Raw genomic sequence first — 57,671 nt, 5'->3', positions numbered from 1 at the left:
GTAGGGATGGCGGTGAGCGGGAACTGCGAGGTCAGGTCCAGCCCGGGGCGGGCGACCTGCAGCAGCTCCAGCAGGCGGTAGGAGCAGTTCTCGTCGAAGAAGAAGTAGTCGAACTGCACCTGCTTGAGTTCCCAGACGTGCTCGACCATGCGCCCGGTCTCTTCAGGCGTCAGGTCCAGCTGGTACTCCCACAGGTCGCGGTTCTCCAGGCTGCGGTATTCGGAGAGTTTCTCCTGGTACGGCATCATCGCGAACAGCCCGGGGTAGCCGCCCATCAGGCCTTTCCAGGCGTAGAGGATGCTGTTGTCGCTGCCTTCGATATAGGCGCCGAAGTTGATCGCGTAGCTGAGCAGCGTGGTGTCGTTGCTGCGGGTGTCGGCCTTGTCGATGCGCAGCAGGGTATGGCCGAACATCGAGGACGGGCTGTTGAGGTAGGCCGCCGGGAAGATCAGCACCGCGCTGTGCGGTGCGACGTCGGCGTACCAGCGGCTGTATTCCTGGCAGTCCGGGGTCGGCAGGTCGCTGAGCTGCAGTTGCTCGCGCAGCCAGCGGGTGCGCGCCGGAAAGACGCATTGGGCGTGTTTGTCGCCCAGGTTGGCCGGGGCATACAGCGCATCGACCGTGGCCCGCAGTTCGCGATCCGGATGATGGGCGCCGTCCTCGGCGAGAAAGAATTTGTCGTCGTCCACATAACTGCGCCAACCGCCCAGCTTGGCGGTTTCGTAGTGACCCAGTGCGATCCAGTAGCGGTCGGCGGCCAACTGCTGCACGCGCGCGTCATCCAATGAAGGTGCCGCGTAGGCAGGGGCGCAGGCGCATAACGTCAGGTAGGCGAAGCGTTTGAGCATATCGGGCAACTACTTCTGAATGATGCCGAAGGGAGGCGGGCGAAACCCGCCCCGCAAGCGGGGCGGGCAGGTCGAACTTACGCTTCGGTAGCGTACTTCGCCAGTTGCGGATCTTTTTTCAGGACCGCGATGGTGTTGTTGTGGACATCTTCGGCAGTGACGTTGGCGCTGCTGAAGATCTGCTGGAAGTGGTCGTGGGTGACCGAGGCGAAGTGCGCGCGGTCTTCGGGTTTGACGCCCAGTACTACGGCGTAGGTGGTCAGGGCTTCGCCCTGGCCCTGAGCCATGTCTTCGGACAGTTCGTTCATGGTGCCATTCATGGCCAGCCACGATTTGCCGCCGTAGGTGAGCGCTGCCTTGGTGGAGCAGCCGTTGGTGCCGGAGGTCATGCCGAAGGTGGCGTTACCGGAGGTGCCGTTGGTGGTGGAGGCCAGGAAGTGCGCCGGAGTGCCGCGCTGGCCTTCGAACAGCAGGTTGCCCCAACCGCAGTTCGGGCCGCCTGGCGCTTCGGCCATGGCATTGATCGAAACCGCGGCGAACAAGGTACCCAGAAGAATCCGTTTCATAGCGTTATTCTCTTTTTCGATACGTATCAATGATCAGGGTTGTCTGGCAGTTCACTGCCAGGACGGGGAAGCATTTTACCCACCCGCGCAGTTTGGAGTTTAGGCACGATCCAATAGTTGCGTAGTTGATTGCGAAAAAATCTTGGACAAACCTTTTTAACGCCTGCGACATAAAGTCCCGCGGAGCCTTGCAAGGCGCGCGCCCCCGGCGCCAGAATGCTGCGTATCCGCCCCGCCGAAGTAAGGAAACCCAATGCCCGATCCTGTTGCTGCGCGCCTGCGTCTCGCGCCTGAAGCCCTGACCCGGCGTTTTTCCCCCGAGCAGTTTGCCTTCACCAACACCGATGATCTGGAGCCGTTTCGCGGAGTACTGGGCCAGGAGCGTGCCGTCGAGGCCCTGCAGTTCGGCGTGGCTATGCCACGCCCTGGCTACAACGTCTATGTGATGGGCGAGCCGGGTACCGGCCGCTTCTCCTTCGTCAAGCGCTACCTCAAGGCCGAGGGCAAGCGCCAGCAGACCCCGGCCGACCGGGTCTACGTCAACAATTTCGAAGACACCCGCGAGCCGCGTGCGCTGGAGTTGCCGGCAGGCACTGCTGGCGAGTTCATCGCCGACATGAACGGTTTGATCGGCAACCTGCTGGCGACCTTCCCGGCGGTGTTCGAGCACCCGTCCTACCAGCAGAAGAAGGGCGCCATCGATCGCGCCTTCAACCAGCGCTACGACCGTGCCCTGGATGTGATAGAACGCGCGTCGCTGGAAAAGGACGTGGCGCTGTACCGCGATGCCAGCAATGTCGCCTTCACCCCCATGGCCGAAGGCAAGGCGCTGGATGAGGCCGAGTTCGCCCAGTTGCCTGAAGAGGTCCGCGAGCAGTTCCACGAAGACATCGCCGAGCTGGAGGAGCGTCTCAACGAGGAACTGTCCAGCCTGCCGCAGTGGAAGCGCGAGTCGAACAACCAGCTGCGCGAACTGAACGAAGAAACCATCACCCTGGCCCTGCAACCGCTACTGGCCCCTCTGTCGGAGAAGTACGCCGAGAACGCTGCGGTGTGCGCTTACCTGCAGTCGGTGCAGTTGAACCTGCTGCGCACCGTGGTCGAGCAACTGGTCGACGATGCCAAGACCGACGCGGTGGCGCGCAAGATGCTCGAGGAGCAGTACGCGCCAAGCCTGGTGGTGGGGCATCCGGTCAATGGCGGCGCGCCTGTGGTGTTCGAGCCGCACCCGACCTACGACAACCTGTTCGGTCGCATCGAGTACAGCACTGACCAGGGCGCGCTTTCCACCTCCTACCGCCAGCTGCGTCCGGGGGCATTGCACCGCGCCAACGGCGGCTTCCTGATCCTGGAAGCGGAGAAGATGCTGGGCGAGCCCTTCGTCTGGGATGCGCTCAAGCGTGCGTTGCAGTCGCGCAAGCTGAAAATGGAGTCTCCCCTGGGCGAGCTGGGGCGCATCGCCACCGTCACCCTGACGCCGCAGATGATCCCGCTCAACGTCAAGCTGGTGATCATCGGCTCGCGTCAGCTCTACTACGCGCTGCAGGATCACGACTCGGACTTCCAGGAGATGTTCCGCGTACTGGTCGACTTCGACGAAGACATGCCGATGGTCGACGAGAACCTCGAGCAGTTCGCCCAACTGCTGCGCACGCGCACCAATGAAGAGGGCATGGCGCCGCTGACCAGCGATGCCGTGGCGCGCCTGGCGACCTTCAGCGCGCGCCTGGCCGAGAACCAGTCGCGCCTGTCGGCGCGTATCGGCGACCTGTTCCAACTGGTCAGCGAGGCGGACTTCATCCGCCAGTTGGCCAACGACGAGATGACCGATGCCGGGCACATCGAGCGCGCGCTCAAGGCCAAGGCGACGCGCACCGGGCGGGTGTCGCAGCGGGTGCTCGATGACATGCTCGCCGGCATCATCCTGATCGACAGCGAGGGGGCGGCCATCGGCAAGTGCAACGGCCTGACGGTGCTGGAAGTCGGCGATTCGGCATTCGGCATGCCTGCGCGGATCTCCGCCACGGTCTACCCGGGCGGCAGCGGCATCGTCGACATCGAGCGTGAGGTCAACCTCGGCCAGCCGATCCACTCCAAAGGCGTGATGATCCTCACCGGTTACCTGGGCAGCCGCTATGCCCAGGAGTTCCCCCTGGCGATCTCGGCGAGCATCGCGCTGGAGCAGTCCTATGGCTACGTGGACGGCGACAGTGCTTCGCTTGGCGAGGCCTGTACGCTGATCTCGGCGTTGTCGCGCACGCCACTCAAGCAGTGCTTCGCCATCACCGGTTCGATCAACCAGTTCGGCGAAGTGCAGGCGGTGGGCGGGGTCAACGAGAAGATCGAAGGCTTCTTCCGCCTGTGCGAAGCGCGTGGCCTGACCGGCGAGCAAGGGGTGATCATCCCGCGCGCCAACGTCGCCACGTTGATGCTCGACGAGCGCGTGCTGCAGGCGGTCGAGGCCGGGCGCTTCCATGTCTATGCGGTGAGCCAGGCCGATGAGGCGCTGAGCCTGCTGGTGGGCGAGGACGCTGGTGCGCCCGACGAGAAGGGCGAGTTCCCCGAAGGCAGCGTCAATGCAAGGGTGGTCGAGCGCCTTCGGGCCATCGCCGAGATGATCAGCGAGGAAGAGATCAAGGACGCCGAAAAGGAACGGCTGGAGGAGATGGTGGCTGAGGCCAAGCCTGCCTGAGTCAATAAACCGGCGCTGGCGGCCAAGTGCTACCGTTCAGCGCCGGTTTTCCAGCAATGCTCACCTGTCATCTATGCTGGAACTTAAGGAGTTGTCAGGGTTCAGGATGGAAACAGCCTGTCGTGCAGGCTGAACAGGGCTTCTCAGAGGGGACGCCGCCATGCGCAACCTCAGCCTCACCCGCCAGTGCCTTGGCCTGGTGACCCGCATCGAGTGCAGCATCCGTCCGCTGGCCGGCGACAACGGCATGTGGACCTTGCTGTTTGCCGCCGGCATGGCCGGTGAGCAGCCTTCTGCGATCAAGGCGCAAGGGCCGTTTCATGGGCCGATGGTGGCCGAATCGGTAATGAACGCCATTGTCGACAGCTTGACCCTGCACGGCTACCAGGTGGCCGAGGATCCGCAAATCTGGTGCCTGCACCTGCAGGCGCAATTGCGGCGGATCAATGGCGAGCGTTGTCGCAACCTTGGGGACTACCAGTTCCGTCCGGACAATTGAAGAGGGCTCTGCGGCAACCCGCCGCAGACTTTTGCTGTCATAGATGGCTGGCTATACTCGCGCACGCTTTTTCAGTCATCTCATGAGCCCCTATCCTCCATGGAACGTATTCTCGAAAACGCGATGTATGCCTCCCGCTGGCTACTCGCTCCGATCTATTTCGGCCTGTCCCTGGGCCTGCTGGCGCTGGCGCTGAAATTCTTTCAGGAAGTGGTCCACGTACTGCCCAACGTCTTTGCGCTGAGCGAGGCGGACCTGATCCTCGTGATCCTTTCGCTGATCGACATGTCGCTGGTCGGCGGCCTGTTGGTGATGGTGATGATCTCCGGCTACGAGAACTTCGTCTCGCAACTGGACATCGACGAGAGCAAGGAGAAGCTCAACTGGCTGGGCAAGATGGATTCTTCTTCGCTGAAGATGAAGGTTGCCGCGTCGATCGTGGCCATTTCCTCGATTCACCTGCTGCGCGTGTTCATGGATGCGCAGAACATCTCCACCGACTACCTGATGTGGTACGTGATCATCCACATGACCTTCGTGGTCTCGGCTTTCTGCATGGGTTATCTGGACAAGCTGACCAAGCATTGAGTCGGTGAAGGCCGTTTCGCGGGTTTACCCGCGAAAGGCACGACGCGGCCCGAACGACGGCCCCTTGCCTAATCCCAGCTTCTGTACAAAAAATGAGCACTCATGCGGGGTTTCCGCAGCGAGGTGCATTCATGAATCTGCATCAGCTCAATTCCGAGGCCAGGGCCGGCCACGTCGATGAACTCAACCTGATCGCCATCGAAGGTGGTGACTACCTGCTCGAGGCCCGGATCAAGGGTCACGCCCATCCTCTCCACGCCCCCCGTGGAGAGCGCTTGAGGGTGCACTCGGTCGAAGATGCACGATTGCTCCTGAAAGCCCTGCCGATGCTGTCGATGAATCTGGTGCACTGGTCGGTGCAGGATGAGATGTGCGGCATGGGTAGCCACCCGGAGGAAGACCTCAAGGTCCCGATTTCCCAGCGTTCGGCCTGGTAGCTGCTTCGCGCAGCCCCAGTGTGCTAGGCTGCTTGCCCTTTTCACCAAGGGCGCGGATGCAGTGCGCCCTTAAGCGGAGCAAGCCAATGTCCGAACTCAACCTGTCCACCGACGAATCCCGCGTCAGCTACGGCATCGGCCGTCAGCTGGGCGGCCAGCTGCGCGACAACCCGCCACCGGGTGTGAGCCTGGAAGCGATCCTGGCCGGCCTGACCGACGCCTTCAACGGTGCCGACAGCCGCGTCAGCGAAGCCGACCTGTCTGCCAGCTTCAAGGTTATCCGCGAAGTGATGCAGGCCGAAGCTGCCGCCAAGGCCGAGGCCGCCGCCGCCGAGGGCAAGGCCTTCCTGGTCGAGAACGCCAAGCGTGATGGCATCACCACCCTGGCCTCGGGCCTGCAGTTCGAAGTGCTGACCGCAGGTAGCGGTGCCAAGCCGAGCCGCGAAGACAACGTGCGTACCCACTACCACGGCACCCTGATCGACGGCACCGTGTTCGACAGCTCCTACGAGCGCGGCCAGCCTGCCGAATTCCCGGTAGGTGGCGTGATCGCTGGCTGGACCGAGGCGCTGCAACTGATGAACGCGGGCAGCAAATGGCGCCTGTACGTGCCGAGCGAGCTGGCCTATGGCGCGCAAGGCGTTGGTAGCATCCCGCCGCACAGCGTGCTGGTGTTCGACGTCGAGCTGCTCGACGTTCTGTAAGACTGCGTCGTCTTCATCGCGGGACCAGCCCGCTCCCACATGTGCCCCGCAGGCTCTAATGCGCAGGTGTACTGGTGGGAGCAACTGTCTTGTTCAAAATCTAAAGACCAGCCCAATCCCTGTGGGAGCGGGCTTGTCCCGCGAAGAGGCCGGTAATGCCGGCCTCAATTCCAATCCGTTCCCCCTGGGCGCAACGCCCGCGCATAACAGAACAGAAACAGATTCCTCACCAGCTCCTTAAGTACCCCAGGCTCGCTCGAGCTCAGGCCGTTGAGGTCCAGGTCGCCCTGGTCACGCAGTTCGTCGAGTGCTTCTTCCTCGAGCACGGCACAGACTTCGCCGGTCTCGCGATGGAGGATGCGCAGGTAGGGATGGGGGCGGTCGAGCCAGGCGTCGATCAGGTAGGTCATGGCTATTCTCCTTGGAAAACTTTCCAATGAGAATAATTCTTATTATCAAAATAGCAAGTGACTATTGGATTAATTCTGCCAAAGGGTGCAGATGATCCTGTTGCAGGATCTGTCAGGGCCACCCGAGGGCGGCCCTGCAAATAGCCTCAGACCTTGCGCACGAACTCGGACTTGAGCTTCATCGCGCCGATGCCGTCGATCTTGCAATCGATGTCGTGATCGCCGTCGCACAGGCGGATGTTCTTGACCTTGGTGCCGACCTTGACCACCAGCGAAGAGCCCTTGACCTTGAGGTCCTTGATCACGGTGACGGTGTCGCCATCCTGCAGGACGTTGCCGACCGAATCCTTTTTCACCACGTCATCGCTGTTCGCCTCGGCGTCGCCGATGGCCGACCATTCGTGGGCGCATTCGGGGCAGATCAGTTGGGTGCCATCCTCGTAGGTGTATTCGGAGTTGCAGGCGGGGCAGGGCGGCAAAGTGCTCACTTCGGTTCCTTGGTGTACAGAGGGTTAAAGGCGCACATTGTATAAGGTTTTGCGGCGAAAATGTTTTTTGTCCGCACAAAAGCATTCGCGGGCAAGCCCGCTCCCACAAAAGGCCTGATGTACTTGGGCCCTGTGGGAGCGGGCTTGCCCGCGAATGAAGACGATGCGATCTATCAGTGCGTACGCGCGACCGCGAACTCGCTCAGCTCGACCAGCGCATCACGATATTCGCTCGCCGGCAGCACTTCCAGGCAGGCGATGGCACGGGCGACGTAGTCGCGGGCCATCTGTGCGGTGTAGTCGAGCGCGCCGGAGGCTTCGACGGCGATGCGGATCTGCTCGAGGTCTTCCAGGCCACCCTTCTGGATGGCCTGGCGCACCAGCGCCGCCTGCTCTGGCGTGCCTTCGCGCATGGTGTAGATCAGCGGCAGGGTAGGCTTGCCTTCGGCCAGGTCGTCGCCGACGTTCTTGCCCAGGGTTTCGGAGTCGCCCTTGTAGTCGAGCAGGTCATCGACCAGCTGGAAGGCCACGCCCAGGTGGTCGCCGAAGGTACGCAGGGCCTCGCGCTGTTCGTCGCTGGCGCCGGCCAGCGCCGCGGCGCTGTGGGTCGAGGCTTCGAAGAGCATGGCGGTCTTGCCGCGGATGACGTCCATGTACACCTCTTCGGTGGTGCTGGCATCGCGCACGCGCGACAGTTGCAGCACTTCACCCTCGGCGATCACCCGGGTGGCCTTGGAGAGGATCTGCATGACCGGCATCGAGCCCAGTTCGACCATCATCTCGAACGAGCGCGAATAGAGGAAGTCGCCGACCAGCACGCTCGGGGCGTTGCCCCACAGGGCGTTGGCGGTGGAGCGGCCGCGGCGCATGCCGGACATGTCGACCACATCGTCGTGCAGCAGGGTGGCGGTGTGCAGGAATTCGATGGTCGCGGCCAGCAGGCGCAGGTCGTCGCCTTCGCGGCCCAGGGCCTTGCCGCACAGCAGCACCAGCAATGGGCGCAGGCGTTTGCCACCAGCGGATGTGATATAGTCGCCGATCTTCGATACCAGCGGCACGCGCGAGGTCAGCTGCTTCTTGATGATCTCGTCGACGGCGCTGAAATCGTCAGCTACCGCGCGGTAGAAGGATTGGGGTTGCATCGGCTGCTCCATTGAGGTTGCGCGGCATGCTAGGTCGCGGGTCCCGGTGTGTCAAGGCGCGCTGCCTGCACCCTCGGGGCGGCACTTGCAAGGCTTTGCCGGGTTGCGTACAATCGCGCACCCTAACTTCCTGGGCAGCACCTGCCTTACGCAATTGCACCGGGCCGTTCCAGCCTTGTGCAGCCATGCCAGCCAATACTCATCATATAAAGCGCTGGGTGAGCAGGATTATCGGAGATTCAAAATGTCCTACGCAGTAATCGTTACCGGCGGCAAGCAGTACAAAGTCGCTGAAGGTGAATTCCTCAAGATCGAGAAACTGGAAGTCGCCACTGGCGAATCCGTGACTTTCGATCGCGTTCTGCTGGTTGCCAACGGTGAAGAAGTCACCATCGGTGCTCCAGTCGTCGCTGGCGCCAAAGTAGTGGCCGAAGTGGTTTCGCAAGGCCGCCACGACAAGGTTCGTATCATCAAGTTCCGTCGTCGTAAGCACCACATGAAGCGCATGGGCCACCGCCAGTGGTTCACCGAGATCAAAATCACCGGTATCCAGGCTTAATCCCCTAGGTCCCCTGAATTTATTTGGAGAATTGAACCATGGCTCACAAGAAGGCTGGTGGTAGTACTCGTAACGGTCGCGACTCAGAATCGAAACGCCTTGGCGTGAAGATGTATGGCGGCCAGGTTATCAAGCCGGGCAACATCATCGTCCGTCAGCGCGGCACCGAATTCCACGCTGGCTACGGCGTTGGCATGGGCAAGGATCACACCCTGTTCGCCAAAATCGATGGCGTGATCAAGTTCGAGAAGAAAGGCGAGTTCAACCGCCGTTACGTGAGCATCGTCGCCGCTTAATCGCGACGTCGCTCCAGAAGCCCCGTCATGCGACGGGGCTTTTTCGTTTGTGGTGAGCCTCTTGCAAAGCTGTTTGTCTGGGCTGCCGGCGTTGGTTTCTGATGGTACGGGGCCGCCGCGCTCATTTTTGCAAGAGCCTCAGGGTTTTCTGGTTTTCAGCTCGTCGTCCGACGAGAGGCGGTTTTGAATGAAGTTTGTTGACGAAGTATCGATCCGGGTAAAAGCCGGTGACGGCGGTAACGGTTGCATGAGCTTCCGCCGCGAAAAATTCATCGAGAACGGTGGTCCCAACGGCGGTGACGGTGGCGACGGCGGCTCGGTGTACATGGTGGCCGACGAGAACCTCAACACCCTGGTCGACTACCGCTACACCCGCCACCACGAGGCCCAGCGTGGCCAGAATGGCGGCAGCACCGACTGCACCGGCAAGAAGGGCGAGGACCTGTTCCTGCGCGTGCCGGTCGGCACCACGGTGATCGATGCCTCCACCCAGGAAGTCATCGGCGACCTGATCACCCCCGGTCAGAAACTGATGGTCGCCCAGGGCGGCTGGCACGGCCTGGGCAACACCCGCTTCAAGTCGAGCACCAACCGTGCGCCGCGCCAGACCACGCCAGGCAAGCCGGGCGAACAGCGCGACCTGAAGATGGAAATGAAAGTGCTGGCCGATGTCGGCCTGCTGGGCCTGCCGAACGCTGGCAAGAGCACTTTCATTCGCGCCGTCTCGGCCGCCAAGCCGAAGGTTGCCGACTACCCGTTCACCACCCTGGTGCCGAACCTGGGCGTGGTCAGCGTCGACCGCTGGAAGAGCTTCGTCATTGCCGACATTCCCGGCCTGATCGAGGGCGCCTCCGAAGGTGCCGGCCTGGGTATCCGCTTCCTCAAGCACCTGGCCCGTACCCGTGTGCTGTTGCACCTGGTCGACCTGGCGCCGCTGGACGAGAGCAGCCCGGCCGATGCCGCCGAAGTGATCATCAACGAGCTGGCGCAGTTCAGCCCGGCACTGGTCGATCGTGAGCGCTGGCTGGTGCTGAACAAGGCCGACATGGTGATGGAAGACGAGCGCGACGAGCGTGTGAAGGAAGTCGTCGATCGCCTGAACTGGGATGGCCCGGTCTACGTGATCTCGGCCATCTCCAAGCAGGGCACCGAGAAGCTCAGCCACGACCTGATGCGCTTCCTCGAAGACCGCGCCGACCGCCTGGCCAACGACCCGGCCTACGCCGCCGAGCTCAAGGACCTCGACCAGCGTATCGAAGACGAGGCCCGCGCCCAGCTGCAGGCCCTGGACGACGCCCGTACCCTGCGTCGTACCGGCGTCAAGAGCGTCCACGACATCGGCGACGATGACGACTGGGATGACTTTGAAGACGACGAGGACGGTCCGGAAATCATTTACGTGCGCGACTGACCGGTTGCAGTACACTGGACGCCGCTCTTCGAGCAGTGTGCCGTGATCAGGCTTGGGCGTTGAGCCCATCGCGGGACGAGCCCGCTCCCACAGGTCCGCTGCGATCCTTGTGGGAGCGGGCTTGTCCCGCGATGGCCTCAACCCCCTCTCACGGTACGCCGCTCAAATGAGCGGCGTTTTGGTATCTACAGATTCGACATAGGTTGGAAGAGAAGATGCGAAGCAAGGTGACGGGCGCCAAGCGCTGGGTCGTGAAGATCGGCAGTGCGCTGCTGACCGCCGATGGCAAGGGCCTCGACCGTGGTGCGATGGCAGTCTGGGTCGAGCAGATGGTCGCACTGCGTGAAGCGGGCGTTGAACTGGTACTGGTCTCCTCAGGGGCCGTGGCCGCAGGCATGAGCCAGCTGGGCTGGACCACGCGACCGAGTGCGATGAACGAGCTGCAGGCGGCCGCCTCGCTCGGCCAGATGCGCTTGGTGCAGGCCTGGGAGTCGAGCTTCGGCGAGCACGGCAAGCACACCGCGCAGATCCTCCTGACCCACGACGACCTTTCCGACCGCAAGCGTTACCTCAATGCCCGCAGCACCCTGCGTACCCTGGTCGACCTGGGCGTGGTGCCGGTGATCAACGAGAACGACACCGTGGTCACCGACGAGATCCGCTTCGGCGACAACGACACCCTCGCCGCGCTGGTGGCCAACCTGGTCGAGGCCGACCTGCTGGTGATCCTTACCGACCGCGACGGCATGTTCGACGCCGACCCGCGCAACAACCCCGAAGCCCAACTGATCTACGAAGCCCGCGCCGACGATCCGTCGCTCGACGCCGTGGCGGGCGGCACCGGTGGCGCCCTGGGGCGCGGTGGCATGCAGACCAAGCTGCGTGCTGCGCGCCTGGCCGCGCGCTCCGGTGCCCACACCATCATCATCGGTGGCCGTATCGAGCGCGTGCTGGACCGCCTGAGGGCTGGCGAACGCCTGGGCACCTTGCTGTCGCCTGAGCGCGGCATGCTCGCCGCGCGCAAGCAGTGGCTGGCTGGCCACCTGCAGACCCGCGGCACCCTGGTGCTCGATGCCGGCGCTGTGAAGGCCCTGCGCGAATCGAACAAGAGCCTGTTGCCGGTCGGTGTGAAGACTGTGCAGGGCAGCTTCCGCCGTGGCGAGATGGTGGTCTGCGTCGGCCCCGATGGCCTGGAAGTGGCCCGTGGCCTGGCCAACTACAGCGCCCTGGAGGCGCAGAAGATCATCGGCCAGCCGTCGGACGCCATCGAAAGCCTGCTGGGCTACAGCGCCGAGCCTGAGCTGGTGCACCGTGACAACCTGGTTCTGGTCTGAAGGAGACGCCCGTGCTGAAAAGGATGTTTGCCGTGGCAGCGTTGATGCTGCCGATGCTGGCCGGTGCCGAGGAAATCGGCCAGGTGTCCACCGTGTTCAAGTTCCTTGGGCCCAACGATCGTATCGTGGTCGAAGCGTTCGACGACCCCAAGGTCGAGGGCGTGACCTGCTACCTGTCGCGGGCCAAGACCGGCGGCGTTAAGGGTGGGCTGGGGTTGGCGGAAGACCGCGCGGAGGCATCGATCGCCTGCCGTCAGGTCGGGCCGATCAACTTCAAGGGTGAGCTCAAGGATGGCGAGGAGGTGTTCAAGGAACGCACCTCGCTGGTGTTCAAGACCATGCAGGTGGTGCGTTTTCTCGACAAGAAGCGCAACACGCTGGTGTACCTGGTGTACAGCGACCGGATAGTCGAAGGTAGCCCGCAGAATGCGGTGACGGCGATTCCGATTCTGCCTTGGGCGCATGCCCAATAAACGACGCAGCTCCTCCCCCTGTGGGAGCGGGCTTGCCCCGCGATAGGGCCCGACCTGGCGGCGAGGTTGCCAAGTCGGGCCCTATCGCGGGGTAAGCCCGCTCCTACAGGAATGGGCCGCGGTTGCCTCAGGCCAGCTCTTCGGCCTGATCCTCACGCACGATTGCCTTCACTTCATCCCGCCGACTGATGTACTTCCAGTCCGCCTCGTCGATGTAGATCCCGTTCGGCCCACTGCCGCCTTCCAGATCGATCGCCACGCGCGCCGACACCTGCGGCTTCACGCTCGCCAGGATAGGTACGAAGCCCAGTTGCTGGCTGGTCTCCAGCAATGCCGCCTGGTTGCGTTCGTCGATGTCCGCCGCTTCGTCGAGGTAGTAGGGCAGGCGAATGCGCCCGGCCAGGTCGCGGTCCATCAGGTGCAGCAACAGGTACATGTTGGTCAGCGCCTTGATGGTCATGGTGGTGCCGTTGGAAGCGGCGCCGTCGATGTCGGCGTGGATCACCGGCTGGCTGTTGATCTTGGTGATCTCGAAGGCCAGCTCGAACAGGTCTTTCAGGCCCAGCTGGTTGTGGTTGGCCGCTACCAGCCGCGCCAGGTACTCCTTGGCCTCTTCGTTCTTGTGATCCTGCTCGGCGCTCTGCGTGAGATCGAACACCGACAGCGTTTCGCCTTCCTCGTACTGGCCGGCACTGTGGATGATCTGGTCGATGTGCTTGAGCGCTTCCTTGTTCGGCGCCAGCACCACGCGGAAGCTCTCCAGGTTGGACACCTGGCGCTTGTTGATCTCGCGGTTGAACAGCGCCAGCTGGTGCTCGAGGCTGTCGTAGTCGCTGCGGATGTTACGCAGGGTCCGGGCGATGTCGGTGACCGCCGCGCGGCGCGCCTTGGCCAGGGTGAGGGCTTCCTCGGTGCGGTGCGAGTAGGCGTTGATCAGCAGCATCAGGCGACGTTCCATGTCGTCTTCGCTGTCGAACTTGGCCACGCCTTTCAGGCGCACCTGGGCGTACAGCGCCTCGATCTGGTTATCGACGCGCTGCAGCGCCTGCCAGCTGTCCTGGTAGTCGTTGAGCAGCGGCAGCAGGTTGTCCATCGAGTCATCGACCGGCTCCATGAACGGCGTGCCGAACGGCAGGTCGGCCGGCAGCAGCTGACGGCGGCGCAGGGCGTCGTCCAGGGTGCGCTGCTTGGCTTCCATGTCGGCGATCTGGCGGCCAACCAGTTGCAGCTTGGCCGACAATTGCTGGACGCGCTCGGTGAAGGCGTCACTGGAGCGCTTGAGCTCGTCCTGGGCGGCTTCGAACTGCGCCAGTTGCTCCATTTTCTCGGGCTCTTCGGCGCTCAGGGTCTCGGTGCGGCGGAAGTCTTCCAGGGCCTTCTGCGCATCCAGCACCTGCTGGTACAGCGCCTCGGTCTGGGCTTTGCTCGCGGCGCGGTCCAGGGCTACGGCCTGCTGGGTCTTGAGCTGCTTGAGCTCCTTTTCCAGGCGCTCTTTCTGGTCGCGTAGGGCGGCTCGGTCGGCCAGGGCCTGCAGTGCGGGCGGCTCGATGTGCGACAGGTCGATGGACAGGCCCGGCACTTCGAAGCGCTCGCCCTTGAAGCTGTCGAGCACGCCTTCAAGCGTCTTGACCCACAGGTCGCTGTCGTCCAGCTCGATGCCCCGATCGCCCAGCGGCAGGCTGAACAGCGCGCCATTGAACAGGCGCATCAGGCGATCGACATCCTGCTGCGAGAACTCCTCACGCAGGCGTGCGTAGCTGTTGTTGTCGGCGTGTTCGAGCTGTTGCTTGACCGCCTTGACGCGTTTTTCCAGGTCGCGCACGCGCTCGTCGAGGTCTTCGGCGGAGAATTGGCGCGACTGCGCCAGGGCGCCGGCCAGTTCGTCGTGGGCGTCCTTGGCGGCGAGCAGTTGCTGCTCCAGTACCTTGACGTCATCGACCAGGGCGAAGCGGTGCTTGAGCACCGACAGCTCGCCGAGCCAGCGCTGGATGCCGGTGATTTCGCGCTCCAGGCGCATCAGCTCCTGGGTGCCGCCACGCTGGTCGTTCTGCAGGCCATCCTGCTCGGCGCGATAGTGCTCGGCCTGGATCACCAGCTCTTCCTTGCGCGCTACGGCGTAGTCCTGCCAGGTGCCGAGCAGGCTGTCGAGCAGGGGGGAGAGACGGTGCAGCTTGCCGCGCAGGATGTCGCGCTGGGCCACGCCGCCGGCAAGTGCCTCGACCAGCGGGCCGGCAGCGACCAGGGCGTTGTAGTCCTGCTCCATGCGGCGCACGTCGCGGAAGGCTTCTTCACAAGCCGCAATGTAGTCGACGCTGCCCGAGCGCAGGCTGTGCTCGAAGGCATCCAGGAACAGCTGCTTGAGCTTGGCGGCAGTGATCTCGCGCATGTGCAGCAGGTTGATGAACAACGCGCGGAAGGTCTTCAGGCTCTGCTCGCTGGTCGAGCGCAGCGGGATCAGGGTCAGGTCCAGCGGCACCGAGGTGTGGCCGCCGACCAGCAGCCGGCGCAGTTCGTCCGGCTTGAGTTCGTAGGCCTTGAGGCCGTTGCGCTCGAGGTTGGTGAACAGCTCCTTCTGGCGCAGGCAGGTGTCGTCTTTCTGGTAGTGGGCCAGGTCCAGCTCGCCCTGATAGGCGAAGAACTGGTGGCCGAAGCCGCCGCCGGGGCCGCGACCGACCACGCCGATCACGTGCGGGCCGTGGGGCAGGTTCAGTTCGCAGAGGATGTAGCTGGTGTCGCTGGCGAAGTAGAAGCGCCGCGACTGCTCCAGGCTGTACTTGCCGAAGCTCATGTCCGACATGCGTGCCAGGATCGGGAACTGCAGGGCGTTGATCGACGCCGATTTACCCAGGTTGTTCGCGCCATAGACCGACAGCGGGTGTTCCAGCGGGAACAGGCCGAGGCTGTAGCCGGCGGTGTTGAGCAGTGCGAAGCGGCGAATGCCGTAGCGTTCCTGGCTCATGCGTCAATCTCCTGTTGCTCTTCGCGGATGGCCCGGGCCAGGGCGTCTTCTTCGCTCTCGTCGCCCTCGAAGGGGGTGAGGTCGAGCGGATCGTCGGTGCGGTTGAGTTGTTCCGGGGTTTCTTCCTCGACCAGCACCGGGATCGGCAGCGGCAGGTCGCTGTGCAGGGTGGCGGCCAGGTCGCGGTCCTGCTGGACCGACAGGCACACATCGAGGAAGCGGTGCATCGGCGGCAGGAAGCGGTAGATGCCGCCTTCTTCATGGGCGAAGCCCAGCTGGGTCATGCGGCGCAGGATTTTCTCTTCGAGCTCCTCGACCGTCTGCACTTCGGCTTGCAGGAACAGGTCGCGGTATTTTTCCAGCAGCGAGGGCAACTCGTCGCGGCCGATGCTGCCGCCGTCGAGCACGGCCATCGGGTCGCGGCCCTGGTCGGCCAGGTGCTCAACCAGGATGAAGGTGAACAGCGACAGGCGCTGGGCGGTCTTGTTGACCTGCGCGGCGGCCTGTTCGGGGACGAAGTAGTAGAAGCCGCGGGTGTCGCAGACCAGCTCGAAACCGAGCGCCTTGAACAGGGTGCGGTACTGGTCCTGGAAGTTCGACAGTTGCGCGTACAGTTCCGGGTCGCGGCGGCTGACGTGGAAACCCTTGAACAGCTCGCGGAAGATCGGCGCGAGCTGGGACAGTTCGGAAAGATCAAGATGCATTGGCTGGGCTCGCGGTGGATTCGGTGGCTGCCGGTTGTTGTTCGCGGCTGGATGTCAGGGCGAAGGAACGCAGGCTGACCAGGTGTTCGCGGGTGGTGTAGTCCTGGCGCTGCAGGCGCTCGCGGCTGAAGCGCTTTTCGCGAGAAAGGCGCGAGAACCAGTACAGCAACTCGTCGGTGGCACCTTCGGGTTCCTGCTCCAGCAGCCAGACCATCAGGTCGGGCAGTGGCAGGGCGTCCTCGCAGCGTTCGAGCATTTCCTTGACCGTACGCGGCGCGCGCGGCAGCGGGCCCTTGTGGGTCTTGTGCGCCTTGGGGAAGCGCGCAGGTTTGGGCTCGAAGCGGGCCAGGGCGTAGACATAGGCCTCGACCTGGCTGGCGCTGCCCAGGAAGGTGCTCTGCGGCCGGGTGAACATCGGCATGGCCGCTTGCGGCACGGCGTCGATGCCCTTCTTGCGGATCACCGACAGGGCCAGTGCCGCGCCGCGGGTGACGGCGTTGTGTCGGCGTGCTTCCTCACGCAGCGGCAGCAGCAGCTCGCGGGCGTGGCGCAGGGTGAGCTGGGCGCTGGTCTGCATCTCGAGGATACGCGCGTGGGTGCGCAGCAGCATGTCGTCGTCGACCAGGTGGCCCAGGCGCGCCTGCTCGCCCAACAGGCGCAGCAGCACGGTCTCGACCTTGCGTACGCCCTGTTCGAAGGCACCGTCGGCGTTGACCAGCTGGATCATCGGTTCGACGTATTCGTCCCAGGTCGCCAGGACCTCGGCGTAGCGCTGGCGCAGGGGGATCTGGCGGTTGCTGGTCTTGGCCCGTTCGGCCACGGCGACCAGCGCCTGTTCGTCGTTGTCGAGCTTCTTCAGGACATCGCGCACGCGCATGTCGAGCAGGCGCAACTGGCGGGCCAGGTCGTCGCTGTCGCGGTTGTCGAAGGCGTCCTGGATGTGCCCGGCCAGGCGCTCGAGGTGGCGCAGGTAGGCTTCGATCTCCAGGCACAGGCCAAGGCGGTGCTCGCGGCGCAGGTAGGCGAGGAAGTCGTGGATCTGCGCGTTGAGCTCGAAGCGGTTCGGGCTCTTGGCCACCGGGACCAGGATATCCAGGCGAATCCACACGTCGAGCAGCTGGGTGATGTCCTGCGGCGTGCTCTCCACCTGCTGGCGGGCCAGTTGCTGACGCAGCTCGACCAGGCTCAGGGTGCCCTGGTCGAAGCGCTCGCACAGCGGCTCGATCAGGGCCCAGTGTTCGGCTAGGGCGCGCAGGACGCGCTTGGGTTCGATCATTGGCGGGTCGACTCTTTGCCAAATAAAAGGGGCGATTGTACTGCATACGGGGGGGAGGATTTCACCCCTTGGTCCGGGATTTGCGTTGATCTGTGCCAGCCTCTTCGCGGGCAAGCCCGCTCCCACAGATACAGCGCCTGGCCCCGTGGGAGCGGGCTTGCCCGCGAAGAGGCCGACACAAGCAATAAATTTTTCCGCCAGCCTGTTGCGGCACGCCGCCGCCAACAGCGTTAGAATGCCCGACTGAACCAAACCCCCCGGATACCCGAGCCTTGCTGACCGAACCCCGCCGCCGCGCCTACCTTTCCGCCATGCAAGTGGTGCACTGGCTGCCGCGTGCCGAACTGCCGTTCGCCGCGCCTTCGCGCCCCGAGCTGCTGTTGCCGGTGGCGCCGGTCGAGGAGCTGGATGTCGAGGTGCAGCCGGTGCGCCAGGCGCCTGCGCAGGGCGAAGCCGCGTCGGTCCATGCCCGCTCCGGCGAGCGACCGAAAATCGAGATCCCGCGCCCCGGCAGCACGCCCAAGCCTGCTGCCAAGCCGGTCGAGCGCGAAGAGGAGGCGCCTAAGGCTGCCCGTCCGTCCCCGGTGCCGCCGCCGCGTTTCGCCCTGCAACTGCTGCGCGCCGGCACGTGCCTGTTGCTGGTGGAGCTTGCCACCGGTCAGCCGTTCCAGAGCCGCGACCCTTCTTACCTGTTGCTCAAGGACATGCTGCGCGCTGCGGGCCTGCCGGACGCGCCGCAGATCATCGGCGAGCCGGTGCGCTGGCCGCTGTTCGTGCGCGGCAACATGGAGCAGGGGCCGGAGGCTGCGCGTGATTTCGTCCAGGGCTTCATCCAGGCCCGCCTCGAAGAGGCCCCCTGCACCTGCCTTTGGCTGATCGGCCTGCCAGCGGTGCGTTTTGCCGGCGACGCCGATGCCCAGGCCTACTACCAATCACTGAAGATCGACGGCCTGGGCGATGTCTGGGCATTGCCGGGTCTTGAACTGTTGATGGACGAACCGCAACGCAAGGCGGACGTCTGGAAAGCGATGCGCCAGCTGATGGCGCGCTGGAAGAGCGTTGAATGAGTGACTCGATCAGTTTCCGCCCGATGACCGAGGCGGATCTGGATAACGTGCTGAAGATCGAATATGCCGCCTTCAGCCACCCCTGGACCCGCGGGATCTTCCAGGATGCGCTCAAGTCCTACGAAGTGTGGCTGATGTTCGACGGCCAGCAGCAGGTAGGGCATGGCGTGATCAACGTGATCATCGACGAAGCGCACCTGCTCAATATCACGGTCAAGCCGGAGAACCAGGGGCGCGGCCTGGGCTTGCGGCTGCTCGAACACCTGATGGCGCGTGCCTACCAGCTCAATGGGCGCGAGTGTTTCCTGGAGGTGCGTGCCAGCAACCAGTCGGCCTATCGTTTGTACGAGCGCTACGGATTCAACGAGATCGGTCGGCGTCGCGATTACTACCCGGTCGCTGGCGGGCGTGAAGACGCCCTGGTGATGGCCTGCACCCTGTTCGAAGAGTAACCGCCTGCGCGGCTACCAGCCGAACAGCTCACAGGCGTTGCGCGTACTGGCCTCGGCCAGCGCCACGCACTCCACCCCCATGATCTCGGCCAGCGCTCGGGCGATATCGGGCAGATGCTCGGGGCTGTTGCGCGCGCCGGGGTGCATCACCGGCGGCATGTCTGGCGCGTCGGTCTCCAGTACCACGCTCTCCAGCGGCAAGCGCGGCAAGGTCTTGCGCAGGCGCAAGGCCTGCGGCCAGGTGGCGGCGCCACCCAGGCCCAGCTTGAAGCCGAGCTTGATGTATTCGCGTGCTTCTTCGTAGCTGCCGGCGAAGGCGTGGATGATGCCGGCGCGTACGGGCTTGTAGCGCTTGAGCGTGGCGATCACCTGGGCGTGGCTGCGGCGTACGTGCAGCAGCGCAGGCAATTCGAAGTCGCAGGCCATCTGCAATTGCGCTTCGAACAAGGCCTGCTGGCGGTCCTTGTCGAGCTCGGGCAGGTAATAGTCCAGGCCGAACTCGCCGACCGCACACAGGCGTGGATCGCCGCGCAGGCGTTCTAGCCACGCGCGCAGTTGCGCCAGGTGTTCGGGCCGGTGCTGCTCGAGGTACACCGGGTGCAGGCCGAGGGCGGCTGGCAGGCGTGCATCGCTGCAAGCCAGGTCCCAGACCCGCTGCCAGTTGCCCTGATCCACCCCCAGTACCACCATGCGCTCGACCCCCAGCGCCGCTGCGTTGGCCAGCAGGCGCTCGCGGTCGGCGTCGAAGTCGGGGAAGTCCAGGTGGGTATGGGTGTCGATCAGGCGCATGTTCAGGCCGAAATGCGCTGCTTGAAGGTTCGCGCCACGGCATGTACGCCTGGGGCGTAGGTCTTCTGCTCGATGGCGGCCAGGGCCAGCTCCAGTGCGGTGGCGGCGATCTGACCGTGCTGCTGGGCCATGGCGTTGACCGGCAGCGGCAGGAAGTCGAGCAACTGGTTGTCGCCGAAGGTGCCCAGTTGCAGCCCACGTGGCCCGCTGGCACGGGCTTGCAGGGCGTCGAACACGCCTTGCAGCAATACGTAGGAGGTCGTCACCAGGGCATCGGGCAGGTCGCCGAGCTCGTCGATCAGCGTTTCCATCAGGCGCTGGCCACAGGCGCGGCTGAAGGCGTCGCCTTCGTAGCGGCGAACTTCGCCATCAAAACCTTGCAGGGCCTCGTCGAACCCCCCGGCGCGGGCCTGGCTGACCGACAGCTCCGGACGCGCACCGATCAAGGCGATGCTGCGAGGCTTGCTGCCCAGCAGGCTTTCGGTGAGTTGGCGGCTGGCATCGCGGTCGTCACTGATCACCGAGCAGAAGTGCGCGGGGTCGAGGCGGCGGTCGATGGCAATCACTGGCAGGCCCTTGTTCTGCATTTCGCGATAACTGTCATCTTCCGGCGGCAGGCAACTGGCGACGAACAACGCATCGCAGCGGCGAGCGCGGAACAACTGCTGCAGTTGGCGTTCGCTCTCGGGTTGGTCATCACTGCTGGCGATCAGCAACTGGTAGCCACGGGCTCGCGCGCCCTGTTCGAGCTGCTTGGCGATGCGTGCGTAGCTGGGGTTTTCCAGGTCCGGGAGGATGAAGCCGAGGGTGCGTGTGTGCCGACTGCGCAGGCCGGCAGCCTGGGGGTTGGGCGTGAAGTCGTGGGCATCGACCACGGCGCGCACCCGCTCGACGGTGGCGCTGCTGATGCGCTGCTGTTCGGCCTTGCCGTTGATGACGTAGCTGGCAGTGGTCACGGAAACACCGGCCAGACGTGCGATATCGCTGAGTTTCACCGCATTTTCCTTGTTATTACCGGGGCAGCCTGGGGCGCCTGATCGGTTAGTCTTACTCAGAATTGTGTCCAAGTGCAGGCGACCATTGTCGCAATTGTTCCGACAAACTGGGGCTTTTTCCTACGCAGATTATCGAGTAACGTGGCCGCCTGGTCAGATTAAACGTTTCAGCATCCGATTGAACGGGAACTGCCCCTGAGCCCGCGGGTGAAAAAACGCGTTGAATCCCACAACAATAACCTCAGTCCCGAGCGACGGGTACTGCAAAAGGAGAAGGTCATGCTCGAGCTCGCGAGAGAGCAGATAGCCATGGGCCAGGTTGCCAGCGATAAAGCAGCGGCACTGCGCCTGCTGGCCGATCGGCTGGTCAGCGATGGCCTGGTCGCCGAGGGTTACCTCCAGGGCCTTGAGGCTCGCGAGGCGCAGGGCTCCACGTTCCTTGGCCAAGGCATCGCCATTCCCCACGGTACCCCGCAGACCCGCGACCTGGTGTACGCCACCGGTGTTCGCCTGTTGCAGTTTCCCGAGGGGGTGGACTGGGGCGATGGGCAAATCGTCTACCTGGCGATCGGCATCGCCGCGCGCTCTGACGAACACCTGCGCCTGCTGCAACTGCTGACGCGTGCCCTCGGTGAAACCGACCTGGCCGAGGCGCTGCGCCGCGCCAGCTCTGCCGACGCACTGCTCAAGCTGTTGCAGGGGGCGCCGCGTGAACTGGCGCTGGATGCACAGCTGATCGGTCTGAACCTGCCCGCCGAAGACTTCGCTGAACTGGCCTGGCGCGGTGCGCGCCTGCTGCAGCGTGGCGGCTGTGTAGACAGCGGTTTCGCAGCGCTGTTGCAGCAGGCCGAGCCACTGCCGTTGGGAGAGGGGTTGTGGTGGTTGCACAGCGAGCGCGATGTGCTGCAGCCTGGCCTGGCGTTCGTGACGCCGCAGCAGCCCCTGCGTCATCGTGACCAGCCGTTGAACGGCCTGTTCTGCCTGGCCAGCCTTGGCGCTGCGCACCAGGCCTTGCTCGAGCGCCTGTGTCAGGTGCTGATCGAAGGGCGCGGGCAGACCCTCTACCAGGCCACCAGCAGCCGCGATGTGCTGCAGGTGCTGGGCGGCGAGGCGCCGCCAGATTGGCCCAGCGTGCGCGTGATACTGGCCAACCCCCATGGCCTGCATGCCCGCCCGGCGAAGGTGCTGGCGCAACTGGCCAAGGGCTTCGAGGGTGAGATCCGCATCCGCCTGACCGACAGCGGCCATCCCGGCGTATCGGTGAAAAGCCTGAGCCGCCTGCTGTCACTAGGGGCTCGGCGTGGGCAGGAACTGGAGCTGATCGCCGAGCCGGCCATCGCCAGTGATGCCCTGCCGGTGTTGCTGGAAGCCATCGAACAGGGCCTGGGCGAGGACGTCGAACCGTTGCCGGCGCATGCCCTGCCGGTCGCCGAGGTGGTGGGCGAAACCTTGCAAGCGCCGCTGCCCGGTAGCCAGGTCCAGGGCGTCGGTGCAGCGCCAGGCATCGCCAGCGGGCCGGCCCATGTACGGATTGAGCGCCAGATCGATTATCCGCTGCGCGGCGAATCCTGCGCCCAGGAACGTGCCAGGCTGCGTGCTGCCCTGGCAGCGGTCAACGCCGAGCTGCAGACACTGGTGCAACGCAGCGACAAGGCCATCGGTGAGATCTTCATCACACACCAGGAGATGCTCGCCGACCCGGCACTGGGCGATGAGGTGGACCTGCGCCTGGCCCAGGGCGAAAGTGCCGCAGCGGCGTGGATGGCGGTGATCGAGGCGGCCGCAAGCCAACAGGAGGCGCTGCGCGATGCGTTGCTCGCCGAACGTGCCGCCGACCTGCGCGACATTGGCCGAAGGGTGCTGGCGCAGCTGTGTGGCGTCGCCGAGCAGGCCGAGCCGCAACAGCCTTATGTGCTGGTGATGGCTGAAGTCGGGCCGTCCGATGTGGCGCGTCTCGACCCGGCGCGGGTTGCTGGCATCGTGACCGCGCAAGGCGGGGCCACCGCGCACAGCGCCATCGTTGCCCGCGCTTTGGGCATTCCGGCGGTGGTCGGTGCCGGGGCGGCGATCCTGCTGGTGGAGGCGGGTACGCCGCTGTTGCTCGACGGGCAACGGGGCAAGGTCAGCGTTGCGCCGCCTGCCGATGAGCTGCAGCGTGCGTTGGCCGAACGCGATCAGCGTGAGCAGCGTCTGCAGGCCGCCTGGGTCAAACGCCATGAGCCGGCCGTGACCCGCGATGGCCATGCCGTCGAAGTCTTCGCCAACATCGGTGACAGCAGTGGCATCGACAAGGTGGTGGAGCTTGGCGCCGAAGGCGTCGGCCTGTTACGCACCGAACTGATCTTCATGGCTCATCCGCAACTGCCGGATGTGGCCACCCAGGAAGCCGAGTATCGCCGCGTGCTCGATGGCCTGCAGGGGCGCCCGTTGGTGGTGCGCACCCTCGATGTGGGCGGTGACAAGCCCTTGCCCTACTGGCCGATCGCCGATGAAGACAACCCCTTCCTCGGCGTGCGTGGCGTGCGCCTGACCCTGCAGCGTCCGCAGGTCATGGAGGAGCAGTTGCGCGCCTTGCTGCGCGCGGCCGACGACCGGCCACTGCGGATCATGTTCCCGATGGTCGGCCAGATGCATGAGTGGCGCGCGGCCAAAGCCATGGTCGAGCGGCTGCGTGAGGAGATCCCGGTCAATGACCTGCAGGTGGGGATCATGGTCGAGGTGCCGTCGGCTGCGCTGCTGGCCCCGCAACTGGCCCGGGAGGTGGACTTCTTCAGCATCGGCACCAACGACCTGACCCAGTACGCCCTGGCCATCGACCGCGGCCATCCGAGCCTGTCGGCCCAGGCCGATGGTCTGCACCCGGCGGTGCTGCAACTGATCGACATGACCGTGCGCGCCGCCCATGCCGAAGGCAAGTGGGTGGGCGTGTGCGGTGAACTGGCGGCCGACCCGCAGGCAGTGCCGGTGCTGCTGGGGCTGGCGGTGGACGAACTGAGCGTCGCGGCGCGCAGCGTCGCCGAAGTCAAGGCCCTGGTGCGCCAGGCCGATTACCCGACGGCCCGTGCCCTGGCGCGCGAGGCCCTGCAACAGGACAGCGCCGAGGCGGTACGGGCGCTGGTGGAGCGTTATTGAAATGGCCAAGATTCTTACCCTGACCCTCAACCCTGCGATCGACCTCACGGTAACCCTCGAGCGCCTGCACGCCGGTGAGGTCAATCGCACCCATGACCAGCGCAGCCACGCCGCCGGCAAGGGCCTGAACGTTGCCCAGGTGCTGGCTGACCTTGGGCATCAGGTGACGGTCAGCGGCTTTCTGGGGCGCGACAACCTGCAGCCTTTCGAAGCGCTGATTGCCCGCCGCGGCTTCGACGACGGTTTCGTTCGCGTGTCGGGCGAAACCCGCACCAACATCAAGCTGGTCGAGGCCGATGGCCGGGTCACCGATGTCAATGGCCAGGGCCCGCAGGTCGACGACGCGGCCCAGGCCGAGCTGCTCGAGTACCTGGCACAGCGGGCAGCCGGGCATGACGTGGTGGTGGTGGCAGGCAGCTTGCCTCGTGGCGTCAGCACGCAGTGGTTCTGCCAGTTGCTGGGACAGTTGGCCGCGCAGGGCCTGAAGGTGGCGTTGGACACCAGCGGCGAAGCCTTGCGCGCCGGTCTGCAAAGCACACCCTGGTTGGTCAAGCCCAATACCGATGAGCTGGGCGAGCTTTTCGGCATCACCGTGCAGGCTTTTTCCGAGCAGCGCGATGCCGCCCGGCGTCTGCTCGACAGCGGCGTCACTCACGTGGTGGTGTCCCAGGGCGAGCACGGGGTGAACTGGTTCGCCGCTGACCTGGCCCTGCATGCCCAGCCGCCCAAGGTGCGCATCGCCAGTACCGTGGGCGCGGGCGACTCGCTGGTGGCGGGCATGGTTCATGGCCTGCTGCAGGCCGAGAGCGCCGGGCAGACCTTGCGCCGCGCCACGGCCATCGCTGCCCAGGCGGTGACCCAGGTGGGCTTCGGCATCGACGACCGCGAACAGCTGTCGCGCCTGGAGGCTGCCGTGCAACTGACAGAACAACAACAAGAGGCTCGCCGATGAACATTGCGATCGTCACCGCCTGCCCGAATGGCCAGGTGTCGAGTGTATTGAGTGCACGCTTGCTGGCCGCCGCGGCCCAACGCCGGGGCTGGAGTACCAGTGTCGAGGTGTGGGATGCCGAGCACCCCGAGCGGCGCCTGAGCTCTGCGCAGATCGCCGAGGCCGACTGGGTGCTGGTGGTCAGCACGGGTTCGGTGGACCTGAGTCGCTTCGTCGGCAAGCCGGTGTACCAGAGCACCCCGGCCCAGGCGCTGGCCGATCGCGAAGGTTTCCTCGATGAAGCGGCGGCCAACGCCAAGGTGCTCGAAGCGAGCGGCGCCGAGGTGCCAAGCTGCAGCGCTGCACCCCGTATCGTGGCGGTCACCGCCTGCCCGACCGGTGTGGCCCATACCTTCATGGCGGCCGAAGCCTTGCAGCAGGCTGCCCGGGAGCTGGGCTACGGTTTCAGTGTCGAGACCCAGGGCTCGGTGGGCGCACGCAACCCGCTGACGGCCGACGCCATTGCCGAGGCGGACGTGGTGCTGCTGGCAGCCGACATCGAGGTGCCGGCTGCACGCTTCGCGGGCAAGCGCATCTACCGATGCGGCACCGGCATCGCCCTCAAGCAGGCGCGGGCGACCCTCGACAAGGCGCTGGCCGACGCCAAGCTGGAAAGCGCCGAGGGCGCAGCCGAGACGCCCGCGAAAAGTGAAAAGGCCGGTGTCTACAAACACCTGTTGACCGGCGTGTCGTTCATGCTGCCGATGGTGGTGGCAGGTGGGCTGCTGATCGCCCTGTCGTTCGTCTTCGGCATCGAGGCGTTCAAGGAGCCGGGCACCTTGCCTGCGGCCTTGATGCAGATCGGTGGAGAGGCGGCGTTCAAGCTGATGGTGCCGATGCTGGCGGGGTATATCGCCTGGTCCATCGCCGACCGCCCGGGCCTGGCCCCAGGGATGATCGGTGGCCTGCTGGCCAGCACCCTGGGGGCGGGTTTCATTGGCGGTATCGTCGCGGGCTTTCTTGCTGGCTACAGCGCCAAGGCCATCAGCCGCTGGGCGCGTCTGCCCACCAGCCTCGAAGCGCTCAAGCCGATCCTGATCATCCCGCTGTTGGCCAGCCTGTTCACCGGGTTGGTGATGATCTACGTGGTCGGTCATCCGGTGGCGGCGATGCTCGAGGGACTGACGCGTTTTCTCGACAGCATGGGAACCACCAATGCGATCCTGCTCGGATTGCTGCTGGGTGGGATGATGTGCGTCGACCTCGGCGGGCCGATCAACAAGGCGGCTTATGCGTTCTCGGTAGGCTTGCTGGCCTCGTCGAGCTACGCGCCGATGGCGGCGACCATGGCCGCTGGAATGGTGCCGCCGATCGGCCTGGGAATCGCTACCTTTTTGGCCCGGCGCAAGTTTGCCCAGAGTGAGCGCGAGGCGGGCAAGGCGGCATTGGTGCTGGGGCTTTGCTTCATCTCCGAGGGCGCGATTCCCTTCGCGGCGAAGGACCCATTGCGGGTGATTCCGGCGAGCATCGCCGGCGGTGCGCTGACGGGGGCGCTGTCGATGTACTTTGGCTGCAAGCTGATGGCGCCGCACGGTGGACTGTTCGTGTTGCTGATCCCCAACGCGATCAATCATGCGCTGCTGTACCTGCTGGCGATCCTGGCCGGGAGCCTGGTGACGGCGGTGGTGTACGCGCTGATCAAGAAGGGGGAGCGGGTGGAGATGGTGGTGGCGCCGGCCAAGTGATCGGCTGGAGGCGCTGGAGGATGCTTCGCAGGCTTGCCCGCGAAGCATCCAGCACTGATCTCAACGCTTGTGCCGCAATGGCACCAGCAACTCGCCCAGGCCGTTGTGATCGATCTCATGCATCAACGCCAGCAACCCGCCCAGCTCGCCGGGCGGAAAGCCCTTGCGCGCGAACCATGCCAGGTAGTCGCCCGGCAGGTCGGCGATGATCCGGCCCTGGTATTTGCCGAAGGGCATGGTCCGTGTGACCAGCAGTTGCAAGGATTCGGGTTTCATTCGGTGAACCTGGTGCGCTGAAAGCGCCGACCATACAGCAATCGCTGTGCGTATCCACCCTGCAATCTGCACGAGCACGCAAGCGGCGATCATGCAGAACACCGTTTCACTGTCGTCGCGGCTATTAAATAAGTAACTGATTTGTAAGCTTTTTATTTTATGTTCAGGCTTGGCATGAAGACTGCTCCAGTCATAGGGACTATCACCTGCCAAGGAGTTACGCCATGAGCAACCCCAACAAAGATGTGATCGACGTGCTCAACGACCTGATCGAGTACAGCAAGGACGGCGAAAAGGGTTTCAAGGAGTCGGCCGATGACGTCAAGAATCCTGAGCTGAAGACCTTCTTCGTCCAGCGAGCGACGGCGTGTAACCAGGCCGCTGCTGAACTTCAGGCTGAAGTACGTCATCTTGGTGGCGATCCCGAGACCTCGACCAGCTTGAGCGGTGATATTCACCGTGGCTGGGTCAACCTCAAGTCGATGGTGACCGGCAAGGATGAAGAAGCGGTGCTCAACGAAGTGGAGCGGGGCGAAGACCATGCCCTGAAGGCCTACAAGGAAGCCCGAGAAAAGCTCGTTAAGCTCAATAACCCCAGCGCGCAGAATGCGCTGACCTTGGTCGATCGCCAGCTGCAAGGCGTACAGCGCAATCACGACCAGGTGAAAGCACTGCGTGACGCTGCTCGCGCCCGCTCCTAAGCAACAGGCGTGACAGGCCCTTCTACCCGGTTACGGCCCCCCGCCTTGGCCCGGTAAAGGGCTTCATCCGCGGCACCCAGCACTTCTGTAAGGTCGTGTTGGGTGCCGGGTTCGTAAAGGCCGATGCCAATGCTGACCGTGATTGGCTGCTCATCGGCACCGAATCGCGGCATCGCTTCGACACTCAGGCGAATGCGCTCGGCCAGCAGCAACGCACCGGCCAGTTCGGTTTCCGGCAGCACCACCTGAAATTCTTCGCCACCGTAGCGCGCTGCCAGATCGGCCGGCCTGCGGATGCAGCGATTGATGGTGCGCGCCACCTCACGCAGGGCATGGTCGCCGCCAGCGTGGCCGTGACGCTGGTTGAACGCCTTGAAGTGATCCACATCCACCATCAGTACCGCCAGCGCCGTGCGGTTGCGTTGCGCGCGCGCCCATTCCTGACGCAGGACCTGATCGAGGCGACGTCGGTTTGCCAGCCCCGTGAGGCTGTCGGTGGCTGCCAGCGTGGCCAGGCCCTGCTCGGCATCGTGGCGCCGACGCAGTTCGCGCCCCAGCAGCACGGTCAGCCAGAGTATGCCCAGGCACAGCACCCCCGTGGCCAGGCCGACGATCAGCGCCGTGCGCCGCCAGGCCTGGAAGACTTCGGAAGACGAGTGCGCCACCAGCACGATCAGCGGCAGTTCGCCCACGCGCGCGAACGTGTACATGCGCCGCTCGTCGAACAGGTTCGAGTGTGCGCTGAAACTGCCGCTGCGCGCCTTGAGAATGCGCTGGAAAATAGGGTACTGGCTGAAGTCGCTGCCGATCGGTAGGTCTTGTGGCCGGCTCGGTTGTCGAGCGAGTAACTGGCCGCTGGTGTTGAGCAGGTTGATGCTGCTGTGCTCGCCGATATCCAGGCGCTGGAACAGTTCGCTGAAATAGGACAGGCGCAGGGCGCCGGTCGCCAGGCCTGCGAACTCACCACCGGGGCCGGGAATGCGCCGGCTGAAACTGATGCACCAATCGAGATCGCCCAGCTGTGCCTTGAACGGTGGACCGACCAGCAGACCGAGGTTGGCATTGGCCTGGTGGGCCTTGAACACCCTCGTGCTGGCGAAGTTGGCCTGGCGTGGAATGATGCTGGTGGAGTCGCCCACCACGTCGCCCTGGGCGTCGAGCCACAGCACATCGCCGCGGCTGCGGTCGACGAAGGCCTGGTTGAACAGCAGGCGTTGGCGCAGCGGGCCGGGGACTTCCGGCAGCTCGCGGCGCCCGACTGCCCAGATCAGGCCCTTGAGCGACTGGTCGTAGAGTTCGGCGTTGCGCAGGATGTCACTTTCGATGAGCTGGACGATGTTGTTCGAGGCGCGGATGGAGGACTGTTCGACACTGTCCCGTTCGCGGCCGAGCAGATAGCTGACGATACCTAAAATCGCGAGCACGGCGAGGCAACTGCCCAGGTTGAGGATCAGCTCGGGGTGAGGCCTGGGGAGGATGGGGCGCGGGGATCGAGTGTGCAACATCAGGCTCGCTACTGCATAGGCCCCTCTTTCCGTGAGGGTAGGGCTATAAAGCGGCGGCAATATTCTAGGGAAGTGGCAATTGTCGGACAAGATTAGTCCGTCGGAAATGCATCAGGGGCTTCGCGGGACAAGCCCGCCCCTACAGGGCTGTAGGAGCGGGCTCGTCCCGCGATCACCGGCAACGCCGGTGCCATCCGCTGAGAGAGGGCCGATCAGAACACGTTCAGCGGATAGTCGACGATCACACGCAGCTCGTCGTTATCGTTATCCACGGCCGAGTACCCCTGGCTGCCACGGTGGCTGGCATAGCGCAGCAGCACCGACAGGTCCTTGAACTGGCCTTCCTGGAACACGTACTTCACGTCCAGGTCGCGTTCCCAGTGGCGCGCATCCTTGCCGTCCTCGCTGTACCAGTGGCCATAGCCAACGCTGTTCGGATCAGCCTTGGTGAGGTCCAGCTTGCCGCGCGAATACGACAGCGACGAGGTCAGCCCCGGGATGCCGAGCCCTGCGAAGTCATAGTCGTATTGCAGCTTCCACGAGCGCTCGTTGGGGCCGTTGAAGTCCGAGTACATGCGCGAGTTGTCGAGGTAGATGCTGTCGCCCAGGTTGATGTAGTCGAACGGCGTATTGCCGTTGACCCGCTGGTAGGCGGCAGTGATGCTGTGATGACCGGCCGCCACGGTGAAGTGCAGGCTGTAGGTGTTGTTGTCGATCTTGCCCAGTTTCGACTGGCCAGTGTCCTGAGTGTGGTAGAAGTGCACGCCCGGGTTGAGGCTGACCAGGTCATTGACCACATAGGTGTAGTCGAAGTCGGCGTAGTACTGGTTCCAGATGTCTTTCAGTTCGGCGGCGTAGAGGTTGGCGGTGATGTTCTCGGTGCCGTTCCACGCGGCGCCAGCCCACGACAGGTGCTTGCTGCGCTGGTCGTCGGTCTGCTGGCTATAGTAGGTGTCGATGCGGCGGTGGCCGCTCTGGTTGTAAGGCTTGGTGAAGCTCACCTGGCCGCCTTCGAGCAGCAACCCGTCGACGCTGGTGTTGGTCAGCGCCACGCCACGGAAGGTCTGCGGCAGCATGCGCGTCTCGCCACCGGCGATCACTGGGTTGGTGAGGAACAGGTCACCGGCCTTCAGTTCTGTGTCGAAGCCCTTGAGCTTGATCGCGGCGCCCGCGGTGGAGAATGAATGCGGCGCGGCGCCCAGTTCGTCTTCGTTCTTCTGGTGGGTCGGCAGGATGCTGGTGCCAGCGTGGCCGCCACCGCCATCGAGCTTCAGGCCCAGCATGGCGTGGGCATCGACACCGAAACCGATCACACCGGGCGTGTAGCCCGACTCGAAGCGGGCGACGGCGCCCTGGCCCCACTCGCGATTGTCGCGCACACCCTGGTTGAGTTGGTTGCGGTTGAAGTAGGCGTTGCGAAAGTGCAGGTTCAGCGATGAACCCTCGATGAAGCCATCAGCCTTGTCGTCGTCCGCCTGGGCGGCGTGGGGAATCGTTGCGGCCAATGCAACGAACAGTGGCGTGAAACGGAAAGCGAAGGACACGAGTAAATGCTCCTTTGGTCTAGCGGTGGGGCAGTTTCTAATTGTCGGAATTGCAGTTTCTTGTGAGGGACGTTACAAACCGGCTGATAAATAAAGCGCATAAAAAAAGCCGCTGATGCGCAGCGGCTTTAAAAGGCTAACATATCGACACAGGCACTGCCCATGGCGTAGCCGGGGGAAAACAGGACGTGTTCCGGCTGCCGATCAGCTGTCGGCATTGACATCGTTCGAGACTTTGGAAGCTGTCTGTTGCGCGTCTTTCGTCGCGCCTTGGTGCTGCGCGGCATAGGCATCCTGCGACTGTTGCAGGGTGGCGGCAATCTCTGCGTTACGGGCGACGAAGGCCGGCGATTCCTCAGCCATGGCCAGGGGCGACAACAACAGGGACGACAGGACGAAGACGCTGGCAATACCCATACTGTTGGACATTTGAAACAACCTTCTTGCGTGGCAAGTGTGAGTGAAGACAGGGCTAAGTTAGTCCTGAACAGGCACTTGAAACAGTACCGCAGAGGATAATCACTCTTGCGCAAAAAGTAAGAATTGCTGCGTGGGTCTTCAGACTTTTACCCTAAACCCGCGTAGTTGAGCGCTCGGCAGGTTGATGCCGAAAGTATTGGCGCCCTCTTCGCTGCGTACAAAGACGCTGCCGCCATGCATCAGCGCAATGGCCTTGACGATCGCCAAGCCCAACCCATGGTTACCACCGCCGCTGTTGCTGCGCGCGGCATCGACCCGATAGAAACGCTCGAACAGCAACGGCAGGTGGGCCTCGTCGATAGCCGGCCCGGGGTTGCTCACGGCGATGCTGACCCGCTCCTTATCGACATCGATCCGTACCTGGATCACTTGCCCGGGCGCAGTGTGCTGTACCGCGTTGTTCAGCAGGTTGATGAGCGCGCGGCGCAGTTGTGCCTTTTCGATTGGGGCCTGGGCATCGCCGCTGACCTCGACGCTGACGCGCGCGTCTTCGAGGATGTAGTCGAGGTAGTCCAGAGTGGTCGCCACTTCCTCGGCCAGTGACGCCTGGGTCAGCGCGGTGGCCTTGCTGCCCTGGTCGGCGCTGGCCAGGAACAGCATGTCGTTGATGATGCTGCGCAACCGCTCGAGCTCCTCCAGATTCGATTGCAGCACTTCGAAGTAGTGCTCGGCGCTGCGCCCGCGGGTCAAGGCCACTTGGGTCTGGCCGATCAGGTTGGTCAGCGGCGAGCGCAGTTCGTGGGCAACGTCGGCGTTGAAGGCTTCGAGCCGCGAATAGGCCTGGCTGACCCGGTCGAGCGCGGCGTTGAAGGCCTTGGCAAACTGCGCCAGCTCCGGCGGCAGGTCCTGGGTGCGCAGGCGGCCGTCCAGGCGTGGCGGGGCCAGCGCCTGGGCTTCTGCCGACAGCGCCAGTAGCGGGCGCAGGCCGATGCGTGCGACCCAGTAGGCGAGCAGCGAGGCCAGCAACACACCGAGCACGGCCAGGCCGACAATGGCCACCAGCAGGCTGTGCTGGGCCTGCCAGAAGGTTTGTGTGTCGATACCGATCATGAAGCGTACCGCCGGCCGTTCACCCAGGGCCGGCAGTTGGCTGACCAGGATCTTGAACGGATAGGGGTTGTCGGCCAGGCGCAGGTCGCGCATGCCTTCCGGCCCCTGGGCGAAGCGGCGCAACTGCTCGTTGGGGTGGCCGTACTCGAAGCGCGGATCATCGCTGACCACCCAGAAGCGGATGCGCCGGTCTTCTTCGGCCAGCAGGTTGAGTTTGTTGTGGATCTTCGCCCAGTGTTCCAGGGTGCCGAAGCGGTTGAGGGTGGACTCCAGCACGCTGAAGCGCGCATCCAGCTCGGCCGCCGGCAGCAGGTCGAGGCTGCGGTCGACCTGGCGGTACAACGCGCTGCCGATCAGCACGAACACCGCCAGCGCCACTAGCGTAAACAGCAGCGACAGGCGCAGGGCCAGGGAGTTAGCCCGCACGATTTTCCAGGACATAGCCCATGCCTCGGATGGTGTGCAGCAGCTTGTTTTCGAACGGCCCGTCGAGCTTGGCGCGTAAGCGCTTGATTGCGACCTCGACAACGTTGGCGTCGCTGTCGAAATTGATGTCCCAGACCAGCTCGGCGATGGCGGTCTTGGACAGGATCTCGCCCTGGCGCCGGGCCAGCACGCTGAGCAGCGAGAACTCCTTGGCGGTCAGCTCCAGACGCTGGCCCGCGCGGCTGGCCTTGCGTGCCATCAGGTCGATCCACAGGTCGGCGACTTGGATCTGCAGCGGCTCATGGCTGGTGCTGCGGCGGGTCAGAGCCTGCAGGCGGGCGACCAGTTCGAGGAAGGAGAACGGCTTGCCCAGGTAGTCGTCGGCACCTTCGCGCAAGCCATGAATGCGGTCCTCGACGCGCTCGCGGGCGGTGAGCATGATCACCGGGGTCTGCTTGCGTGCACGCAGGGCGCGCAGCACGCCGTAGCCATCCAGGCCCGGGAGCATGACGTCGAGCACGATCACCGCATAGTCGCCCTCGAGCGCCAGGTGCAGGCCATCGATGCCATCACGGGCCAGATCGACAGTGAAGCCCTGCTCGGTCAGGCCGCGATGCAGGTAGTCGGCGGTTTTTTCTTCGTCTTCGACGATCAGCACACGCATGAGTTTGTCTCAACTGGCGGTCGCGGCCGCGTTGGCGACCTTGCGGCGGTGGAACAGGCGCTCCAGGGCCAAGTATATGACGGGGGTGGTGAACAGCGTCAGCGCCTGGCTGACCAGCAGGCCACCGACCACCGCGATGCCCAGCGGCTGGCGCAGCTCGGCACCGGCTCCGAAGCCGAACATCAAAGGCACCGCGCCGAGCAGGGCGGCGAGGGTGGTCATGATGATCGGCCGGAAGCGTGTCAGGCAGGCCTGGTGGATTGCCTGCTCGGGCGTCATGCCCTGGTTGCGTTGGGCGTCGAGGGCAAAGTCGATGAGCAGGATGCCGTTCTTCTTGACGATGCCGATCAGCAGCACGATGCCGATCAGCCCCATGATGGTGAAGTCCTGGCCCATGGCCCAGAGCAGGATCAGCGCACCGAGGCCCGCCGAGGGCAGGGTGGAGATGATCGTCAGCGGGTGTACGAAGCTCTCGTAGAGCACGCCAAGGATGATGTACACCGCCACCAGTGCTGCGAGGATCAGCCAAGGCTGGCTCGACAATGAACTCTGGAACGCTTGTGCCGCGCCCTGGAAACTGCCGACGATGGCATCGGGCATGCCCAGCTCGCGCTGGGTCTGTTCGAGGATGCGCACCGCATCACCCAGGGCCACGCCGGGGGCTAGGTTGAACGACAGGTTGGCGGCCGGGAACAGGCCGTCGTGGGCGATCGACAGCGGGCCGGTGCTGGGCGGTGCGACATGGGCCAGGGCCGACAGCGGCACCATCTCGCCCGACAACGGTGAGCGCAGGTAGAAATAGTTCAGGCTCTCGGCCTTGCCGCGCTGGCGGGCGTCGAGTTCGAGGATCACCTTGTACTGGTTGGTCTCGGTCTGGAACTCGCTGATCTGGCGCTGGCCGAAGGCGTCGTACAGCGCCTGGTCGACGTCGGTGGTGGTCAGGCCGAAGCGCGCGGCGGCCTGGCGGTCGATGTCGATGCGGGTGACGCTGGCGCCCAGCTGCAGGTCGTTGGACAGGTCACGGAACGCCGGGTTTTCCCGCAGGCGGTCGGTCAGGCGCTGGGTCCACAGGTTCAGGGCCACGCCATCGTTGCTCTTGAGCACGTACTGGTACTGGGTGCGCGACGGGCCGGAGCTGAGGTTGATGTCCTGGCCGGCGCGCAGGTACAGGACGATGCCGGGCACCTGGGCGAGTTTCGGGCGCAGGCGGTCGATCAGTTCGCTGGCTGATACATCGCGCTCGCCGCGGGGCTTGAGGGTGATCCAGAAGCGGCCGTTGGCGATGGTCTGGTTGCTGCCGGTGACGCCGACCGAGTGGGAGAAGGCGCGTACCGCAGGGTCGGCCTCAATGATCTTCGCCAGGGCCTTGTGCTTCTCGATCATCGCCGGGTACGACACGTTGGCGGCTGCCTCGCTGGTGCCGAGGATGAAGCCGGTGTCCTGCAGCGGGAAGAAGCCCTTGGGGATGGCGATATAGCCGACCACTGCCAGCGCCAGGGTCAGGCCGAACACACCCAGCGTCAGGCGCTGGTGGGCGAGGGCGCGGTCCAGGCCCTTTTCGTACCAGCGCACCAGGCGCTGGCCGAAGCCGTCGTGGTGTTCCTGCGGCGGTTTGCGCATGAACAACGCGCAGAGGGTCGGCGCCAGGGTCAGCGACACCACCACCGAAATCAAGATGGTCGAGGTGGCGGTCAGGGCGAACTCCTTGAACAGCCGCCCGACCACGCCGCCCATGAACAGCAGCGGAATGAACGCGGCGATCAGCGAGAAGCTGATCGAGATCACCGTGAAGCCGATCTCGCCGGCGCCCTTGATTGCCGCCGTGCGGCTGTCGTCTCCGGCTTCCAGGTGACGGTGGATGTTCTCCACCACCACGATGGCGTCATCGACCACGAAGCCCACGGCGATGACGATGGCCACCAGGGTGAGGTTGTTGAGGCTGAAGCCTGCCACGTACATCAGCGCGCAACTGGCGATCAGCGACACCCCCAGCACGCTGGAGACGACCAGGGTTGCCGACCACTGGCGCAGGAACAGCGCCATCACCCCGATCACCAGTATCACCGCGATCATCAGAGTGAGTTCCACTTCATGCAGCGAGGCGCGGATGGTTTGGGTGCGGTCGTTGAGCACCGACACCTCGACCGAGGCTGGAAGCATTTCCTGCAAGCGCGGCAGGGCGTCGAGCACGCGATCCACGGTGTCGACGATATTGGCGCCAGGCTGGCGGAAGATCACCAGGTTCAGCCCGGGTTTGTCGCCGGACCAGGATTTGACATAGGCGTTCTCGGCGCCTTCGATCACCTTGGCCACGTCCTGCAGGCGAACCGGGGCGCCGTTGCGGTAGCTGACGATCAGTTGGGCGTAGTCTTCGGGGTGGAACAACTGGTCGTTGGCGGCGATGGTCGAGACACTGTGTTCGCCGTACAGCGCGCCCTTGGCCAGGTTCAGGCTGGTCTGCTGGATGGCCTGGCGGATATCGGCCAAGGTCAGGCCGATGGCCGCGAGCTTCTCGGGCTGGGCTTGTACGCGGATCGCGGGGCGCAGTTGGCCGGTGATGTTGATCAGGCCGACCCCGTCGATCTGGCTGAGCTGGCGCGCCAACAGGGTTTCGGTGTAGTCGCTGAGCTCGTTGCCGGGCATTTGCTCGGAGCTGACGGTCAGCACCAGCACGGGGCTGTCGGCCGGGTTGACCTTGCGCCAGGTCGGTGGGCTGGGTAGGTCCTGCGGCAGGCGCGCAGTGGCGGTGTTGATCGCGGCCTGGACTTCCTGGGCGGCGGTGTCGATGTTCTTGTCGAGGGTGAACTGCAGGATCAGCGTGGTCGAGCCCAGGGCACTGCTGCTGGTCATCTGGGTCATGCCGGGGATGGCGCTGAACTGTACCTCCAGCGGCGTCGCCACCGAGGATGCCATGGTTTCCGGGCTGGCGCCGGGAAGCTGCGCGGTCACCTGGATGGTCGGGAAGTCGGCTTCCGGCAAGGGGGCCACCGGCAGGCGCGGGAAAGCGATGGCCCCCAGCAGCACCAGGGCGAAGGTCAGTAGCAGGGTGGCGATGGGGTGGTCGATGCACCAGGCCGAAACCCCTTTGCGGGTGATCATGGCTGGCTCCGGCGGTCGGCCACTTCGGGGCTGGCGGGCAGGTCGGGGGCGACCTCGACCCGTGCCCCGGGCTTGAGGCGCGACTGGCCGTCGAGCACCAGGCGATCACCGGCCTTGACCCCGGCGATGACGTTCAGCGCGCTGTCCTGGTAGAGCACCTTCACCGGCACGCTGGCAACCTTGTCGCCATCGAGGCGGTAGACGTAATGGCCATCGATGCCTCGCTGCACCACGGGTGGTGGCACCACCAGGGCGTTCTCGTCGATGGCGGTGCGCAGGCGAATGGTCACCAGTTGGCCCGGCCACAAGCGGCCATCCTTGTTGTCGAACTCGGCCTTGATACGCACGGTGCCGGTGTTGGCCGAGACCTGGTTATCGATCAGCGCCAGGTGGCCCTGGCCCAGCAGGCTGCGTTCGCCGTCGGCGTCCATGTAGGCCTCGACCAGCGCTGGTGACGGGGCTTTGAGCAGGTTCTGCAGGCTGGGCAGCATCTGTTGCGGCAGGGCGAACTCGACGGCGATCGGGTTGATCTGGGTGACGCTGAACAGACCCCGGGTGTCGCTGCTGCGCACCAGGTTGCCGGGGTCGACGTTGCGAATGCCGACGCGACCGGTCACCGGTGAGCGGATCTGCGTGTACGACAGCTGCACTTCGGCATTGGCGATGGCTGCCTGGTTACCTTTGACCGTGGCCTGCAGTTGATTCACCAGCGCCTGTTGCTGGTCGAGGGTCTGTTTCGAGACGCCGTCGTCGCTGCTCAGCAGGCGGTAGCGCTTGAGGTCGACACCGGCCACCTGCAACTGTGCCTGGCTCTGGCCGAGTTGGGCGCGAGCCTGCTCGAGACTGGCGCGGATCGCGCGGTCGTCGAGGGTGGCGAGCAGGTCGCCTGCCTTGACCCATTGGCCCTCCTTGACCTGCACCTGGGTCAGGATGCCCTCGACCTGCGGGCGTACATCGACGCTGTGCAACGACAGTACCGAGCCGATGGCGCTGGCAAAGCGCGGCACGTCCTGCTGGGTGACGCTGACCACCCTGACCGGCACGGCATTTTGCGCGCGTGGGGCAGGCGTGTCCTGGCGCAGGCGCAACCAACCGGCCACGGCGATCAGCAGGAGGATGGCCAGGGTGGCGAGAACGAAGGAGCGGGAGGGACGTCGCATCGGTGCTGGTACCGGTCAGTTGGCAGGGTTGGTTACGTGTCGTGTTCTGCGCGGGCAAGCCCGCTCGCACACCATCTGTTACGGAAGTACCTGTGGGAGGGGGCTTGCCCGCGAACAGAACACCTAGATAACCGGCTTTATGTCCTGTCCTTTTTCTGCTTATAGCCCCTCAATCGGGTCGGCAACGTGACGCCTGGCTGACAGCGCTGACAGTTTCCAATCATTGATGGCCAATTGCCAAGGCATTGCGCTGGATCAATGCCCGTCCGGGGTTTGCCCCTAGAGTCGAACGCCCTCCCGATTGTCCCGACAACAATGAGAGCCTCCGATGAAGTGCAATATGCCTGTTACCGGTCGCCAAGTGGATTATCCCGGTGATGCCAACATCCTTTCCACCACCGACCTCGATAGCCGCATCACCTACGCCAACGATGATTTCGTGCGTATCAGCGGGTTTGCCCGCGAGCAGTTGCTCGGCCAGCCGCATCATGTGGTCCGCCATCCTGACATGCCTGCCCAGGCCTTCGAGCAGATGTGGCAGACGCTCAAGGCCGGTCGTTCGTGGATGGGGCTGGTGAAGAACCGCTGCAGCAACGGTGATCACTACTGGGTCAGCGCCTTCGTCTCGCCCATCGGCAGTGCGGGGCAGACGGTCGAGTACCAGTCGGTGCGCACCCGTCCACTCGACGAGCAGGTCGCGGCGGCCGAGCGCTGCTATGCACGTTTGCGCGAAGGGCGGTGGCGCTGGCGCGAGCGTCTGCCGGTGCCGGGCCTGCGGGCGCGGCTGTCGCTGGGCATTGGCGCTGTGCTGGCGCTGGTGATCGGCGTCGGGCAGGGCTGGTCGGCCGGCGCCTGGCAGGTGTCTTTGATCGAGTGGCTGGCGGCAGCGGGCCTGAGCAGCTTGGCCGTGTGGGGGCTGTTGCGCCCGTTCGAGCGTCTGCGTGCCCAGGCCCTGGCGGTGGCCGACAATCCACTGAGCCAGCAGTTGTACACGGGGCGGCGCGATGACATTGGCCAGATCGACTTCGCCATGCGCATGCTCAAGGCGCAGTTGGGGGCGGTGGTCGGGCGCATAGGCGATACCTCGACACGCCTGGCCGGGCATTCCGGATCGCTGGCCGAAGCCCTGCAGACCAGCCATGCCAACAGCCTCGAGCAGCAGAGCGAGGCGGACCAGGTCGCCACGGCGATCCACCAGATGAGCGCCAGCGTCGCCCAGGTCGCCAGTAGCGCGCAGTTGGCGGCGATGGCTGCCGACCAGGCCGAAGACGAAACCCAGTCGGGTCATCAAGTGGTCGACCGCAACCGCTGCGCGATCCAGGACCTGGCCGGTTCGCTGGTGGAGGCGAGCGAGGTGATCCAGCAACTGGAAAACCACAGCGGCGAGATTTCCGGGGTCATCGATGTGATCCGTGGCATTGCCGAGCAGACCAACCTGCTGGCACTCAATGCCGCCATCGAGGCGGCGCGTGCCGGCGACCAGGGGCGTGGTTTTGCCGTGGTCGCCGACGAGGTGCGTGGCCTGGCCCAGCGTACCGCGCAGTCGACCCACGAGATCCAGCGCATGATCGCTGCCTTGCAGGAGGGTACCCGTGCGGCGGTACAGGTGATGCGTCAGAGCAGCACCCACGCCGGGCATAGCGTCGAGCAGGCGCGCCTGGCCAGCGATGCGCTCGACAGCATCAGCGTGCGGGTCAACCAGATCAACGAGATGAGTTTGCAGATCGCGGCAGCGGTGGAGCAGCAGAGCCAGGTCAGCGAGAGCATCAACCGCAATATCGTCAGTATTCGCCAGGCCAGCGAGGCGACGGTGGATGTGGGGCAGCGCAGTCACAGCAGTGCCAGTGATGTGGCGGGGTTGGCGCAGGATCTGCGGCGGTTGGCGGATGAGTTCTGGCGGCGCTGTCAGTGAGGCTGGCGGTGCCCTTTTCGCGGGCAAGCCCCTCCCACAGGGGCTAGGACTGCTTTTTTTTGTGGGAGCGGGCTTGCCCGCGAAAAGGGCACCGCAGATTCCAGCTCAGAACCCGATAAAGGCGTAGTACACCGGCGCTTCGCCGGTCGTCAGCAGCCCATGCCCCTGCAGCCCGTCTGCCAGTTCGACATCTTGCACATGCACTGTCCATGGCACGAGCGCTTGATCGCTCGTCTGATCCAGCGCCGCGAGAAACGCCTGCATGTCTGGCAGCCAGGCGGTGAAACCGTTGCCCTTGAGCGCGCTGGTGGTCATGCCCAACGCCTGGCAGACCGCAACCTTGGCGGCGATGTCGTCGCGGTCGGCCTGGCGCGAGGCTTCGATCAGTGCGGCCAGTTGCGGATCGACGGCCCTGTTGCCGACGATCAGTTGCGGGCCTTGTTGCCAGGCTTCGGGTGGGCAATCCTTGGCTTCGACGCGCAGAGGCAGGTGCGGGTTGACCTCGGCCGGATAGATACGACAGACCAGCGGGCGTGTTTCATAGATGCCGCACAGGTTGTTGGCATCCAGGTTGCGACAGCGCCCTGGATTGAAGGCCGCGAAGGTCACCGAGACCCGCACCTCTGCACTCCCGCAAGGCACGGCGAGCGAACGGCGCAGCACATGATCGCGTTGCTCGACCGGCATGCCCGGGCCATCGGTGATGAAGCCTTCGATCAGCACCACGACCTGGCCGCCACTGGCAGCCCACTGGCGGGACTCGGCGAGCGTGAGCGGTACATGGTGGCCGGTGCAGCACTTGCCGCAGCCGGTGCAGGCGAAACGAATGCCGTCGCTCACTTGGCGCCTGGCTTCCATTCGGTGACGTAGGCTTGCTGCTGGGCGCGGTCGTACAGGCACAGTTCGGTGCCTGTCTGGTTCTTCATGTATTTTGGCTTGTACACGCCTTCGATCAGCAGGGCGCTATAGGCGGTGCGGTCGTCGAATTCTGCGGGCTTGCCCAGGGCGTGGGCGTCCTTGAACTGGCTGGCGGCCAGGCAGCGCTTGACCATCTGCTGGCGGTACTCGTTCCAGGCGTCGGGGCTGGAGGCCTGGGCAAGACCGCTGGTCATGGCGAGGGCAATCAGGGCAATGCGAAGAAGGGTCATAAGCGATACCGGCAAGAAAACCTCGGAAGGGGAGTGATTATGCCCGAGTCCTCCTCACCATCAAGTGAAGGCATTGTGTCGCCAGATGTATCAGCGCTCGGCGAAGCCGACCGCTCGCGCCGCGACGACGAGGCAGTCGGTCAGCTCGGGCGAGGAAAACTTGGTGAGAATCGCGTTGGCGCCTGCGACCTTGGCTTTTTCGGCGCTCATGGCGCTGTCCAGCGAGGTGTGCAGCAGCACGTAGAGGTGCTTGAAGTCCGGGGTCTCGCGCACGGTGCGGGTGAAGGCGTAGCCGTCCATCTCGGACATTTCGATGTCCGACACCACGATGTTGATTTCCTGGGCGGTGCCCTGCAGCTCCAGCAGGACATTGATCGCATCCTTGGCGCTGCGCGCGGTATGGCATTCGACACCGAGGTGGCGAAGGGTGTGCACCGATTGCTGCAGCGCCACCTGGCTGTCGTCCACCACCAGGATGTTGGCGGCGGCCAGCAGGCTGGCGTCTTCTGCGCTGAGCTCGCCGGGATGCGTTTCAGGTTCCGGCGGGGCGATGCCGTGGATGACCTTCTCGATGTCCAGCACCTGCACCAGCGTGTTGTCGACCCGGGTCACGCCGGTGATGAAGGAGCGGTTGCCCGAACCGTACGGCGGCGGCTTGATGTCGGTGCTCAGGCAATGGACGATGCGGCTGACCGCCTGCACGTGCAGGCCTTGGCGGGTGCGGCTGATGTCGGTGACGATCAGGCAGCCGCCATCGGGGTCGGCCAGTGGCATTTCGCCGATCGCCCGCGACAGGTCGATCACCGACAGCGAGTTGCCGCGCAAGGTCGCTACGCCTTTGACGTGGGGATGCGACTCGGGAAGCTTGGTCAGGGGCGGGCAGGGGATGATCTCGCTGACCTTGAGCAGGTTGATAGCCATCAGCTTGCCGCTGCGCAGGGTGAACAGCAGCAGGGACAGCGAGTCCGCGCGGGCATTTTGCGTGGCCATGGATAACCTTCGGGCATGTCGGAAAAGGGAGTGGATGCCGGGTTATCGGCCTTGGCCGTTCAGGCTTTAGGCAAAAAAGAGGGCCTTGCGGCCCCTGAAGGATTACCAGCTGTAACGCGCACCCAGGTTGACTCCCCAAGGCTGTTCGATGTTGTTGCCTTTCATGTAGTCGAATCCTGCATTCACCTGCACCGTGTCGGTGACTTGCGCGGCCACACCTGCACCGAGCTCGATGCGGCTGCCCGACAGGTCGTTGTCGAACTTGTTGTCGTTGACCTTGACCTGATTGTTGCGAGCGAACTCGTGGGCTGCTGCGACCTTTACGTAGGGCTGCACGAAACCGCCTTTATCCAGTGGGAAGGTACGGCCGACATGGCTACCGACCTTGCCCAGCAAGGAGTCGGCATTGGCAGCGCTGGCGCGCATGCCGTTGTCCAGGTTGTAGCTGGCACCGTCGACCCACAGCGTGGACAGCTGGGTATAGGGTTCGACGAACCAGCCGTCGTCCAGCTTGATGTGCTTGCCGACTTCGATCGAGGCGCCGATACCGTTGTTGCTGTATTTGCCCTTGGCCTTGCGGCCATCGCTCATGCGCACGTCCGAGGTGTTCTGGAAGCGGTTTGCCTTGAGCAGTGCATCGATGTAAAGGCCATCGTCCGCCAGCCAGGTGCTGTACATGCCCAGATGGAAGCTGTCGACCTTGCCGGTGGTGCCGGCGGACAGATCGAGGTCCGAACGGCTGTAGCCGCCCGTCACGCCCAGCAGCCACTGGCTGCCGTTCGACGGCAGTGGCGCGTCGGCACCGAAGGAAATGCCCTGTTGTACCTGGTTGTAGTCGGCACCGGCGCCTGCAGATACCTTGTGCTTGTTGCCGTAGGTGCGCAGCCAGCCACCACCTTGGGTGTTGCCGTTGCGCAGCTCGCCCATGCGCGAGCGCAGGGTGGTCACCTCGCCGTACCACACGGTAGGCGCGGCGCTGAACAGACCGGTGACCGTGCGTGTGCCCGGGGTGGTGGTGTTGCCCTTGCGTACCAGGAACCAGTCGTCGCCGCGCTGTTCCAGTTCGTAGGCGAAGGTGCCGAAGTCCACCTGGCCGCCGATCAAGTCGAATTGCGAGGTGCTGCCCTCGCCGGTGTGCACGACCTGATGGTCGATCACTGCGGCGTTCGGGTCGGTGCCGGTGCTTTCCACCAGCAGGCGATGTTCGCCGCTGGCCTTGCCGCTGACGTCGATGAAGTCGCCTTGGCCGGTGGCCAGGTCGGCGCCAAGCACGAAGGTGCCCGAGCCAGACAGCTCGCCCAGTTGCAGGCGATTGAAGCCAGTGCTGCCTCCAGGGCCGCGCAGGTTCACGGTGCCGTCCGAGAGGTTCAGCTTGTCGACGCTGGAGTCGCCGGTCAGGGACCAGCTGGAGCTGGCATCGATCTTCAGCGAGGCGGCATTCTCGATGGAACCCGTCAAGCTGGCATGATCAGCCAAGCTTATATTCAAGGTGGAGTTCTTGTCGGCCACGATGTTGCCGGTCAGATGGCTGTTGTTGATCGCCGCATTGGCGCGAGCGCCTTCGCTAACCTCGAGAATCATGCCGTTACCGCCCGAAAGGGTGGAGCCGTTGTTGATTTCGATGTTCACGTCTTCATCGTCGATATGTCGGAGCACCTTGATAGCACTGCCCTCACGACCGATCACACTTGACTGGTCCAGTACCAGATTGGCCTTGGTTGCAGAACCATCTGTGACATCGGGCAGCATGACGATGCCATTGTTGTCGCCAGTGATGACGCTGCCCGCGCGAACAGATGCAGTGGCGCCGGCAATCACCAGACCGACTCCGCCGGCAATGGGGCCCTCTTCGTCAGCGCCTGCCAAGCCTTCGACGTAGGTATTGGCAAGGTCAAGAGTGGCGTTTTGGCTTATGTTGATACCGCGACCAGTGGCCTGGACTTTACTATTGGTGATGCGTGCGCTGGAGGCCTGTTGGTCGCCGGAGAGCGCAATTCCGATCAGCGAACGCCCTGGCCGAGATGGGTCGATGAAGGCTGTAATGGTGCTGGCATCTATCTCTGCATGGCTGTTGTACAGGCTGAGCGCGTTTTCGCCCACGCTGTGCACGCGGCCATCGTTGATGTTTACACGTGAATTGTCTGTAGCAAGGATTCTTCCCGTTTGAGCGCCGCTACTTACATTTAGGGTGTTCTGGCCGACTAGGTAGTAGCGATGCATCGGTGTGTCCCTGTTTACCTCACGGCTTTCGCCGGGACGCAGAATGACATCAGCCGCCATCGCTGTACTCGCGTATGCGCCAGCGCTCAATATTGCCAGCGTGGTCTTGAAAAACATGGAGATCTCCGGTCAAAAAAGATCTGAATTTGATCGGAGGTCTCGGAAGTTGTATGTAGGAATAGTCTGGGGTTTGGGTCGCGGCCGAGTGCACAAGCAGGCTGCTATTGGCCCTTACCAGGCTAGGTTGAATCCGATATTCATACCCCACGGTTGCTCGATATTCTTGCCGTTGCTGTAATCAAGGTCGACATGCAACTGCAGCGCATTTGCCAGCTGGATGGCTACGCCTGCGCCGAGCTCGCCTCGCCCGCCAGACAGATCATCATGAAAAGTGGTGCTGTTGACGCGAATATCATTGTTGCGGGCGAATTCGCGAGCGGCTGCCAGTTTTACGTAAGGCTGTACGTAACCACCCGATTGCAGGGCGATGGTTTTGCCTACATGGGCCCCGGCCTTGCCCAGCAATGAGTTGGCCTTGTTGCTCTTGAGCTCCATGCCATTGTCCATGCTGTAGTTTTCGCCGTTGACCCAAAGCGCGGACGCCTGGAGGTAAGGCTCGATGAACCAGTTGTCATCGAGCTTGAAATGCCGTCCGGCTTCGACGGATCCCCCGAAGCCATAATTGTTGTATTCACCTTTGGCCTTGTGCCCGTCACTCATGCGCGCGTTAGCCTTGTTCTCGAAGCGGTTTGCCTTGATCACCGCATCAATGTAATAGCCGCTGTCGGCCAACCAGGTGCCGTACACTCCCAGGTAATAGCTGTCCACTCGACCGTCACTGCCCAGGCGCATATTGAGCCGGGAGTCGCTGTACCCTCCCATGATACCGAGCAACCAGCGTCCGCTCTCGGTTGGCAGTGCCCTGTCGACACCTATGGAGACGCCTTGCTGCACTTGCTGGTAATGCACCTGGTCTGCCGCCGAGACACGATACTTGTTGCCATAGGTGCGCCCCCAGAAGCCACCTTGGTCGTAACCACCACGCACTTCGCCCATGCGACTGCGCAAGGTGCTGAGTTCCCCATACCATACAGTCGGGGCGGCGCTGAATACTGCAACGGCCATCTGCGTGCTAGGTGAGATGATCGGATCGTCCTGGCGTTGGGTCAGGTACCAGTCATTGCCCTGGCGCTCCAGTGAGTAGGAGAACGCACCGAGATCGACCAGGCCGTTATCGCTGAGGACCTTGAAGTTGGCATCGCCACCCTGGGTATGCACCACGCGTTGAGCGGTGCCTCCTGCTGTGGGATCTGCTCCGCTGTTCTGGATAGTCATGCCGTAGCTGCCACGCGCGAGGCCTTCGATGTTGACCAGGTCACTGCGACCAGCGGCTAGGTCGGTACCCAGAGCAAATGTCCCGGTGCCGTCGAGGCTGCTTGCCGTGAGCACCCGAAACTCGTCATTGCCACCTCGTAGATTCACCACACCACCTTGCAGGTTCAATGCTCCGACATTCGAGCTATTGACCATGTCGAAGCGGGAGCGATCACCTATCTCGGTGGCTTTTGCATTGGTCACGGTACCCATCAGGCTTGAACCGTTGGCCAGGCTCAACGTGCCTGTGGCAGGTGAATCGTGAAGGATATTGCCGGTCATCCGGCTGTTGTCCAGCGCAATGCCGAGAACGTTGCTGACAGTCCCGGTCAGCGTTGCTCCATTGGCGAGGGTCAGCTCGCTGGCACTGCCAGGGCTTGTGCTGACACTGCCGGTCAGGTTGCTCGCATCCAGCGTCAATGCGGCGACGTTGGTGACATCACCCACGATGCTCGATTGTGCTGTCATGCTCACCGTTGCGCTGGAGCCGACCGGCTGGTTGATCGTGCCGTTCAGTGTGCTGGCAGCCATGGACAGGCTGCGGATGTTGTTCACATTGCCGGTCAGACTGGCGCCATTGGCCATGACTACATCCGCTGACGCATGAGCGGCCACCTGAATATCTCCGGCAAGGGTGCTGGAGTCGATAAGCAGATGCGCCTGAGTGACGGCTGCGGGCGCTTCATCGGGGAGACCGACCTGCAGCAGGATGCCGTTGGCGGCAGTTACGCTCGAGTTGTTGCGAATCTCGATCTGTCCCAGCATCGGATCGATACCAAGGTTGCTGACTACGATGGCGCTACCGCTCTGGGATATAAGGTTGGAGTGATCCACCACCAGTCGCGAATTCGCATGGCCATCATCCACTGCAAGCAACGCCGCAGCGATGTTGCTACCGGTTGCCGTGCTGTTTCTCAGAATCGCCTCTCCGCCGACCAGCGACATGCCAAGACCGCTGTAGACGATGAAGTCTGTCGGGTTGCCGGTACCGGTCAAGGTGGAGTCGATCAACGTTGCACTGCTGCTTCCCGAGACATTCAACCCACGACCGAAGCCGCTGATCTCGCTACCTTCCACCAAGGCGGTCGAAGTTCGGCCGTTGAAGACTAAACCGGTGGAAACCGAAAGCCCCATATTACCGGTGGAGGTCAGCGATGAGTTGCGGATAGTGCTTTGGCTCTCAATGAGATCAAGCGCCGCTCGACTGCCGCCTCGTACTGTGGCGCCGTCCAGCGTGACTGTGGAATCTGGGTCAGCATAAATGTCCAGCGCCTGCCCTCCGGGCTCGATGAGCAGTGTGGCGGCAGTCAGTGTCCAGCGTTCGCTCACGTCGCCGGCTCTTACGGTCGCCGAACCTCCCGCTGGAAGTGTGGCGGCATCAAGGGGGGCTGCGAGAAGGGCAAACAAGCACAGCACGCTTTGGATAGGCGGATTCTTGACTGAAATGCTTCCTTGCATTGGCTCATGCTCCAAACGGATAGGTTTCAACATCGCCCGGTGCCCGGTACACGTATTCCGAGCAGCGCATGCACTTGATATGAGAGCGAGTATAGAAGTCTGTTTCGAGATCGCACACCTGTTAAAAATGCTAGGTTACGGCATTGAATATTCATGCTTGTATGTTTTTGCTGGTAGACAACGAATGGTGATGTGGCTGGGTCGTTCTGAGTCACGGGCGATATGTGTTGTCTCGTGGGTGAGAGCATGTTTGTTGTTTAAACGCTGCGCACTTGATATCAGGTAAATCAGATTGGGTGAGGGCATGAACATGAACACAAGGATGAATATCAAGAGCCGCCGGCAGGGAAGTGTTGCACCGGCTGCGGAGATATTGCTCGAAGAAATGACTATTCCTAACCGTGACCCTGTCGGGGGACGTATACACAAAGATTTTCTGTCGGACGACGTGGAAGTTATTATTCCGCGGGCGCAAGACATGCGTCGTCAAGACAGTCTTGAACTGTATCGAAATGGTGAACCTTTCGGTGCCAAATACAGGTTGGCAGACCTGGGCTTTGATGATAATACGGTCACGGCTTTTTCTATTCCCTTTAAAATGGCAGACTTTCCACCACTGGGTGCCGACGTCACGTACACGATGGATTACCGAGTTTTTGACCCTATTTCAAATAGAGGTAATTTGTCTCTGCGCCCTATTTCGTTGCGTTTCGACCGGTTGGCGCCGGGTGGCGATAATCTCCCGGGTATCTTCTTTACCGGTGAACAGCTCAGGGGGATTACGGAAGCCGATATGGAGGGTGATCTATTAAAGGTCAAGATTGACCCTTATCACGATGGTGAGGCTGAGGACAAAGTCGAGTTATGGGTTTCCAACGTTGATGCCGAGGACGAGCGGTTCTACCTGACCCCGGCATTTGACGTTGCTGACCCGGTTAATATCCTGGATGTTCACTTCACCCGGGAACAGCTCACCGCCTTCGGTGGAAGCGGCAAACTCTATTTCGGTTACCGGGTAACGGATTGGTCAGGTAATGTCAGCAGTCTTTCAAGCACTACGGAGATCCCGGTCTATCTGGATCAACCGGGGCTGGCCGCGGCTGTAGTGCCGGCGGCTGCAAAGGGGCTGATTACCTATAATGATGCCACGCCCTTTATCGAGGTAGAAATACCCACTTACACAGTCGGTACGCCTGCCGCGGGGGATCTCATCACCCTGACCTGGGAGGGCGATACATTCCCTTATATCCTGCAGTCGGCCGACCTGGACAAAGACCCACTCACGATCATCCGGGTTCCCTACGCTACCGTCGCAAAGCGGCCTCTCGGGCAGACCACGATCAACTATTCTTTGAGGCGTGGTTCTGAGCCGGTTGTGCCTTCTCCCGATACCATTGTAAATATCAATCTTGAGTCACCCGGTGGGCCGGATCCGGATCCGGATCCGGAAACACCGGTTCATGAGTTAATCAGGCCTGCAGTACTTACCTGTGGTTCCAGTCCACCCAACACCATCCTGCCTGAAGATTTTGGCAAAGCCGCCAGTGTAAAGATTTCCCGTGCCAGGGTTGGAGATAATCAGCCGATCTGGAAGATCGGCGACAGCATTCAACTGACCTATGACACGATCTCCGCGCCTATCGTGCCGACCGTGATCACTACGGCAAATGAAGGCAGCGATATCAGCATTGAGGTTCCGTTCGCCGATGTGATCGAAGCGGTCGGAACAGGCACACCGAAAATCTTCTTTGTCATTACCCGTGAGTTGGATTTGCCTGGTGGCGGTACTACCCCTGTAACGGCCAGATCTCCCGATCAGGAAGTCGTTGTCTCCGCCGGCTCGGAGCTGCCGGGCGGGACTACGCCGCTTCAGTTGGGGAGCTTCCCGGAAGCGGTCGATTACGAAGACGAACACACAGGCGGGGTCTACCGAGTCATCCAATTCGACGTTGGTAGGAGGGATACGATGTTCCGAATTCCTCTGGCGGGTGTCGCCAACATAGAAATAGGACGCAACCCCAGACTGAGTTACTTCTTCGAAGGTTTTAACACGGGCAACGATGTCAAACCTCCGGAAAAACCATGGACCCCGCTTCCCGGTACTCGCCTCGAGGCATCCAACGTGCCACTGACCCAAGCTGATCTTGACCAGGGATACTATGAGGTGCCCCTGCTGTACCGCACCCTGTTGCAGCGCATCTGCCGCAATGGTGCGGAATTGAACTACTCATTGATCAATGATCTGGAAATTCCGGTGCGGGCGCCTGTAGCCTATGTGTATATCGCATTAAATGACGGAGGGGGGCAGTGTCTGCTAAGCTTTGCTCTTGATACGCAGATGACATCCTCCAGCTTTGGCGCAGGCGTACAAACGGCACTGCGCGAAGTGAGTAAAACCTCACGGATGAACGGTCCTCTGCAACCGCTCTCGATTCCTGGCCGCGATGCCGACACCGGTATCGTGCCTGTCGAATACCTGAAGAACGACTTGGTCGTTCAGATTACCAAGGCAGATGTCATGACCCCTGCGCATGAGCTCCGTCTGCTGCGTGACTTCGAGGGCTATGGCAGGCCTTACCGATTGACGACAGAAGAGTTGAACGATCCCGAAGTGGTTCAATTCGAACTGAATATCGAGCAGAAGGACTTTCCACGGGAGGGCGCCGATGAGACGTTCACGTTGGATTACGAGCTGTTTGATACCGTCACCCAAACGGGGGTGGTCGCCAACTTGCCGGTCAGCGTGCGTCTGGACCGCCGAGCGCCAGGTGGAAATGCCCTTTCCGCGTTGGGCTTTACCCCTGAACAAGTGAGGAACGGTATCAGGGATACCGATCTGGTCAATGACCGACTGGCCGTTAATGTTCACGCTTACTTGTATGGTGAACAGGGCGATAAAATCGAGTTGTGGCTGGGCTCGTCTGCGGACGAGGGGTTGGGCGAATATCTGGGCGTCAGCAGGGTGGTCGACGATCCCAGGGCGACTCAAGTGGTGTATTTCACACGCGCGCAGCTCTCGAATGGTTTGCGCTACTTTGGTTACCGGGTGCAAGACCAAGCGGGTAACTACAGCGTGCTGTCTCGCCTCATGGATATCGAAGTAGATATCACGCCAGCCCGTTAGTTGACGTTGTCCTTGCGCCTCTTTGCGGATACCGATATCGGAAGAGGCGCATTATTTTACCCGCCCTTGCCGGGCCGCATCGATGCACCGCGTGGCTCAGCGTAACTCGAGTCGACGAGCCAGGCGGCCGAGATTGGCCCGATCCAGGCCAAGTTCCCGTGCCGCTGCGGCCCAGTTGTATTGATGCCGTTGCAGGCAGTTATCGATCACTTGGCGCTGGTAAGCGTCGACGGCTTCGCGCAGACCACCCTCGGGCAACGGCAGGGCAGGCTCGATGGGGGCCAATGAAGCCGCCTTTGTCGGCAGCGTAGTGCGAAGGTCGAGGTCTGCTGCTTGCAGGGTGAGGATGCGCGGGCGTTCGGGGTGCTGACCGAGGGCCTTGAGCGCCGAGCGTCCGATCAGGTGTTCCAGTTCACGCACGTTGCCTGGCCAGTCGTAAGCCACTAGTGACGTCTGGGCTTCGCTGCTCAGGCGCAGGCTGTCCAGCCCCAGTCTCGAACGGTTTTGCTCGAGAAAGAAACCTGCCAGCAGCAATATGTCCCGTCCTCGCTCGCGCAGCGGTGGAACCTGCAGTGGGTATACGCTGAGGCGGTGGTAAAGATCGGCGCGAAAGTTCCCGTTGCGCACTTCGCTGGCCAGGTCTCTGTTGGTGGCGGCGATCAGGCGCACATCTACCTTGTGTTCGTGGTCCGAGCCCAGGCGCTGCAGTTGGCCGCTCTGCAATACCCGTAGCAGTTTGGCTTGTACCGACAGAGGCAGCTCGCCGACTTCGTCGAGAAACAATGTTGCGCCGTGGGCGAGTTCGAACTTGCCGCGCCGCTCGCCATGAGCGCCGGTAAAGGCGCCCCTGACATGACCGAACAGTTCGCTTTCGACCAGGGTATCGGGCAAGGCGGCGCAGTTGAGGCTGACCATTGGTTTGTCCGCACGCTTGCTGACCTGGTGCAGTGCCAGCGCGACCAACTCCTTGCCGACACCGGTCTCTCCGGTGATCAATACGGTCAGATCGCTGCCTGCCACCAGGCGGATTTCTTCCAGCAAGTGCTTGTGCGCCGGGCTCTGGCCGATCAGTTCCTTGCGCTGGTCGTTGGCTTGTCGGTAGACCTCCGCGCGTTGCTGCTCGTCTTCCACGCGCAGGGCCAGCTTCTCGATGCGCTCGGCGACGGTGACGGTTGCCGCAGCGAGGCTTGCGAATGCCTGGAGGGCGCCGAGTTCAAGGCTCTGGAACCGGCCCGGGGTGAGGGCGTCAAGGGTCAGCAAGCCCCAGGGGCGTTCGTCGACCATCAGCGGGCAGCCCATGCAGTCGTGCACGTGCAGGTCTGCATCAATTGCAGCGACCAGGCCATCGTAGGGGTCAGGCAGTTCGGAGTCACTGGCAAAGCGCGTCGGCTCAGGCCGACTGAGCAGTATCTCGAAACGTGGATGCTCGCTGACCTTGAAACGCCGCCCCAGGGTGTCTGTCGACAAGCCGTCGACCGCAAGCGGCACCAGCCACTCTCCATCCAGGCGCAGCAGTGCTGCAGCATCGCACGGTAGCAGGCTGCGCATGGATTGCAGTAGGCGGCGATAGCGTTCCTGGTCCGGCAGGTCGCGAGACAGATCGCTGACCAGAGGCAGGAGGGCGGTGAGGAGGGGTTTTGCGAACATGCGGGTTTTCCGGAACGGCGTGTTGACCATACGGTCGGCGAGTTGTCGGGCTGGCGTCAAGGTCCGCTTGCAGCGATGCAGCAGGCTGAACGGCAATCGGACCTGGTAAAACTGTCAGGTTACGGCTTCGCGTGCGAAGGGTAGAGTCGAGCGACAACTGCGGCCAAGGCGCTTTGTGCGTGTGCGGGACTGGTCGAACATCCTTTTCAACAGGCGAGGGTAATCTGCAATGACCAAACGAGAGATGTTCCTTGGTCGGCTGCCGGTGTCGGCTCTGGCAGGTGAGCTGAATCCACTGGTCATCACTGACATGGATTCCGGAGGACCGCAACGCGATGGCCTGGGTTGGAATGAGTTGTCTGATCCAGAGCGTGTCGTGCCGATGTTGGCGAAGTTGCCCGAGGCGTATCGCCAGGGTGATGAGATCAGTCTTTTCTGGACGGCTACCAAGCCAGTTACGCAACCGCCGCAAGCCGATCCGTCTGAGGCTGCAGTGCAGTTTTACCTGTTGGATGCCGAAATGCAGGCGCGAGGCTGGTTGAGCTTCGGTGTGGTCAAGGGTGACCTGAAACTGCCAGCGGACGAGCAGATTCCCTATCCTTATTTCGGTTATTTCTATTACTCGCTGTATGACCCGATCTCAACATCCAGGCGCTACTCGCAGTACAGAGAGGTCTTGATCGACCTGCGTGTGCCCGGGGGGCTTGATCCCGATCCGGAAACGCCGGTCAACGAATTTCTTGTCGCGCCTTTAGTAACGCCCTCCACGATCGAATCCCCAACCACTCCGGTACGCGTTTCGATCGTGCCTTGGCGTTTCATGCAGCCGGATGACCAGGTCACCTTGATCTGGAGCGGTGTTCGTCATGTGGGGGCACGCCTGGGCGCAGGCGACGTAGGCAAGAGTTGGGTGATTGATGTTCCGGCGGATGTGATAGAGAAGGGCGGAAGCGGCGAAGACCTGCGGGTCTACTACGAGATCCGTGACCGGGTGCAGAACTACTCGCGGCCGTCTCCATCGGCCTATGTAAAGGTCGAAGATCCCGATGCGCTCGCGGCACCTGAAGTCGAAAGTGCGGAGAGTCCACCCTACCAGCTGGATCTGGTGCCGTTGGCGGGGCAGGATGTGACCATCTACTTGCCGGACTATGTCGGTTATACGCCCGGCGATAGAGTCACGATGCATTGGGTCGGGCTCAGTGCCGGAACCGATGCAAGAGAAGTGCGTTATGACTGGCCCATCAGAACGATCACCGGCACACGCGACAAGATCTTCAGCCTGCCCTATCTCTTTGCGGTGCTGGTGGTGAATGGCCTGGCCACTGTCTTTTATGAGTCGATACCTGCCGCTGGTGGTGCAGCCAGACCTTCTCGCCGGCGCTCGCTCACCATTGTCGGGGAGGGCATTGTGTTGCAACGCCCGGACCTGGTCGAGGCAACAGGCGATGTCATCGATCTTGCCGACCTGACCACAGACAAGGTTCACGTGCGCATCCCTCTATATCCTGGGCAAAGCGCAGGGGATGTCGTCACCTTGGCCTGGACGGCCAGGAGCGGTGGCAGCGGCGGCGCGACCTGGCGAACAGACCTGACCGTTCCTGTGGGGGGAGAAAAAAACGAACTCGTGTTCGAGGTCGATTTACCGCTACTGATCCCGGCGGTGGATGGCACCCTGACCTTGAGCTATTCGGTGCTTACCCCGGAATTCGGTATCACGCGATCCTCGCCCGAGCACGTCTACAGCGTTCTGGACAGTGCGGCAGTCGATTTTCCTGCACCGACCTGCGCCCAGGTGGAGGGCAGTGGTGCGGGCGCGTCGCTGCCATCGGATACCATCAACGCGATCATCGAGGTGCCGGCAAATGCTCCTCTGCGTGTGAACGACAGGGTCACGCTGCGTTGGGAGGCGGCTGTCGGCAATACCCCGCCTGCCTACACCGAGACCAAGACGTTCACCGGGTTCCCGTTCAGCTTCACTGTGGGTAACGCGGATATTCTGCCCTTCGAGGAAGTTGATGTATCGGTGACCTATTCGGTCGAGCGCAACGCTGCGTAATAGCGTTGGTTTTGTGAGCAACGGCCTGAGTCGGCGCATGTCTGCTGACTCAGGCCGTTGTCATTTAGACTCTATGTTGTCGATATGACCATGCTCGCGCATTGGTCATATTGACAATTTCATTTATAACTCATTGATTTATAATGTTTTATTTTTTGGCATCGTAATTGCGATGGTCTGGGTAACCATTCGAAGCCCAAGGCTCAGGAGTCACTGCAATGCTCAATGCCGACCAACGTGCAATCATCAAGGCCACTGTCCCGCTGCTCGAAAGCGGTGGCGAGGCGCTGACTACCCACTTCTACAAGATGATGCTCAGCGAGTACCCCGAGGTCCGTCCTCTGTTCAACCAGGCGCACCAGGCCAGTGGTGACCAGCCGCGTGCGCTGGCCAACGGTGTGCTCATGTATGCCCGCCATATCGACCAACTGGAGCAACTGGGTGGCCTGGTTGGTCAGATCATCAACAAGCATGTGGCCTTGCAGATCCTGCCCGAACACTACCCCATCGTTGGCAGTTGCCTGCTGCGCGCCATTGAGGAAGTGCTGGGCAAGGACATCGCCACCCCGGAGGTGATCGCTGCCTGGGGCGCAGCCTATGGCCAGCTGGCTGATATCCTCATCGGCGCCGAAGAGGGCCTGTACAAGGCCAAGGAGGAGGCCGACGGTGGCTGGCGCGGTGCTCGCGATTTTCGTGTGGTGCGCCGTGAGCAGGAAAGCAGCGAGATCGTCTCGTTCTACTTCGCTCCGGTCGATGGCAAGCCGGTACTCAAGGCCGAGCCGGGTCAGTACATCGGCTTGCAGCTGTTCATCGACGGTGCCGAGCAACGCCGCAACTATTCGCTCTCGGCATTGTGCGATGGTCAGCAGTACCGCATCAGCGTCAAGCGCGAGGCCGGGGGCAAGGTGTCGAACCATCTGCATGATCAACTGCAGGTCGGCGACACCCTAAAGCTGTTCCCGCCGTCGGGCGACTTCACTCTGGCGGCTGGCGACAAGCCGCTGGTACTGATCAGTGGTGGTGTCGGCATCACCCCGACCCTGGCGATGCTCGAGGCGGCGCTGCAGACCGAGCGTCGGGTGCACTTCATCCACTGTGCGCGCAACGGTTCGGTACACGCCTTCCGTGACTGGGTCGACGGTCTGGCTGCGCAACATCCGCAACTGCAGCGTTTTTATTGCTACGCCGAGGACGACGGCAGCCGGGATGCGAATGCAGTCGGCCTGCTGAGCCAGGATCTGCTGGCCGAGTGGCTGCCGCGTGAGCGTGACGTGGATGCCTACTTCCTTGGGCCGAAGGGCTTCATGGCGGCGATCCGTCGTCACTTGAAGGGGCTGGGGGTTCCGGATGCGCAGAGCCGCTACGAATTCTTCGGGCCGGCGGCTGCTCTGGAATGATCTACTGACCAGGCTGGCGTCTTCGCGGGCAAGTCGGAGGGGTTGGCCTGTGCATATATAAAGAAGGATGAACAGCGTCCCGCAGCTTTCATCTTTAATCCTGCTTTAATCACTGTATCCTTCACTCCCGGGTGTCGAGGGGCTGGTCCCTGCGCGACGCCCGGGCAGCCGTTTTTTTTTACCGGCCAAGGTTGAACCGATGTCGCCAACACCGGTCACAGCATCTCCGGATAGCCCTGCGCAGCGCTGTCTCGCCGCTTCCTCGACACGCTAAGAGACCATCCCTGCGTGTAGACTTGCGCCAGGCAGGCGGAACACGCTGCCACCTATCCATCCAAGGAATCGGCAATGAACGAACAAACCCTGCGCCTGAATCGGGAACGGCGCTTCCTCGTGCTGTTGGGGGTAATCTGCCTCTCGCTGATCGGCGGCGCGCTGTACATGCAGGTCGTGCTAGGCGAGGCACCTTGCCCGCTGTGTATCCTGCAGCGCTATGCCTTGCTGCTGATCGCGCTGTTCGCGTTCATTGCCGCGGCCATGCCCGGACGACGGAGCCTGACCTTCTTCGAGGCGTTGGTCGTGCTCAGCGCAATTGGCGGAATCGTTGCGGCCGGCAATCATGTGTATATACTCGCCAACCCGTACGCCAGTTGCGGCGTCGATGTCCTGCAACCAATCGTCGACGACCTGCCCCTGGCGCGGCTCTGGCCCCTGGCATTCCAGGTCGACGGTTTCTGCACCACACCGTACCCGCCCATCCTGGGTCTGTCGCTGGCGCAATGGGCGCTGGTGGCCTTCGTCCTCACTGCCATCCTGGTGCCGCTGGGCATCTATCGGAATCGGCGCCGGGCTTAGACAAAAGTCCCGATTTGATGCAGGTCTATTGCACGGTGAGATAACCGGCAAAATTTCCCCAGAGACTGATCCTGATCAACGTTGAGCCCTTGTAATACAAGGGTTTCAGGGCTATCAAGCCGGGTGCGACAAACTGTCGCGAAGTTGATTTTTCAGGCAGGATTATTACAAATTCTGTAAAAGACTGTTGCTCAATAAGTCATAGTCAAGGGGGGGCGACCTATCTACAATCGCCCCCAATTTCCGTTCGGCACTGCTTGCGAGTCGCAGGATTGAAGGAAGCCCCAGCGCTCCTTTTGCTGACTTCGACAAGTTTCGCCCAACGGCGATCCGGGCGGACACCCCTCCGCGTTTTCCCGCACCAAATGGAATTGGTCTGAAGTACAGGCCTTTAGCCTAAGAAAACCCCAAGCTCGTCCATGCGCTCAACGCCCAGATCCAGCAGTCGGATCCCAGGCAGGCGCGGGTTCGAGCTCGAAATGCTAACGCTTGGCAGGACGAAGTGTTGGCGAACAAAACACATTGCATTGAAGCAAGCTGATCTAGAGGTCGTGAGATGAGTAAAAAGCGTTACCCCAGACTGTTTGGCATATTGCCCTTTTTAGGCATGCTTTTACTCAGTGGGTGCAACTGGACCCTGCTCGACCCGAAGGGCCAGGTCGGCATTGAGCAAAAGAACCTGATCCTCATCGCTACCGGCCTGATGCTGCTGGTCGTGGTGCCAGTCATCATCATGACCCTGGTCTTCGCCTGGAAGTACCGTGCTTCCAACAAGGCTGCCACCTACACCCCCGACTGGTCGCACTCGACCAAGATCGAAGCCGCGGTGTGGATCATCCCGATCCTGATCATCATCGCCCTGGGCTACGTCACCTACCACTCCACCCACAAGCTCGACCCTTATCGTCCGCTGGATTCCGATGTGAAGCCGGTGCAGATCGACGTGGTCGCCCTGGACTGGAAATGGCTGTTCATCTACCCGGAGCAGGGCATTGCCACGGTCAACAAGATCGTCTTCCCGGCTAACACCCCGGTCAACTTCCGCGTGACCTCCGACGCCGTGATGAACTCGTTCTTCATCCCTGCGCTGGGCGGCCAGATCTACGCGATGGCCGGCATGACCACCAAGCTGCACCTGATCGCCAACGAAAATGGCGAGTTCGACGGTATCTCCGCGAACTACAGCGGTGCTGGCTTCACCGGTATGAAATTCAAGGCAACCGCCACTTCCCAAGCCGACTTCGATGCATGGGTCGCGCAAGTGAAGGCCTCGCCGAAGAAGCTGGACAAGGCCGAATACGACGCCTTGGCCAAACCAAGCGAAAACAACCCAGTCGCGCTGTACAGCGAGGCTTCGCCTGACACGTTCCAGCTCATCGTCGACAAGTACGAAGGCATGAACCGTGGTCGTCCGAGCCACGAAGAAGCAGGCAGCAAAGACCTGGCCACTACCAAGGGTGTGGAAACGAGTATGCAACCAGCTGCCGGTGCAGAGGAGTAAGAGATGTTCGGTAAATTAAGCCTGGAGGCGATTCCCTATCACGAGCCGATAGTCATGGTGACGCTTGCCATGATCGCGCTCGGGGGCCTCGCCGTCGTTGGTGCCATCACCTATTTCCGCAAGTGGTCCTACTTGTGGACCGAGTGGTTGACCACGGTCGACCACAAGAAGATCGGGGTGATGTACATCATCGTCGCGATGGTCATGCTGCTGCGCGGCTTCGCCGACGCCATCATGATGCGTACCCAGTTGGCTGCCGCTACCGGCGGCTCCGAAGGCTACCTGCCGCCTGAACACTATGACCAGATCTTCACCGCCCACGGTGTGATCATGATCATCTTCATGGCGATGCCGTTCTTCACCGGCCTGATGAACCTGGCTCTGCCTCTGCAGATCGGTGCACGTGACGTTGCCTTCCCGTTCCTGAACTCCCTGAGCTTCTACCTGCTGCTGGCAGGCGTGCTGCTGGTCAACATCTCCCTGGGCGTCGGCGAATTCGCCAAGACCGGTTGGGTTGCCTATCCGCCACTGTCGGGGATCCAGTACAGTCCGGGCGTAGGGGTTGACTACTACATCTGGGCGCTACA

47 protein-coding genes (2 of these 47 only partly in view) are annotated in these 57,671 nt (G+C 62.8%); 23 read left to right on the top strand and 24 right to left on the bottom strand.

Going from position 1 to position 57,671, the window contains the following annotated elements:
• A protein-coding gene (locus tag AC2CGW_RS05300) for an Lnb N-terminal periplasmic domain-containing protein (protein WP_484573632.1) crosses the window boundary here: on the bottom strand, positions 1-848 show its 5' end (the start). 1,006 nt of this gene lie to the left of the window's left edge; only the first 848 of its 1,854 coding nucleotides appear in the window; the start codon lies at positions 846-848; its stop codon lies off the left edge, out of view.
• Between the two features lie 77 nt (positions 849-925).
• Positions 926-1,414, bottom strand: coding sequence for a DUF3015 domain-containing protein (locus tag AC2CGW_RS05295; RefSeq protein ID WP_065864072.1), 489 nt, complete (start codon positions 1,412-1,414; stop codon positions 926-928).
• Between the two features lie 253 nt (positions 1,415-1,667).
• On the opposite strand from AC2CGW_RS05295, the gene AC2CGW_RS05290 reads away from it, so the two are divergent.
• The 5 genes from AC2CGW_RS05290 to bamJ all read left to right on the top strand — a co-directional run bounded on the left by AC2CGW_RS05290 (position 1,668) and on the right by bamJ (position 6,334).
• Positions 1,668-4,106: a Lon protease family protein gene (locus AC2CGW_RS05290; RefSeq protein ID WP_186668359.1), complete on the top strand. Its 2,439-nt coding sequence runs from the start codon at positions 1,668-1,670 to the stop codon at positions 4,104-4,106.
• Positions 4,107-4,266: 160 nt separating this feature from the next.
• The gene (locus AC2CGW_RS05285; RefSeq protein ID WP_186668357.1) at positions 4,267-4,605 is read left to right on the top strand and encodes a PA4575 family protein; all 339 of its coding nucleotides are present in this window, start codon (positions 4,267-4,269) and stop codon (positions 4,603-4,605) included.
• A gap of 99 nt (positions 4,606-4,704) precedes the next feature.
• Positions 4,705-5,193 (top strand): TIGR00645 family protein, encoded by a 489-nt coding sequence (locus AC2CGW_RS05280; protein WP_003247486.1) that lies wholly within the window; start codon positions 4,705-4,707, stop codon positions 5,191-5,193.
• A 131-nt stretch (positions 5,194-5,324) separates the two neighbouring features.
• Positions 5,325-5,630, top strand: a complete 306-nt coding sequence (locus tag AC2CGW_RS05275; protein WP_186721516.1) for a DUF6482 family protein — start codon at positions 5,325-5,327, stop codon at positions 5,628-5,630.
• Between the two features lie 86 nt (positions 5,631-5,716).
• Positions 5,717-6,334, top strand: coding sequence for a BamJ family beta-barrel-assembly machinery protein (gene bamJ, locus AC2CGW_RS05270; RefSeq protein ID WP_186668353.1), 618 nt, complete (start codon positions 5,717-5,719; stop codon positions 6,332-6,334).
• Between the two features lie 164 nt (positions 6,335-6,498).
• On the opposite strand, the gene AC2CGW_RS05265 is transcribed toward bamJ, so the two are convergent.
• The 3 genes from AC2CGW_RS05265 to AC2CGW_RS05255 all read right to left on the bottom strand — a co-directional run bounded on the left by AC2CGW_RS05265 (position 6,499) and on the right by AC2CGW_RS05255 (position 8,374).
• Positions 6,499-6,744 carry a PA4570 family protein gene (locus tag AC2CGW_RS05265; RefSeq protein ID WP_186668351.1) on the bottom strand — a complete coding sequence of 82 codons (246 nt, stop codon included), beginning with the start codon at positions 6,742-6,744 and terminating at the stop codon, positions 6,499-6,501.
• Positions 6,745-6,890: 146 nt separating this feature from the next.
• A complete protein-coding gene (locus AC2CGW_RS05260) occupies positions 6,891-7,232 on the bottom strand; it encodes a zinc ribbon domain-containing protein YjdM (RefSeq protein WP_186668349.1) in 342 nt (113 codons plus the stop codon).
• Positions 7,233-7,405: 173 nt separating this feature from the next.
• Positions 7,406-8,374, bottom strand: coding sequence for a polyprenyl synthetase family protein (locus tag AC2CGW_RS05255; protein WP_065864077.1), 969 nt, complete (start codon positions 8,372-8,374; stop codon positions 7,406-7,408).
• Positions 8,375-8,618: 244 nt separating this feature from the next.
• Between AC2CGW_RS05255 and rplU the strand changes: the two genes are divergently transcribed.
• From rplU to AC2CGW_RS05230, 5 genes are all read left to right on the top strand, one after another.
• Positions 8,619-8,933 carry a 50S ribosomal protein L21 gene (rplU, locus tag AC2CGW_RS05250; RefSeq protein WP_003247466.1) on the top strand — a complete coding sequence of 105 codons (315 nt, stop codon included), beginning with the start codon at positions 8,619-8,621 and terminating at the stop codon, positions 8,931-8,933.
• 38 nt (positions 8,934-8,971) lie between these two features.
• On the top strand, positions 8,972-9,229 hold the full coding sequence (gene rpmA / locus AC2CGW_RS05245; protein ID WP_029614211.1) for a 50S ribosomal protein L27: 258 nt from the start codon (positions 8,972-8,974) through the stop codon (positions 9,227-9,229).
• A gap of 187 nt (positions 9,230-9,416) precedes the next feature.
• Positions 9,417-10,640, top strand: coding sequence for an Obg family GTPase CgtA (gene cgtA / locus AC2CGW_RS05240; RefSeq protein WP_186668347.1), 1,224 nt, complete (start codon positions 9,417-9,419; stop codon positions 10,638-10,640).
• 215 nt (positions 10,641-10,855) lie between these two features.
• Entirely contained in the window at positions 10,856-11,974 is a 1,119-nt protein-coding gene (proB, locus tag AC2CGW_RS05235; protein WP_484573631.1) for a glutamate 5-kinase, read from the top strand.
• Positions 11,975-11,997: 23 nt separating this feature from the next.
• The gene (locus AC2CGW_RS05230; protein ID WP_186668416.1) at positions 11,998-12,447 is read left to right on the top strand and encodes a CreA family protein; all 450 of its coding nucleotides are present in this window, start codon (positions 11,998-12,000) and stop codon (positions 12,445-12,447) included.
• A 127-nt stretch (positions 12,448-12,574) separates the two neighbouring features.
• On the opposite strand, the gene mksF is transcribed toward AC2CGW_RS05230, so the two are convergent.
• From mksF to mksB, 3 genes are read right to left on the bottom strand one after another with little or no spacing between them, the layout of a single operon-like run.
• On the bottom strand, positions 12,575-15,406 hold the full coding sequence (mksF, locus tag AC2CGW_RS05225; protein ID WP_112899166.1) for an Mks condensin complex protein MksF: 2,832 nt from the start codon (positions 15,404-15,406) through the stop codon (positions 12,575-12,577).
• Positions 15,403-16,110, bottom strand: coding sequence for an Mks condensin complex protein MksE (gene mksE / locus AC2CGW_RS05220; RefSeq protein ID WP_484573630.1), 708 nt, complete (start codon positions 16,108-16,110; stop codon positions 15,403-15,405). Before mksE ends, mksF begins: the two co-directional genes overlap by 4 nt.
• Positions 16,100-17,386 (bottom strand): Mks condensin complex protein MksB, encoded by a 1,287-nt coding sequence (gene mksB, locus AC2CGW_RS05215; protein ID WP_054892490.1) that lies wholly within the window; start codon positions 17,384-17,386, stop codon positions 16,100-16,102. The genes mksE and mksB overlap by 11 nt, the downstream gene beginning before the upstream one ends.
• A gap of 272 nt (positions 17,387-17,658) precedes the next feature.
• On the opposite strand from mksB, the gene AC2CGW_RS05210 reads away from it, so the two are divergent.
• Positions 17,659-18,453: an energy transducer TonB gene (locus tag AC2CGW_RS05210; protein WP_186668345.1), complete on the top strand. Its 795-nt coding sequence runs from the start codon at positions 17,659-17,661 to the stop codon at positions 18,451-18,453.
• On the top strand, positions 18,450-18,905 hold the full coding sequence (gene rimI / locus AC2CGW_RS05205; RefSeq protein WP_186668343.1) for a ribosomal protein S18-alanine N-acetyltransferase: 456 nt from the start codon (positions 18,450-18,452) through the stop codon (positions 18,903-18,905). Before AC2CGW_RS05210 ends, rimI begins: the two co-directional genes overlap by 4 nt.
• A gap of 12 nt (positions 18,906-18,917) precedes the next feature.
• On the opposite strand, the gene AC2CGW_RS05200 is transcribed toward rimI, so the two are convergent.
• Positions 18,918-19,694, bottom strand: coding sequence for a TatD family hydrolase (locus tag AC2CGW_RS05200; RefSeq protein WP_484573629.1), 777 nt, complete (start codon positions 19,692-19,694; stop codon positions 18,918-18,920).
• A gap of 2 nt (positions 19,695-19,696) precedes the next feature.
• Complete coding sequence (gene cra / locus AC2CGW_RS05195; RefSeq protein ID WP_426351707.1) at positions 19,697-20,689, bottom strand: catabolite repressor/activator; 993 nt, start codon at positions 20,687-20,689, stop codon at positions 19,697-19,699.
• A gap of 279 nt (positions 20,690-20,968) precedes the next feature.
• Here cra and ptsP point away from each other — a divergent pair, with 279 nt between their 5' ends.
• The 3 genes from ptsP to AC2CGW_RS05180 are packed head-to-tail and all read left to right on the top strand — an operon-like array spanning position 20,969 to position 26,497.
• The gene (gene ptsP, locus AC2CGW_RS05190; protein ID WP_484573628.1) at positions 20,969-23,821 is read left to right on the top strand and encodes a phosphoenolpyruvate--protein phosphotransferase; all 2,853 of its coding nucleotides are present in this window, start codon (positions 20,969-20,971) and stop codon (positions 23,819-23,821) included.
• A 1-nt stretch (position 23,822) separates the two neighbouring features.
• Positions 23,823-24,773: a 1-phosphofructokinase gene (gene pfkB, locus AC2CGW_RS05185; protein ID WP_186668335.1), complete on the top strand. Its 951-nt coding sequence runs from the start codon at positions 23,823-23,825 to the stop codon at positions 24,771-24,773.
• A complete protein-coding gene (locus AC2CGW_RS05180) occupies positions 24,770-26,497 on the top strand; it encodes a PTS fructose-like transporter subunit IIB (RefSeq protein WP_484573627.1) in 1,728 nt (575 codons plus the stop codon). The genes pfkB and AC2CGW_RS05180 overlap by 4 nt, the downstream gene beginning before the upstream one ends.
• 60 nt (positions 26,498-26,557) lie before the next feature.
• Here the strand turns inward: AC2CGW_RS05180 and AC2CGW_RS05175 are convergent, their stop codons facing one another.
• The gene (locus tag AC2CGW_RS05175) at positions 26,558-26,773 is read right to left on the bottom strand and encodes a DUF3820 family protein (RefSeq protein ID WP_054892498.1); all 216 of its coding nucleotides are present in this window, start codon (positions 26,771-26,773) and stop codon (positions 26,558-26,560) included.
• 224 nt (positions 26,774-26,997) lie between these two features.
• Between AC2CGW_RS05175 and AC2CGW_RS05170 the strand changes: the two genes are divergently transcribed.
• Positions 26,998-27,474, top strand: a complete 477-nt coding sequence (locus AC2CGW_RS05170) for a ferritin-like domain-containing protein (protein WP_186668330.1) — start codon at positions 26,998-27,000, stop codon at positions 27,472-27,474.
• Here the strand turns inward: AC2CGW_RS05170 and AC2CGW_RS05165 are convergent.
• The 7 genes from AC2CGW_RS05165 to AC2CGW_RS05135 all read right to left on the bottom strand — a co-directional run bounded on the left by AC2CGW_RS05165 (position 27,471) and on the right by AC2CGW_RS05135 (position 37,402).
• Positions 27,471-28,976, bottom strand: a complete 1,506-nt coding sequence (locus AC2CGW_RS05165; RefSeq protein WP_484573690.1) for a GGDEF domain-containing protein — start codon at positions 28,974-28,976, stop codon at positions 27,471-27,473. The two genes, AC2CGW_RS05170 and AC2CGW_RS05165, sit on opposite strands and share 4 nt — an antisense overlap.
• A 215-nt stretch (positions 28,977-29,191) precedes the next feature.
• Positions 29,192-30,523, bottom strand: coding sequence for an OprD family porin (locus tag AC2CGW_RS05160; protein WP_484573626.1), 1,332 nt, complete (start codon positions 30,521-30,523; stop codon positions 29,192-29,194).
• A 204-nt stretch (positions 30,524-30,727) separates the two neighbouring features.
• Positions 30,728-30,952 (bottom strand): hypothetical protein, encoded by a 225-nt coding sequence (locus tag AC2CGW_RS05155; protein ID WP_186668326.1) that lies wholly within the window; start codon positions 30,950-30,952, stop codon positions 30,728-30,730.
• A gap of 129 nt (positions 30,953-31,081) precedes the next feature.
• Complete coding sequence (locus AC2CGW_RS05150) at positions 31,082-32,494, bottom strand: heavy metal sensor histidine kinase (RefSeq protein WP_484573625.1); 1,413 nt, start codon at positions 32,492-32,494, stop codon at positions 31,082-31,084.
• Complete coding sequence (locus tag AC2CGW_RS05145; protein WP_484573624.1) at positions 32,469-33,143, bottom strand: heavy metal response regulator transcription factor; 675 nt, start codon at positions 33,141-33,143, stop codon at positions 32,469-32,471. The genes AC2CGW_RS05150 and AC2CGW_RS05145 overlap by 26 nt, the downstream gene beginning before the upstream one ends.
• A gap of 9 nt (positions 33,144-33,152) precedes the next feature.
• Positions 33,153-36,242 carry a multidrug efflux RND transporter permease subunit gene (locus tag AC2CGW_RS05140; RefSeq protein WP_484573623.1) on the bottom strand — a complete coding sequence of 1,030 codons (3,090 nt, stop codon included), beginning with the start codon at positions 36,240-36,242 and terminating at the stop codon, positions 33,153-33,155.
• A complete protein-coding gene (locus tag AC2CGW_RS05135) occupies positions 36,239-37,402 on the bottom strand; it encodes an efflux RND transporter periplasmic adaptor subunit (protein ID WP_484573622.1) in 1,164 nt (387 codons plus the stop codon). The genes AC2CGW_RS05140 and AC2CGW_RS05135 overlap by 4 nt, the downstream gene beginning before the upstream one ends.
• Positions 37,403-37,730: 328 nt before the next feature.
• Here AC2CGW_RS05135 and AC2CGW_RS05130 point away from each other — a divergent pair, with 328 nt between their 5' ends.
• Complete coding sequence (locus tag AC2CGW_RS05130) at positions 37,731-39,314, top strand: methyl-accepting chemotaxis protein (RefSeq protein ID WP_484573621.1); 1,584 nt, start codon at positions 37,731-37,733, stop codon at positions 39,312-39,314.
• 105 nt (positions 39,315-39,419) lie between these two features.
• On the opposite strand, the gene AC2CGW_RS05125 is transcribed toward AC2CGW_RS05130, so the two are convergent.
• From AC2CGW_RS05125 to AC2CGW_RS05105, 5 genes are all read right to left on the bottom strand, one after another.
• Positions 39,420-40,154, bottom strand: coding sequence for a YkgJ family cysteine cluster protein (locus AC2CGW_RS05125; RefSeq protein WP_426352615.1), 735 nt, complete (start codon positions 40,152-40,154; stop codon positions 39,420-39,422).
• Positions 40,151-40,462, bottom strand: coding sequence for a hypothetical protein (locus AC2CGW_RS05120; RefSeq protein WP_426352616.1), 312 nt, complete (start codon positions 40,460-40,462; stop codon positions 40,151-40,153). Before AC2CGW_RS05120 ends, AC2CGW_RS05125 begins: the two co-directional genes overlap by 4 nt.
• A 90-nt stretch (positions 40,463-40,552) precedes the next feature.
• Positions 40,553-41,452 (bottom strand): chemotaxis protein, encoded by a 900-nt coding sequence (locus tag AC2CGW_RS05115; protein WP_054892508.1) that lies wholly within the window; start codon positions 41,450-41,452, stop codon positions 40,553-40,555.
• A 102-nt stretch (positions 41,453-41,554) separates the two neighbouring features.
• Complete coding sequence (locus AC2CGW_RS05110; protein WP_484573620.1) at positions 41,555-43,561, bottom strand: autotransporter outer membrane beta-barrel domain-containing protein; 2,007 nt, start codon at positions 43,559-43,561, stop codon at positions 41,555-41,557.
• 342 nt (positions 43,562-43,903) lie between these two features.
• Positions 43,904-46,375, bottom strand: a complete 2,472-nt coding sequence (locus tag AC2CGW_RS05105; protein WP_484573619.1) for an autotransporter outer membrane beta-barrel domain-containing protein — start codon at positions 46,373-46,375, stop codon at positions 43,904-43,906.
• A gap of 451 nt (positions 46,376-46,826) precedes the next feature.
• On the opposite strand from AC2CGW_RS05105, the gene AC2CGW_RS05100 reads away from it, so the two are divergent.
• Complete coding sequence (locus AC2CGW_RS05100) at positions 46,827-49,628, top strand: hypothetical protein (protein WP_484573618.1); 2,802 nt, start codon at positions 46,827-46,829, stop codon at positions 49,626-49,628.
• 96 nt (positions 49,629-49,724) lie between these two features.
• Here the strand turns inward: AC2CGW_RS05100 and norR are convergent, their stop codons facing one another.
• Positions 49,725-51,275 carry a nitric oxide reductase transcriptional regulator NorR gene (gene norR, locus AC2CGW_RS05095; protein WP_484573617.1) on the bottom strand — a complete coding sequence of 517 codons (1,551 nt, stop codon included), beginning with the start codon at positions 51,273-51,275 and terminating at the stop codon, positions 49,725-49,727.
• A gap of 229 nt (positions 51,276-51,504) precedes the next feature.
• On the opposite strand from norR, the gene AC2CGW_RS05090 reads away from it, so the two are divergent.
• The 5 genes from AC2CGW_RS05090 to cyoB all read left to right on the top strand — a co-directional run.
• Positions 51,505-53,331 (top strand): hypothetical protein, encoded by a 1,827-nt coding sequence (locus AC2CGW_RS05090; RefSeq protein ID WP_484573616.1) that lies wholly within the window; start codon positions 51,505-51,507, stop codon positions 53,329-53,331.
• Positions 53,332-53,549: 218 nt separating this feature from the next.
• Positions 53,550-54,728 (top strand): NO-inducible flavohemoprotein, encoded by a 1,179-nt coding sequence (gene hmpA, locus AC2CGW_RS05085; protein ID WP_186668305.1) that lies wholly within the window; start codon positions 53,550-53,552, stop codon positions 54,726-54,728.
• A gap of 348 nt (positions 54,729-55,076) precedes the next feature.
• Positions 55,077-55,583, top strand: a complete 507-nt coding sequence (locus tag AC2CGW_RS05080; protein ID WP_054892511.1) for a disulfide bond formation protein B — start codon at positions 55,077-55,079, stop codon at positions 55,581-55,583.
• 556 nt (positions 55,584-56,139) lie between these two features.
• Positions 56,140-57,084, top strand: a complete 945-nt coding sequence (gene cyoA, locus AC2CGW_RS05075; RefSeq protein ID WP_186668304.1) for a ubiquinol oxidase subunit II — start codon at positions 56,140-56,142, stop codon at positions 57,082-57,084.
• Between the two features lie 3 nt (positions 57,085-57,087).
• Positions 57,088-57,671, top strand: the 5' portion of a protein-coding gene (cyoB, locus tag AC2CGW_RS05070) for a cytochrome o ubiquinol oxidase subunit I (protein ID WP_186668303.1). 1,435 nt of this gene lie beyond the right edge of the window; the window shows 584 of its 2,019 coding nt (coding positions 1-584); the start codon lies at positions 57,088-57,090; its stop codon lies off the right edge, out of view.

It is taken from the genome of Pseudomonas sp. SYWMCR5, assembly GCF_057197165.1.
The sequence above is the reverse complement of the archived record's forward strand: the minus strand, read 5'-3'. Positions and strand labels throughout refer to the sequence as shown.

What these genes read in the sequence shown, in the direction of transcription:
- norR (WP_484573617.1), bottom strand. Translation starts at nt 51,275, where the DNA reads ATGTTCGCAAAACCCCTCCTCACCGCCCTCCTGCCTCTGGTCAGCGAT.
- proB (WP_484573631.1), top strand. Translation starts at nt 10,856, where the DNA reads ATGCGAAGCAAGGTGACGGGCGCCAAGCGCTGGGTCGTGAAGATCGGC.
- rimI (WP_186668343.1), top strand. Translation starts at nt 18,450, where the DNA reads ATGAGTGACTCGATCAGTTTCCGCCCGATGACCGAGGCGGATCTGGAT.
- AC2CGW_RS05120 (WP_426352616.1), bottom strand. Translation starts at nt 40,462, where the DNA reads ATGACCCTTCTTCGCATTGCCCTGATTGCCCTCGCCATGACCAGCGGT.
- AC2CGW_RS05295 (WP_065864072.1), bottom strand. Translation starts at nt 1,414, where the DNA reads ATGAAACGGATTCTTCTGGGTACCTTGTTCGCCGCGGTTTCGATCAAT.
- AC2CGW_RS05280 (WP_003247486.1), top strand. Translation starts at nt 4,705, where the DNA reads ATGGAACGTATTCTCGAAAACGCGATGTATGCCTCCCGCTGGCTACTC.
- AC2CGW_RS05200 (WP_484573629.1), bottom strand. Translation starts at nt 19,694, where the DNA reads ATGCGCCTGATCGACACCCATACCCACCTGGACTTCCCCGACTTCGAC.
- mksE (WP_484573630.1), bottom strand. Translation starts at nt 16,110, where the DNA reads ATGCATCTTGATCTTTCCGAACTGTCCCAGCTCGCGCCGATCTTCCGC.
- AC2CGW_RS05115 (WP_054892508.1), bottom strand. Translation starts at nt 41,452, where the DNA reads ATGGCCACGCAAAATGCCCGCGCGGACTCGCTGTCCCTGCTGCTGTTC.
- AC2CGW_RS05265 (WP_186668351.1), bottom strand. Translation starts at nt 6,744, where the DNA reads ATGACCTACCTGATCGACGCCTGGCTCGACCGCCCCCATCCCTACCTG.
- AC2CGW_RS05285 (WP_186668357.1), top strand. Translation starts at nt 4,267, where the DNA reads ATGCGCAACCTCAGCCTCACCCGCCAGTGCCTTGGCCTGGTGACCCGC.
- AC2CGW_RS05255 (WP_065864077.1), bottom strand. Translation starts at nt 8,374, where the DNA reads ATGCAACCCCAATCCTTCTACCGCGCGGTAGCTGACGATTTCAGCGCC.
- AC2CGW_RS05145 (WP_484573624.1), bottom strand. Translation starts at nt 33,143, where the DNA reads ATGCGTGTGCTGATCGTCGAAGACGAAGAAAAAACCGCCGACTACCTG.
- AC2CGW_RS05130 (WP_484573621.1), top strand. Translation starts at nt 37,731, where the DNA reads ATGAAGTGCAATATGCCTGTTACCGGTCGCCAAGTGGATTATCCCGGT.
- mksB (WP_054892490.1), bottom strand. Translation starts at nt 17,386, where the DNA reads ATGATCGAACCCAAGCGCGTCCTGCGCGCCCTAGCCGAACACTGGGCC.
- AC2CGW_RS05100 (WP_484573618.1), top strand. Translation starts at nt 46,827, where the DNA reads ATGAATATCAAGAGCCGCCGGCAGGGAAGTGTTGCACCGGCTGCGGAG.
- AC2CGW_RS05175 (WP_054892498.1), bottom strand. Translation starts at nt 26,773, where the DNA reads ATGAAACCCGAATCCTTGCAACTGCTGGTCACACGGACCATGCCCTTC.
- ptsP (WP_484573628.1), top strand. Translation starts at nt 20,969, where the DNA reads ATGCTCGAGCTCGCGAGAGAGCAGATAGCCATGGGCCAGGTTGCCAGC.
- pfkB (WP_186668335.1), top strand. Translation starts at nt 23,823, where the DNA reads ATGGCCAAGATTCTTACCCTGACCCTCAACCCTGCGATCGACCTCACG.
- AC2CGW_RS05150 (WP_484573625.1), bottom strand. Translation starts at nt 32,494, where the DNA reads ATGTCCTGGAAAATCGTGCGGGCTAACTCCCTGGCCCTGCGCCTGTCG.
- AC2CGW_RS05275 (WP_186721516.1), top strand. Translation starts at nt 5,325, where the DNA reads ATGAATCTGCATCAGCTCAATTCCGAGGCCAGGGCCGGCCACGTCGAT.
- AC2CGW_RS05170 (WP_186668330.1), top strand. Translation starts at nt 26,998, where the DNA reads ATGAGCAACCCCAACAAAGATGTGATCGACGTGCTCAACGACCTGATC.
- AC2CGW_RS05140 (WP_484573623.1), bottom strand. Translation starts at nt 36,242, where the DNA reads ATGATCACCCGCAAAGGGGTTTCGGCCTGGTGCATCGACCACCCCATC.
- cyoA (WP_186668304.1), top strand. Translation starts at nt 56,140, where the DNA reads ATGAGTAAAAAGCGTTACCCCAGACTGTTTGGCATATTGCCCTTTTTA.
- rplU (WP_003247466.1), top strand. Translation starts at nt 8,619, where the DNA reads ATGTCCTACGCAGTAATCGTTACCGGCGGCAAGCAGTACAAAGTCGCT.
- AC2CGW_RS05080 (WP_054892511.1), top strand. Translation starts at nt 55,077, where the DNA reads ATGAACGAACAAACCCTGCGCCTGAATCGGGAACGGCGCTTCCTCGTG.
- AC2CGW_RS05230 (WP_186668416.1), top strand. Translation starts at nt 11,998, where the DNA reads ATGTTTGCCGTGGCAGCGTTGATGCTGCCGATGCTGGCCGGTGCCGAG.
- bamJ (WP_186668353.1), top strand. Translation starts at nt 5,717, where the DNA reads ATGTCCGAACTCAACCTGTCCACCGACGAATCCCGCGTCAGCTACGGC.
- rpmA (WP_029614211.1), top strand. Translation starts at nt 8,972, where the DNA reads ATGGCTCACAAGAAGGCTGGTGGTAGTACTCGTAACGGTCGCGACTCA.
- AC2CGW_RS05155 (WP_186668326.1), bottom strand. Translation starts at nt 30,952, where the DNA reads ATGTCCAACAGTATGGGTATTGCCAGCGTCTTCGTCCTGTCGTCCCTG.
- AC2CGW_RS05290 (WP_186668359.1), top strand. Translation starts at nt 1,668, where the DNA reads ATGCCCGATCCTGTTGCTGCGCGCCTGCGTCTCGCGCCTGAAGCCCTG.
- AC2CGW_RS05180 (WP_484573627.1), top strand. Translation starts at nt 24,770, where the DNA reads ATGAACATTGCGATCGTCACCGCCTGCCCGAATGGCCAGGTGTCGAGT.
- cgtA (WP_186668347.1), top strand. Translation starts at nt 9,417, where the DNA reads ATGAAGTTTGTTGACGAAGTATCGATCCGGGTAAAAGCCGGTGACGGC.
- hmpA (WP_186668305.1), top strand. Translation starts at nt 53,550, where the DNA reads ATGCTCAATGCCGACCAACGTGCAATCATCAAGGCCACTGTCCCGCTG.
- mksF (WP_112899166.1), bottom strand. Translation starts at nt 15,406, where the DNA reads ATGAGCCAGGAACGCTACGGCATTCGCCGCTTCGCACTGCTCAACACC.
- AC2CGW_RS05090 (WP_484573616.1), top strand. Translation starts at nt 51,505, where the DNA reads ATGACCAAACGAGAGATGTTCCTTGGTCGGCTGCCGGTGTCGGCTCTG.
- AC2CGW_RS05135 (WP_484573622.1), bottom strand. Translation starts at nt 37,402, where the DNA reads ATGCGACGTCCCTCCCGCTCCTTCGTTCTCGCCACCCTGGCCATCCTC.